General features: G+C 52.8%; 55 protein-coding genes, 2 tRNA genes and 1 pseudogene (2 of these 58 cut by a window edge). 22 read left to right on the top strand and 36 right to left on the bottom strand.

Annotated features, from left to right (window positions below):
- The 11 genes from deaD to OGX91_RS05255 all read right to left on the bottom strand — a co-directional run.
- Positions 1 to 1,059, bottom strand: the 5' portion of a protein-coding gene (gene deaD / locus OGX91_RS05305) for an ATP-dependent RNA helicase DeaD (protein ID WP_005131809.1). 864 nt of this gene lie to the left of the window's left edge; only the first 1,059 of its 1,923 coding nucleotides appear in the window; it begins with the start codon at positions 1,057 to 1,059; its stop codon lies beyond the left edge, outside the window.
- Positions 1,052 to 1,132, bottom strand: coding sequence for a protein YrbN (gene yrbN / locus OGX91_RS05300; protein ID WP_010723222.1), 81 nt, complete (start codon positions 1,130 to 1,132; stop codon positions 1,052 to 1,054). The genes deaD and yrbN overlap by 8 nt, the downstream gene beginning before the upstream one ends.
- 106 nt (positions 1,133 to 1,238) lie before the next feature.
- Positions 1,239 to 2,123: a lipoprotein NlpI gene (nlpI, locus tag OGX91_RS05295; RefSeq protein WP_040234121.1), complete on the bottom strand. Its 885-nt coding sequence runs from the start codon at positions 2,121 to 2,123 to the stop codon at positions 1,239 to 1,241.
- A 109-nt stretch (positions 2,124 to 2,232) separates the two neighbouring features.
- Positions 2,233 to 4,368: a polyribonucleotide nucleotidyltransferase gene (gene pnp, locus OGX91_RS05290; RefSeq protein ID WP_005131812.1), complete on the bottom strand. Its 2,136-nt coding sequence runs from the start codon at positions 4,366 to 4,368 to the stop codon at positions 2,233 to 2,235.
- 246 nt (positions 4,369 to 4,614) lie between these two features.
- Entirely contained in the window at positions 4,615 to 4,884 is a 270-nt protein-coding gene (gene rpsO, locus OGX91_RS05285; RefSeq protein WP_000059465.1) for a 30S ribosomal protein S15, read from the bottom strand.
- 273 nt (positions 4,885 to 5,157) lie between these two features.
- Positions 5,158 to 6,102: a tRNA pseudouridine(55) synthase TruB gene (gene truB, locus OGX91_RS05280; protein ID WP_048213392.1), complete on the bottom strand. Its 945-nt coding sequence runs from the start codon at positions 6,100 to 6,102 to the stop codon at positions 5,158 to 5,160.
- Positions 6,102 to 6,506, bottom strand: a complete 405-nt coding sequence (rbfA, locus tag OGX91_RS05275) for a 30S ribosome-binding factor RbfA (RefSeq protein ID WP_003024988.1) — start codon at positions 6,504 to 6,506, stop codon at positions 6,102 to 6,104. The genes truB and rbfA overlap by 1 nt, the downstream gene beginning before the upstream one ends.
- Before the next feature lie 167 nt (positions 6,507 to 6,673).
- Complete coding sequence (gene infB / locus OGX91_RS05270) at positions 6,674 to 9,364, bottom strand: translation initiation factor IF-2 (protein ID WP_040234125.1); 2,691 nt, start codon at positions 9,362 to 9,364, stop codon at positions 6,674 to 6,676.
- 24 nt (positions 9,365 to 9,388) lie between these two features.
- Positions 9,389 to 10,876: a transcription termination factor NusA gene (nusA, locus tag OGX91_RS05265; RefSeq protein ID WP_005131833.1), complete on the bottom strand. Its 1,488-nt coding sequence runs from the start codon at positions 10,874 to 10,876 to the stop codon at positions 9,389 to 9,391.
- Positions 10,877 to 10,904: 28 nt separating this feature from the next.
- Positions 10,905 to 11,357 carry a ribosome maturation factor RimP gene (gene rimP, locus OGX91_RS05260; protein ID WP_003024996.1) on the bottom strand — a complete coding sequence of 151 codons (453 nt, stop codon included), beginning with the start codon at positions 11,355 to 11,357 and terminating at the stop codon, positions 10,905 to 10,907.
- Between the two features lie 207 nt (positions 11,358 to 11,564).
- Positions 11,565 to 11,641: transfer RNA gene (locus tag OGX91_RS05255), tRNA-Met, on the bottom strand.
- A gap of 334 nt (positions 11,642 to 11,975) precedes the next feature.
- Between OGX91_RS05255 and argG the strand changes: the two genes are divergently transcribed.
- Positions 11,976 to 13,319, top strand: a complete 1,344-nt coding sequence (gene argG, locus OGX91_RS05250) for an argininosuccinate synthase (protein WP_005131837.1) — start codon at positions 11,976 to 11,978, stop codon at positions 13,317 to 13,319.
- 200 nt (positions 13,320 to 13,519) lie between these two features.
- On the opposite strand, the gene OGX91_RS05245 is transcribed toward argG, so the two are convergent.
- The 3 genes from OGX91_RS05245 to OGX91_RS05235 form a co-directional block, all read right to left on the bottom strand.
- A tRNA-Leu gene (locus OGX91_RS05245) sits at positions 13,520 to 13,606 on the bottom strand.
- A 9-nt stretch (positions 13,607 to 13,615) separates the two neighbouring features.
- Positions 13,616 to 13,948: a preprotein translocase subunit SecG gene (gene secG / locus OGX91_RS05240; protein ID WP_137400198.1), complete on the bottom strand. Its 333-nt coding sequence runs from the start codon at positions 13,946 to 13,948 to the stop codon at positions 13,616 to 13,618.
- 168 nt (positions 13,949 to 14,116) lie between these two features.
- Positions 14,117 to 15,010: a LysR family transcriptional regulator gene (locus tag OGX91_RS05235; protein ID WP_005121301.1), complete on the bottom strand. Its 894-nt coding sequence runs from the start codon at positions 15,008 to 15,010 to the stop codon at positions 14,117 to 14,119.
- A 149-nt stretch (positions 15,011 to 15,159) separates the two neighbouring features.
- Between OGX91_RS05235 and iadA the strand changes: the two genes are divergently transcribed.
- Positions 15,160 to 16,293, top strand: coding sequence for a beta-aspartyl-peptidase (gene iadA / locus OGX91_RS05230; protein ID WP_155021891.1), 1,134 nt, complete (start codon positions 15,160 to 15,162; stop codon positions 16,291 to 16,293).
- Between the two features lie 10 nt (positions 16,294 to 16,303).
- Complete coding sequence (gene dcuC / locus OGX91_RS05225) at positions 16,304 to 17,770, top strand: C4-dicarboxylate transporter DcuC (RefSeq protein WP_286625633.1); 1,467 nt, start codon at positions 16,304 to 16,306, stop codon at positions 17,768 to 17,770.
- A 49-nt stretch (positions 17,771 to 17,819) separates the two neighbouring features.
- On the opposite strand, the gene glmM is transcribed toward dcuC, so the two are convergent.
- The 4 genes from glmM to rlmE all read right to left on the bottom strand — a co-directional run bounded on the left by glmM (position 17,820) and on the right by rlmE (position 22,761).
- Complete coding sequence (gene glmM, locus OGX91_RS05220) at positions 17,820 to 19,157, bottom strand: phosphoglucosamine mutase (RefSeq protein ID WP_005121304.1); 1,338 nt, start codon at positions 19,155 to 19,157, stop codon at positions 17,820 to 17,822.
- Positions 19,150 to 19,998, bottom strand: coding sequence for a dihydropteroate synthase (gene folP, locus OGX91_RS05215; protein ID WP_286625630.1), 849 nt, complete (start codon positions 19,996 to 19,998; stop codon positions 19,150 to 19,152). Before folP ends, glmM begins: the two co-directional genes overlap by 8 nt.
- Before the next feature lie 99 nt (positions 19,999 to 20,097).
- Positions 20,098 to 22,032 carry an ATP-dependent zinc metalloprotease FtsH gene (ftsH, locus tag OGX91_RS05210; RefSeq protein WP_005121306.1) on the bottom strand — a complete coding sequence of 645 codons (1,935 nt, stop codon included), beginning with the start codon at positions 22,030 to 22,032 and terminating at the stop codon, positions 20,098 to 20,100.
- A gap of 99 nt (positions 22,033 to 22,131) precedes the next feature.
- On the bottom strand, positions 22,132 to 22,761 hold the full coding sequence (gene rlmE, locus OGX91_RS05205) for a 23S rRNA (uridine(2552)-2'-O)-methyltransferase RlmE (RefSeq protein WP_004106110.1): 630 nt from the start codon (positions 22,759 to 22,761) through the stop codon (positions 22,132 to 22,134).
- 125 nt (positions 22,762 to 22,886) lie between these two features.
- Between rlmE and yhbY the strand changes: the two genes are divergently transcribed.
- Positions 22,887 to 23,180, top strand: coding sequence for a ribosome assembly RNA-binding protein YhbY (gene yhbY / locus OGX91_RS05200; protein WP_003025016.1), 294 nt, complete (start codon positions 22,887 to 22,889; stop codon positions 23,178 to 23,180).
- 153 nt (positions 23,181 to 23,333) lie between these two features.
- Here yhbY and greA read toward each other — a convergent pair whose 3' ends face one another.
- A complete protein-coding gene (greA, locus tag OGX91_RS05195) occupies positions 23,334 to 23,810 on the bottom strand; it encodes a transcription elongation factor GreA (RefSeq protein WP_003025019.1) in 477 nt (158 codons plus the stop codon).
- 248 nt (positions 23,811 to 24,058) lie between these two features.
- On the opposite strand from greA, the gene dacB reads away from it, so the two are divergent.
- Positions 24,059 to 25,492 (top strand): serine-type D-Ala-D-Ala carboxypeptidase, encoded by a 1,434-nt coding sequence (gene dacB / locus OGX91_RS05190; RefSeq protein ID WP_188231860.1) that lies wholly within the window; start codon positions 24,059 to 24,061, stop codon positions 25,490 to 25,492.
- Positions 25,493 to 25,584: 92 nt separating this feature from the next.
- Here dacB and cgtA read toward each other — a convergent pair whose 3' ends face one another.
- The 4 genes from cgtA to rplU form a co-directional block, all read right to left on the bottom strand.
- Positions 25,585 to 26,757, bottom strand: coding sequence for an Obg family GTPase CgtA (cgtA, locus tag OGX91_RS05185; RefSeq protein WP_003828732.1), 1,173 nt, complete (start codon positions 26,755 to 26,757; stop codon positions 25,585 to 25,587).
- A gap of 15 nt (positions 26,758 to 26,772) precedes the next feature.
- On the bottom strand, positions 26,773 to 27,738 hold the full coding sequence (locus OGX91_RS05180) for a DMT family transporter (protein ID WP_040234128.1): 966 nt from the start codon (positions 27,736 to 27,738) through the stop codon (positions 26,773 to 26,775).
- A gap of 127 nt (positions 27,739 to 27,865) precedes the next feature.
- The gene (rpmA, locus tag OGX91_RS05175; RefSeq protein ID WP_003025030.1) at positions 27,866 to 28,123 is read right to left on the bottom strand and encodes a 50S ribosomal protein L27; all 258 of its coding nucleotides are present in this window, start codon (positions 28,121 to 28,123) and stop codon (positions 27,866 to 27,868) included.
- Between the two features lie 19 nt (positions 28,124 to 28,142).
- Complete coding sequence (gene rplU, locus OGX91_RS05170; RefSeq protein ID WP_003025032.1) at positions 28,143 to 28,454, bottom strand: 50S ribosomal protein L21; 312 nt, start codon at positions 28,452 to 28,454, stop codon at positions 28,143 to 28,145.
- Positions 28,455 to 28,712: 258 nt separating this feature from the next.
- On the opposite strand from rplU, the gene ispB reads away from it, so the two are divergent.
- Complete coding sequence (ispB, locus tag OGX91_RS05165) at positions 28,713 to 29,684, top strand: octaprenyl diphosphate synthase (RefSeq protein ID WP_005121312.1); 972 nt, start codon at positions 28,713 to 28,715, stop codon at positions 29,682 to 29,684.
- Positions 29,685 to 29,905: 221 nt separating this feature from the next.
- The gene (gene sfsB / locus OGX91_RS05160) at positions 29,906 to 30,196 is read left to right on the top strand and encodes a DNA-binding transcriptional regulator SfsB (protein ID WP_040234130.1); all 291 of its coding nucleotides are present in this window, start codon (positions 29,906 to 29,908) and stop codon (positions 30,194 to 30,196) included.
- 51 nt (positions 30,197 to 30,247) lie between these two features.
- Here sfsB and murA read toward each other — a convergent pair whose 3' ends face one another.
- The 7 genes from murA to mlaF form a co-directional block, all read right to left on the bottom strand.
- Positions 30,248 to 31,507 carry a UDP-N-acetylglucosamine 1-carboxyvinyltransferase gene (murA, locus tag OGX91_RS05155; protein ID WP_040234132.1) on the bottom strand — a complete coding sequence of 420 codons (1,260 nt, stop codon included), beginning with the start codon at positions 31,505 to 31,507 and terminating at the stop codon, positions 30,248 to 30,250.
- Between the two features lie 53 nt (positions 31,508 to 31,560).
- Positions 31,561 to 31,815, bottom strand: a complete 255-nt coding sequence (gene ibaG / locus OGX91_RS05150; protein WP_005121314.1) for a BolA family iron metabolism protein IbaG — start codon at positions 31,813 to 31,815, stop codon at positions 31,561 to 31,563.
- A 169-nt stretch (positions 31,816 to 31,984) separates the two neighbouring features.
- Positions 31,985 to 32,278: a lipid asymmetry maintenance protein MlaB gene (gene mlaB, locus OGX91_RS05145; protein ID WP_005121315.1), complete on the bottom strand. Its 294-nt coding sequence runs from the start codon at positions 32,276 to 32,278 to the stop codon at positions 31,985 to 31,987.
- Positions 32,278 to 32,913 (bottom strand): phospholipid-binding protein MlaC, encoded by a 636-nt coding sequence (gene mlaC / locus OGX91_RS05140; protein WP_040234134.1) that lies wholly within the window; start codon positions 32,911 to 32,913, stop codon positions 32,278 to 32,280. The genes mlaB and mlaC overlap by 1 nt, the downstream gene beginning before the upstream one ends.
- Positions 32,914 to 32,931: 18 nt before the next feature.
- A complete protein-coding gene (gene mlaD, locus OGX91_RS05135) occupies positions 32,932 to 33,489 on the bottom strand; it encodes an outer membrane lipid asymmetry maintenance protein MlaD (protein ID WP_040234180.1) in 558 nt (185 codons plus the stop codon).
- 4 nt (positions 33,490 to 33,493) lie between these two features.
- Positions 33,494 to 34,276, bottom strand: a complete 783-nt coding sequence (mlaE, locus tag OGX91_RS05130; RefSeq protein WP_003025053.1) for a lipid asymmetry maintenance ABC transporter permease subunit MlaE — start codon at positions 34,274 to 34,276, stop codon at positions 33,494 to 33,496.
- Between the two features lie 19 nt (positions 34,277 to 34,295).
- Positions 34,296 to 35,096: a phospholipid ABC transporter ATP-binding protein MlaF gene (gene mlaF, locus OGX91_RS05125; protein ID WP_003025057.1), complete on the bottom strand. Its 801-nt coding sequence runs from the start codon at positions 35,094 to 35,096 to the stop codon at positions 34,296 to 34,298.
- Positions 35,097 to 35,310: 214 nt separating this feature from the next.
- On the opposite strand from mlaF, the gene OGX91_RS05120 reads away from it, so the two are divergent.
- The 11 genes from OGX91_RS05120 to npr all read left to right on the top strand — a co-directional run bounded on the left by OGX91_RS05120 (position 35,311) and on the right by npr (position 43,236).
- Positions 35,311 to 36,288: a calcium/sodium antiporter gene (locus OGX91_RS05120; protein ID WP_005121320.1), complete on the top strand. Its 978-nt coding sequence runs from the start codon at positions 35,311 to 35,313 to the stop codon at positions 36,286 to 36,288.
- Between the two features lie 13 nt (positions 36,289 to 36,301).
- Positions 36,302 to 37,288 carry an arabinose-5-phosphate isomerase KdsD gene (gene kdsD / locus OGX91_RS05115; protein WP_005121321.1) on the top strand — a complete coding sequence of 329 codons (987 nt, stop codon included), beginning with the start codon at positions 36,302 to 36,304 and terminating at the stop codon, positions 37,286 to 37,288.
- Positions 37,289 to 37,308: 20 nt separating this feature from the next.
- Positions 37,309 to 37,875 carry a 3-deoxy-manno-octulosonate-8-phosphatase KdsC gene (kdsC, locus tag OGX91_RS05110; RefSeq protein WP_005121322.1) on the top strand — a complete coding sequence of 189 codons (567 nt, stop codon included), beginning with the start codon at positions 37,309 to 37,311 and terminating at the stop codon, positions 37,873 to 37,875.
- Complete coding sequence (gene lptC, locus OGX91_RS05105; protein ID WP_005121323.1) at positions 37,872 to 38,447, top strand: LPS export ABC transporter periplasmic protein LptC; 576 nt, start codon at positions 37,872 to 37,874, stop codon at positions 38,445 to 38,447. Before kdsC ends, lptC begins: the two co-directional genes overlap by 4 nt.
- Positions 38,416 to 38,970: a lipopolysaccharide ABC transporter substrate-binding protein LptA gene (lptA, locus tag OGX91_RS05100; RefSeq protein ID WP_040234136.1), complete on the top strand. Its 555-nt coding sequence runs from the start codon at positions 38,416 to 38,418 to the stop codon at positions 38,968 to 38,970. The genes lptC and lptA overlap by 32 nt, the downstream gene beginning before the upstream one ends.
- Before the next feature lie 6 nt (positions 38,971 to 38,976).
- Complete coding sequence (lptB, locus tag OGX91_RS05095) at positions 38,977 to 39,702, top strand: LPS export ABC transporter ATP-binding protein (protein ID WP_005121325.1); 726 nt, start codon at positions 38,977 to 38,979, stop codon at positions 39,700 to 39,702.
- A gap of 46 nt (positions 39,703 to 39,748) precedes the next feature.
- Positions 39,749 to 41,182: an RNA polymerase factor sigma-54 gene (gene rpoN, locus OGX91_RS05090; protein WP_149691783.1), complete on the top strand. Its 1,434-nt coding sequence runs from the start codon at positions 39,749 to 39,751 to the stop codon at positions 41,180 to 41,182.
- 22 nt (positions 41,183 to 41,204) lie between these two features.
- Positions 41,205 to 41,492, top strand: coding sequence for a ribosome hibernation promoting factor (hpf, locus tag OGX91_RS05085; protein ID WP_005121327.1), 288 nt, complete (start codon positions 41,205 to 41,207; stop codon positions 41,490 to 41,492).
- Positions 41,493 to 41,575: 83 nt separating this feature from the next.
- Positions 41,576 to 42,067 (top strand): PTS IIA-like nitrogen regulatory protein PtsN, encoded by a 492-nt coding sequence (gene ptsN, locus OGX91_RS05080; protein ID WP_005121328.1) that lies wholly within the window; start codon positions 41,576 to 41,578, stop codon positions 42,065 to 42,067.
- Between the two features lie 45 nt (positions 42,068 to 42,112).
- The gene (gene rapZ, locus OGX91_RS05075; RefSeq protein ID WP_005121329.1) at positions 42,113 to 42,967 is read left to right on the top strand and encodes an RNase adapter RapZ; all 855 of its coding nucleotides are present in this window, start codon (positions 42,113 to 42,115) and stop codon (positions 42,965 to 42,967) included.
- On the top strand, positions 42,964 to 43,236 hold the full coding sequence (gene npr / locus OGX91_RS05070; protein ID WP_003828770.1) for a PTS phosphocarrier protein NPr: 273 nt from the start codon (positions 42,964 to 42,966) through the stop codon (positions 43,234 to 43,236). Before rapZ ends, npr begins: the two co-directional genes overlap by 4 nt.
- A gap of 111 nt (positions 43,237 to 43,347) precedes the next feature.
- Here npr and mtgA read toward each other — a convergent pair whose 3' ends face one another.
- From mtgA to mnmL, 4 genes are all read right to left on the bottom strand, one after another.
- Entirely contained in the window at positions 43,348 to 44,067 is a 720-nt protein-coding gene (mtgA, locus tag OGX91_RS05065) for a monofunctional biosynthetic peptidoglycan transglycosylase (RefSeq protein WP_199947181.1), read from the bottom strand.
- Positions 44,064 to 44,717: an isoprenoid biosynthesis glyoxalase ElbB gene (gene elbB, locus OGX91_RS05060; protein WP_005121332.1), complete on the bottom strand. Its 654-nt coding sequence runs from the start codon at positions 44,715 to 44,717 to the stop codon at positions 44,064 to 44,066. The genes mtgA and elbB overlap by 4 nt, the downstream gene beginning before the upstream one ends.
- A gap of 229 nt (positions 44,718 to 44,946) precedes the next feature.
- Positions 44,947 to 47,283 (bottom strand): aerobic respiration two-component sensor histidine kinase ArcB, encoded by a 2,337-nt coding sequence (arcB, locus tag OGX91_RS05055; RefSeq protein ID WP_149691785.1) that lies wholly within the window; start codon positions 47,281 to 47,283, stop codon positions 44,947 to 44,949.
- A 198-nt stretch (positions 47,284 to 47,481) separates the two neighbouring features.
- Entirely contained in the window at positions 47,482 to 48,411 is a 930-nt protein-coding gene (mnmL, locus tag OGX91_RS05050; RefSeq protein WP_005121335.1) for a tRNA modification radical SAM protein MnmL/YtqA, read from the bottom strand.
- A gap of 686 nt (positions 48,412 to 49,097) precedes the next feature.
- Here mnmL and gltB point away from each other — a divergent pair.
- The 4 genes and pseudogenes from gltB to OGX91_RS05030 all read left to right on the top strand — a co-directional run bounded on the left by gltB (position 49,098) and on the right by OGX91_RS05030 (position 56,466).
- On the top strand, positions 49,098 to 53,558 hold the full coding sequence (gltB, locus tag OGX91_RS05045) for a glutamate synthase large subunit (RefSeq protein WP_286625734.1): 4,461 nt from the start codon (positions 49,098 to 49,100) through the stop codon (positions 53,556 to 53,558).
- A gap of 12 nt (positions 53,559 to 53,570) precedes the next feature.
- The gene (locus OGX91_RS05040; protein WP_155021896.1) at positions 53,571 to 54,989 is read left to right on the top strand and encodes a glutamate synthase small subunit; all 1,419 of its coding nucleotides are present in this window, start codon (positions 53,571 to 53,573) and stop codon (positions 54,987 to 54,989) included.
- 108 nt (positions 54,990 to 55,097) lie between these two features.
- Positions 55,098 to 55,196 (top strand): annotated as a pseudogene (locus OGX91_RS05035) (hypothetical protein); the annotation flags it as partial.
- Positions 55,186 to 56,466, top strand: coding sequence for a cytosine deaminase (locus OGX91_RS05030; protein ID WP_005121339.1), 1,281 nt, complete (start codon positions 55,186 to 55,188; stop codon positions 56,464 to 56,466). The pseudogene OGX91_RS05035 and the gene OGX91_RS05030, both read left to right, overlap by 11 nt.
- Positions 56,467 to 56,533: 67 nt before the next feature.
- Here OGX91_RS05030 and nanQ read toward each other — a convergent pair whose 3' ends face one another.
- Both nanQ and nanK read right to left on the bottom strand, forming a co-directional pair.
- Positions 56,534 to 57,001, bottom strand: a complete 468-nt coding sequence (gene nanQ, locus OGX91_RS05025; RefSeq protein WP_040234182.1) for an N-acetylneuraminate anomerase — start codon at positions 56,999 to 57,001, stop codon at positions 56,534 to 56,536.
- Between the two features lie 2 nt (positions 57,002 to 57,003).
- A protein-coding gene (gene nanK, locus OGX91_RS05020) for an N-acetylmannosamine kinase (RefSeq protein ID WP_286625731.1) crosses the window boundary here: on the bottom strand, positions 57,004 to 57,671 show its 3' portion. The gene runs 202 nt beyond the window's last position; the window shows 668 of its 870 coding nt (coding positions 203-870); its start codon lies off the right edge, out of view; it ends in the stop codon at positions 57,004 to 57,006.

The following is a 57,671-nucleotide window of genomic DNA, read 5'->3' as shown; positions in this document are numbered from 1 at the left end:
CTCGCGGTTCTCAACGAACAGCAGCGCGCGGCCAGCGCGACCCGCACGACCAGTACGGCCGATACGGTGAACGTAAGACTCGGAATCCATCGGGATGTCGTAGTTAACAACCAGGCTGATACGCTCAACGTCCAGGCCACGGGCCGCAACGTCGGTTGCAATCAGAATGTCCAGACGGCCATCTTTCAGACGCTCCAGAGTCTGCTCACGCAGGGACTGGTTCATGTCGCCGTTCAGTGCAGCGCTGCTATAACCGCTACGCTCCAGCGCTTCTGCCACTTCCAGGGTCGCATTTTTGGTACGAACGAAGATAATCGCCGCATCAAAATCTTCTGCTTCCAGGAAACGCACCAGCGCTTCATTTTTACGCATGCCCCAGACAGTCCAGTAGCTCTGGCTGATGTCAGGACGCGTGGTAACGCTGGACTGAATGCGTACTTCCTGCGGCTCTTTCATAAAGCGGCGGGTAATACGACGAATCGCTTCCGGCATAGTCGCGGAGAACAGAGCGGTCTGATGACCTTCCGGGATCTGCGCCATGATGGTTTCAACGTCTTCGATGAAGCCCATACGCAGCATTTCGTCTGCTTCGTCCAGTACCAGACCGCTCAGTTTAGAGAGATCCAGAGTCCCGCGCTTCAGGTGATCCAGCAGACGGCCCGGCGTACCGACGACGATCTGTGGTCCCTGACGCAGGGCACGTAATTGCACGTCATAACGCTGGCCGCCGTACAGGGCAACCACGTTCACGCCGCGCATGTGTTTAGAGAAATCCGTCATGGCTTCTGCAACCTGAACCGCCAGTTCGCGGGTCGGTGCCAGCACCAGAATCTGAGGTGCCTTCAGCTCAGGATCAAGATTGTTGAGCAGCGGTAAAGAGAACGCTGCAGTTTTGCCGCTACCTGTCTGGGCCATACCCAGAACATCGCGACCGCCCAGCAGATGCGGAATGCACTCTGCCTGGATTGGCGATGGTTTTTCGTAACCCAGATCGTTAAGGGCTTCAAGGATAGGAGCCTTCAGGCCCAGATCTGCAAAAGTGGTTTCGAATTCAGCCATGTAGTACGTGTGCCTCAAAATTAATGGCGGCCAGTCTACATAACTCATCATGAAATTGATCTGCAATTTTCATTGAAAAGTGTGAACCGGCTCAAAGTAGGTGTATTAACGAACAACAACGCCCTCACCCGTGAAGGTGATGGCAATCAAAAAAGATTACGGGCTGATGTGTACGTCAGCTATTGCTGGTCCGATTCTGCCAGGTCATCTTGGTCCTGGCCCAGGAGCGATAATTCCAACAATGCGTATCGGTGCTCAACAAAGTTATGAACGTTGTTAGCCACCGCCAGTTTGAACAATGCCGTAGCGTTGTCCAAATCCCCCAGACTTAGGTAGTACTTACCTAAATAGAAGTTGGTTTCACTGAGATGCTCAGCGAGCGAGGTGTTATCCGTTGCGTCCGCCTTCAGGCGTTCCATCAGCGTTGCTTCGCTAATGTTGCCCAGGTAGAACTCGACAATGTTCCATCCCCATTGCTCTTTATCCGATTTCTCAAAGCGTTGCTTTAACGCTTCTTTAGCCTGCTTCTCATCGAGCTTCTGCTCGGCGAGATAAAGCCACAGACTACGGAAAGGATCATTGGGATCGTCTTGATAAAACGCTAGCAGATCATCTTGCGCTAACTTGTCGCGACCGCCGTAATACAATGCGATACCGCGATTTAAGTGCGCGTAGTTGTAAGTTGGATCAAGCTCAAGTACAGAATCAAACGCTTCATAGGCAGCATCAAAATTGCCTGCCTGCGTTAAATATATTCCTAAGTAATTGAATACTTCAGGCATATCTGGTCGGATTGCCAGCGCTTGTGAAAAATCATTTCGCGCCAGTGCCCTCAGACCGAGACTATCATACAACACTCCGCGCTCATATAAAAGCTGTGCGCGTTCGTCATCGGTTAAAGCCCGACTGGCAAGAATTTGTTCCATACGTGCCAGAATCACTTCCTGCTGCAAAGTCGGTTGCAATGGTACTGCGAGGACTTCACTTTTACGCCAGGTGGAATTACTGCATCCAGCCAGCGTGAGTGCTGTCGCAACGAAACACCAGCGCAAAAAAGGCTTCATTTCCCACTCCCGAAGACAACGATTGAATGAACGTCCAGGTTCCCCGGTTGCTAACAAGGCGTCCTGCCGGGTTAAACGCCCTCCGCTTTCACGGAGGGCAATGGCAACCTTACTCGCCCTGTTGGCTTACCGGAGCTTCCGGTTCGCCTGCAGGTTGAGACTGCTCAGTTGCTTCTTTAATGCTCAGACGTACACGGCCCTGGCGATCAACTTCCAGAACTTTGACCGGTACTTCCTGACCCATCTGCAGGTAATCGGTCACTTTCTCAACGCGCTTATCAGCGATCTGAGAGATGTGCACCAGACCTTCTTTACCGCCACCGATGGCAACGAATGCGCCAAAGTCAACGATACGGGTCACTTTACCATTGTAGATACGGCCTACTTCGATCTCTGCGGTGATCTCTTCGATACGACGGATAGCATATTTCGCTTTTTCGCCGTCGGTCGCAGCAATCTTCACGGTACCATCATCTTCGATTTCAATGGTGGTGCCGGTTTCTTCGGTCAGAGCACGGATAACAGAACCGCCTTTACCGATAACGTCTTTGATCTTGTCCGGGCTGATCTTGATGGTGTGGATACGCGGAGCAAATTCAGAGATATCGCCACGCGGTGCGTTGATCGCTTGTTCCATCACACCCAGGATGTGCAGACGCGCACCTTTAGCCTGGTTCAGAGCAACCTGCATGATCTCTTTGGTGATACCTTCAATTTTGATATCCATCTGCAGTGCAGAGATACCGTCGCGGGAACCCGCCACTTTGAAGTCCATATCGCCCAGGTGGTCTTCGTCGCCCAGGATGTCAGACAGCACAACATAGTTGTCGCCTTCTTTCACCAGACCCATCGCGATACCCGCAACGGCGGCTTTGATCGGCACGCCTGCGTCCATCAGCGCCAGGGAAGCGCCACATACGGAAGCCATGGAAGAAGAACCGTTAGATTCGGTGATTTCAGAAACCACGCGCACGGTGTACGGGAATTTATCCAGTTCCGGCATCACTGCCAGTACGCCACGTTTCGCCAGACGACCGTGACCAATCTCACGACGCTTCGGAGAACCGACCATACCGGTTTCACCTACGCAGTACGGAGGGAAGTTGTAGTGGAACAGGAAGTTGTCAGTACGTTCGCCCATCAGTTCGTCGAGGTTCTGCGCATCACGGGTGGTGCCCAGGGTCGCGGTAACCAGCGCCTGAGTTTCGCCACGGGTGAACAGTGCGGAACCGTGGGTACGCGGCAGAACGCCAGTACGCACGTCCAGACCACGGATCATGTCTTTTTCACGGCCATCGATGCGCGGCTCGCCTGCCAGTACGCGGCTGCGAACAACGTTTTTCTCGATAGCGTGCAGGATTTCACCCAGTTCGTTAGCGTCCAGGGTTTCGTCTTCAGCCACCAGAGTCGCGATGGTTTCAGATTTGATCACGTCAACCTGAGCGTAACGCTCTTGTTTGTCGGTGATGCGGTAAGCATCGCTCAGGCGAGCTTCTGCCAGTGCGGCAACGCGCGCGTTCAGCGCTTCGTTGACGGCTTCTGGCTGCCAGTCCCAACGCGGTTTGCCAGCTTCTTTCGCCAGCTCGTTGATCGCCTGAATAACAACCTGCTGCTGTTCGTGACCGAATACTACAGCGCCCAGCATCTGGTCTTCGCTCAGCAGTTCAGCTTCAGATTCAACCATCAGTACGGCTGCTTCTGTACCGGCAACCACCAGGTCCAGTTTGCTTTCTTTCAGTTCGTCCTGAGTCGGGTTCAGTACGTACTGGTCATTGATGTAACCAACACGTGCAGCACCGATCGGGCCGTTGAATGGGATGCCAGACAGCGTCAGCGCAGCAGATGCACCAATCATGGCCACGATGTCCGGGTTAACCTGCGGGTTAACGGAAACAACGGTGGCGATAACCTGAACTTCGTTAACGAAGCCTTCCGGGAACAGCGGACGAACCGGGCGGTCAATCAGACGCGCAATCAGGGTTTCGCCTTCGCTCGGACGGCCTTCACGACGGAAGAAGCTACCCGGGATACGGCCAGCAGCGTAGGTACGCTCCTGATAGTTAACGGTCAGCGGGAAGAAATCCTGGCCTGGTTTCGCTTTTTTCTGGCCAACAACGGTAACGAATACCGCAGTGTCATCCATGCTAACCATAACAGCGGCAGTCGCCTGACGCGCCATCATGCCGGTTTCCAGCGTAACGGTATGCTGACCGTACTGGAATTTACGAACGATCGGATTAAGCAAAATAATATCCTTTCTCTATTTTTTGACGGCACATTTTTGCGCCATCGTTAATACCCGATCTTCTGCGCATCCTCGCGACTAATGACAACCCTAACCCATAAGCATGAGTAAAGCCTCTCATTAGCCGCGCGAACCTCTGCAACGGAAGATCATTCATAGCAACAATACATTAGTTTCCAGCGAATTGCTGCCATCTGCTGGAAAAAAGGGGCCATGAAGGCCCCCTCTTTCTGAAACTCGAAAGAATTAGCGACGCAGACCCAGACGCTCGATCAGCGCGGTGTAACGTGCAACATCTTTACGTTTCAGGTAGTCGAGCAGTTTACGACGCTGAGAAACCATGCGCAGCAGACCACGACGGCTGTGGTGATCTTTTTTGTGCTCTGCAAAGTGGCCCTGCAGGTGGTTAATCTGTGCAGTCAACAGAGCAACCTGAACATCGGTAGAACCGGTGTCGTTTGCATCACGACCAAACTCAGAAACGATTTTTGCGGTAGCTTCAGTACTTAGAGACATTGTAAAACTCCAAAGTGTTAAGAATGAAAGGATGCCGATCTCTAATTCAGCTATCCCAGTGTATACACTTTATCCTTCAAACTGACTCTGCGTTGGCTGCGTCCGCTCACCTCAGTCACTTACCTAAGTAAGCCCCTGAGGATTCTCAGACTTGCCGCCTTGATGCAGCTCGAATGATTTTGTGTATACGCCACGCAGATTGTTAAACAATTCACGCGACGTTAAGCGGCAGTATTCTACTCGCAGCGCCCTTTTATCGCAAGACAGAGAGCGCTATGCAGGATACTCAACCACCAGGCGGCGGGGAGCAACACGACCTTCATCGTCCATTTCCCCCATGCCGATAAACTTGCCTTCATCACCTTCCGTCACGCGCACCAGTCCTTCCAGCGGCGCACCTGACGTCCGTACCGGATTACCATTTTTAAAGTAAACCGACGATGTTAAAGGTAAATTAACCACCGGATAGTCCGATGCCGGACTGTCCATTGGCATCAGCAAAGGATCAAGCAACTGCGCCGCCGGAATATTTTGCTGTTCGGCCTGTTCAACCAGTTCACGCAGATGTTCCAGCGTCACCATTCGATCCACCGGATACTTGCTGACCGTCAGACGACGCAGATACGTTACGTGTGCGCCGCAGCCCAGCTTCTCACCCAGATCGTCAACGATGGTGCGAATATAGGTGCCTTTAGAACAGTGAACTTCCAGCTCCAGCTCGTTACCTTCGTGGCGAATAAACAGCAGCTCATAGACGGTAATCGGACGCGCTTCACGCGGCACTTCAATGCCCTGACGCGCATATTCGTACAGCTTCTTACCCTGATACTTCAGCGCTGAATACATCGACGGGATCTGCTCGATATCGCCGCGGAAAGTCTCCAGCGCGCTTGCAAGCTGCTCAGCGGTGAAGGTTACCGGACGTTCCTGCACGATTTGCCCATCGGCATCAGAGGTATCCGTACGTTGTCCCAGACGGGCAACCACACGATAGCGTTTATCAGAATCCAGCAAATACTGTGAAAACTTCGTCGCTTCACCAAGGCAGATAGGCAGCATGCCTGTCGCCAGCGGATCCAGCGCGCCGGTATGTCCCGCGCGGTTGGCATTGTAGATGCGCTTTACTTTTTGCAGTACGTCATTGCTGGACATGCCCTGCGGCTTATCCAGCAGCAGGACACCGTGAATATCGCGACCACGACGACGAGGACGACTCATCAGTCCTCCTTGCTGTCGTCCGCTGGGTTCACACGACGCTCATCGTCATGTTTCACCACGCTGGTCACCAGGTTGGACATGCGCATCCCTTCTACCAACGAGTTGTCGTAAAAGAAGGTCAACTCAGGCACGATACGCAGACGCATGGCTTTACCCAGCAGAGAGCGGATAAAACCAGAGGCTTCCTGCAGTGCCTTAATGCCGTTTTTCACGGCAGCTTCGTCCTGGTCGTTAAGGAAAGTCACGAACACTTTGGCATACGCCAGATCACGGGACATCTCAACGCCAGACACGGTAGTCATCATGCCCACGCGTGGGTCTTTGATTTCGCGTTGCAGGATGAGTGCGATTTCTTTCTGCATCTCCTGCGCGACGCGCTGCGGGCGACCAAATTCTTTCGCCATAATAAATTCTCCAGAATAAAGACAAAAAAGGGGCAATAAGCCCCTTTTTAAATTTCTTGCCGGGTGGCGCTTTAAAGCCTGATGGCGCTACGCTTATCAGGCCTACAACCCGGCTAACAATCCTAACGTAGGCCCGGTAAACGAAGTGCCACCGGGCATTACGAAGATTAAGCGATGGTACGTTTGATCTCGATGATCTCGAACACTTCGATCATATCGCCAACGCGAACGTCGTTGTAGTTCTTCACGCCGATACCACATTCCATACCGTTACGGACTTCGTTGACGTCATCTTTGAAGCGACGCAGGGACTCCAGCTCGCCTTCATAGATAACCACGTTGTCGCGCAGCACGCGGATTGGGTTGTGACGTTTAATCGTGCCTTCGGTAACCATACAGCCTGCGATAGCGCCGAATTTCGGTGATTTGAACACATCACGAACTTCAGCCAGACCAATGATCTGCTGTTTCAGCTCCGGAGACAGCATGCCGCTCATCGCTGCTTTCACTTCGTCGATCAGATGATAGATGACGGAGTAGTAACGCAGATCCAGGCTTTCTGATTCGATAACTTTACGTGCAGAGGCATCAGCACGTACGTTGAAGCCAACCAGAATCGCGTTGGATGCCGCAGCCAGGGTCGCGTCGGTTTCGGTGATACCACCTACGCCAGAACCGATGATCTTCACTTTTACTTCGTCGGTAGACAGTTTCAGTAAAGAGTCGGAAATCGCTTCTACAGAACCCTGAACGTCGGCCTTCAGGACGATGTTCACTTCGTGAACTTCGCCTTCGGTCATGTTAGCGAACATGTTCTCGAGTTTAGATTTCTGCTGACGAGCCAGTTTAACTTCACGGAATTTGCCCTGACGGTACAGTGCAACTTCACGGGCTTTCTTCTCGTCACGAACAACGGTAACTTCGTCACCCGCAGCTGGAACACCGGACAGACCGAGGATTTCCACCGGAATGGACGGACCCGCTTCCAGTACTTCCTGACCCAGTTCGTTACGCATCGCACGAACGCGACCGTATTCGAAGCCACAGAGTACGATGTCGCCTTTGTGCAGCGTACCTTCACGCACCAGGACGGTAGCAACCGGGCCACGACCTTTATCCAGGAAGGATTCGATAACCGCGCCGCTCGCCATGCCTTTACGCACAGCTTTCAGTTCCAGTACTTCGGCCTGCAGCAGGATAGCATCCAGCAGCTCGTCGATACCGGTACCCGCTTTCGCAGAAACGTGAACGAACTGGCTCTCGCCGCCCCACTCTTCCGGCATGATGCCGTACTGGGACAGTTCGTTTTTAACGCGATCCGGATCCGCTTCCGGCTTATCGATTTTGTTGACTGCAACTACGACCGGCACGCCTGCCGCTTTCGCGTGCTGGATTGCTTCGATAGTCTGCGGCATCACGCCGTCATCTGCAGCAACAACCAGAACAACGATATCCGTTGCCTGAGCGCCACGAGCACGCATGGAGGTAAACGCGGCATGACCCGGGGTATCCAGGAAGGTGATCATACCGTTGTCAGTTTCAACGTGGTACGCACCGATGTGCTGAGTAATGCCGCCTGCTTCGCCAGAGGCCACTTTCGTAGAACGAATGTAGTCCAGCAGAGACGTTTTACCGTGGTCAACGTGACCCATGATGGTGACTACCGGTGCACGCGGTTCAGCCGCAGCGCCAGTGTCACGGTCGCTCATTACTGCTTCTTCCAGCTCGTTTTCACGACGCAGGATAACTTTGTGGCCCATCTCTTCGGCAACCAGCTGTGCGGTTTCCTGGTCGATGACCTGGTTGATGGTCGCCATTGCGCCCAGTTTCATCATCGCTTTGATGACCTGAGAGCCTTTAACTGCCATCTTGTTCGCCAGATCGCCAACGGTGATGGTTTCGCCGATCACAACGTCACGGTTAACGGCCTGAGCTGGCTTCTGGAAGCCCTGCTGCAGAGCGGAACCTTTACGCTGCTTACCGCCTTTACCGCCGCGAACCGCTGCACGTGCTTCTTCACGGTCAGCTTTAGATTCAGCGTGTTTGTTGCCTTTCTTCGCCGGACGCGCTGCTTTCGTGCTGCGAGTACGACCACGGCCGCCTTCGACTTCACGATCGTTCTCGTCTTCAGCCTGGCGAGCGTGCTGGGAAGTGGTGACGTGATAATCGCTGGTATCTTCAACAGGTTCAGCGTTATTCACACCATTTTTCTCGTTTTCTTCCGCCATACGGCGAGCTTCTTCCGCTACGCGGCGCGCTTCTTCTTCAAGCTTGCGACGTGCTTCTTCTTCCGCTTTACGCTTCAGTTCTGCGGCTTCATTTTCACGGCGGGCTTTTTCGGCCTGGGCGGTTTTAGTCATATCGTCGGTCTGTTGATTGCTCACTTTGTCTTTTTCCGCAGCTTCACGTTTCGCTTTATCAGCGGCTTCACGCTTAGCTTGTTCTGCGGCCTCACGTTCGGCTTTTTGTTGCGCCTCGCGTTTGGCAGCTTCTTCTGCCTCACGACGGGCTTGCTCTTCCGCTTCACGCTGCGCCTGCTCTTCCGCGGCCAGGCGTTCAGCCTCTTGCGGATCGCGTTTCACAAAGGTGCGTGTCTTGCGGACTTCGATTTGTACCGATTTGCTTTTTCCACCGGTACCTGGAATATTGAGAGTACTGCGCGTTTTACGCTGCAATGTCAACTTATCCGGCGCTGAGCCGTTTTCACGGTTCAAGTGCGCCAGTAAGGTTTGTTTCTCTTGTGCGGACACAGAGTCGTCAGCAGACTTCGGGATACCGGCATCAGCAAATTGCTGTACCAGGCGATCCACGGAGGTCTGTATCTCTGCAGCCAGCGTTTTTACGGTTACATCTGTCATACTGTTCCTTCCTGCTACAGTTTATTACGCTTCGTCGCCGAACCAGCAAATATTACGGGCAGCCATAATCAGCTCACCGGCTTTTTCGTCGGTCAACCCTTCGATATCAGCCAGATCATCAATGCCCTGTTCAGCGAGATCTTCCAGCGTACAAACACCACGGGCCGCCAGTTTGAAGGCCATCTCACGATCCAATCCTTCCAGATTCAGCAGATCGTCAGCCGGTTTGTTATCACCGAGGCTTTCTTCCTGGGCCAGTGCCAGAGTGGTCAGTGCGTTTTTAGCACGCTCGCGCAGCGCTTCAACGGTCTGTTCATCCAGGCCGTCAATTTCCAGCAGTTCTTTCATTGGCACATAGGCCAGTTCTTCCAGCGTCGCAAAACCTTCTTCCACCAGAACTGTCGCGAAATCTTCATCGATATCGAGATATTTGGTGAAGGTATCAATGGCTGCATGTGCTTCAGCCTGATGCTTCGCTTGCAGGTCATCAACGGTCATCACGTTGAGTTCCCAACCGCTCAGTTGTGAAGCCAGGCGGACGTTCTGACCATTACGTCCAATCGCCTGCGCCAGGTTACCGGCTTCAACCGCGATATCCATGGTGTGTTTGTCTTCATCCACCACGATAGAAGCGACGTCTGCTGGCGCCATTGCGTTAATCACGAACTGCGCCGGGTTATCATCCCACAGGACAATATCAATACGCTCGCCGCCCAGTTCGGTAGAAACCGCCTGAACGCGCGCACCGCGCATACCAACACAGGCACCGACCGGATCGATACGCTTGTCGTTGGTCTTAACGGCAATTTTCGCACGAGAACCCGGATCGCGAGCCGCCGCCTTAATTTCAATCACTTCTTCGCCAATTTCTGGCACTTCAATGCGGAACAGTTCAATCAGCATTTCCGGCTTGGAACGCGTCACAAACAGCTGCGCACCACGCGCTTCCGGGCGCACAGAGTACAAAACACCACGAATACGGTCACCAGGACGGAAGTTTTCACGCGGCAGCATATCTTCACGCATGATCACGGCTTCAGCATTACTGCCCAGATCCAGAGAAATGTTGTCACGGTTGACTTTCTTCACCACGCCAGTGACGATTTCGCCTTCGTGTTCACGGAATTGATCGACAACCATCGCACGTTCAGCTTCACGTACTTTCTGTACGATAACCTGTTTCGCGGTCTGAGTAGTGATACGGTCAAAGGTGACAGATTCGATCTGATCTTCAACATATTCGCCCACGTTCAGACTTTCGTCTTCAAAGCGCGCCGCTTCCAGCGTAATTTCTTTAGTTGGCTGAGTGACTTCTTCTACGATAACCCAACGACGGAAGGTATCGAAATCACCGCTTTTACGATCGATCTCCACGCGGACATCGATCTCTTGTTCATATTTTTTCTTTGTTGCTGTCGCCAGCGCACTTTCCAGCGCTTCAAAAATTTTCTCGCGTGGCAGCGCTTTCTCGTTGGATACGGCTTCAACAACAGCCAAAATTTCTTTGTTCATCGCGGGCTTTTCACCTCAATCCAGACTGTTAAAAGTGGGGAACCAGGTTCGCCTTCTGGATATTACTCAGCGCGAACACTTCATCTTTACCTTCGACTGTGACCGTGATCATCTCACCGTCCACCGCTTTGATAACGCCCTGCCATTTACGACGGTTTTGTACCGCCATACGAAGAACCAGCGTGACTTCTTCACCCAGGAAACGCACGTAGTGTTCAGCCGTGAACAGAGGACGGTCGAGACCCGGAGAGGAGACTTCCAGGTTGTAGGCAACAGTGATTGGGTCTTCGACATCCATCACCGCGCTTACCTGATGGCTCACATCAGCACAATCATCAACATTGATGCCATCTTCACTATCAATATAGATGCGCAGTGTGGATGTGCGACCGCGAATAAATTCGATGCCGACCAGTTCGTAGCCCAGAGCTTCAACTGGTGCTGTAATCATCTCTGTTAATTTTTGCTCTAATGTGGACAAGCCCACCCCCAAGACATAAAAAAAGGGCCTAAAGCCCAGTTATTCTGTAGTCAGATAACAAAAAACCCCGATAAATCGGGGCTTTAGATAACTGAACCCTATAACCGCACCTGCGGTCCGGAGAACCTTCCGAAAGAATTTTTTTCAAATCCAGCTACGAAGGCCTAAGTCTTCACAGTATATTTGAAAAAGAACTCTAAGGGAAAGTGGTTGCGGGGGCCGGATTTGAACCGACGACCTTCGGGTTATGAGCCCGACGAGCTACCAGGCTGCTCCACCCCGCGCCTGAAACGTGGCAAATTTTACGCGTTTTGGGTAAAAAATGCAAATACTGCTGGGATTTGGTACCGAGGACGGGACGTAAAATCTGCGCACAGTATATTGATTCCCTATGCGTTATGTCAACCTTGTTACGACTATGCAAATCAATGAATGCTGGCCCGCGGATGATCAGCAAGATAAATATGCCATCTACGCCGTTATTTAACGAAATTATCACTAAACTCTTCCTGTCATCCAGAAAAGATGATTAAATGAAAACTCATTTATTTTGCATAAAAATGCAATCAGTATAATAAGCCGACCTCTTCACCAGTCTATCAAGCAGGGTTTTATTTTATGACGACGATTCTCAAGCATCTCCCGGTAGGTCAACGTATTGGTATCGCTTTTTCCGGCGGCCTGGACACCAGTGCAGCACTGCTGTGGATGCGACAAAAAGGGGCTGTCCCATATGCATATACTGCGAATTTGGGCCAGCCGGATGAGGATGACTATGACGCCATCCCTCGCCGTGCAATGGAATATGGTGCTGAGAATGCTCGCCTGGTTGATTGCCGCAAGCAGCTGGTTGCCGAAGGGATCGCTGCCATTCAGTGTGGTGCGTTCCATAACACCACCGGCGGACTGACCTATTTCAATACCACCCCACTGGGCCGCGCAGTCACCGGCACCATGTTGGTTGCCGCCATGAAAGAAGATGGCGTGAACATTTGGGGTGACGGTAGTACCTATAAAGGCAACGATATTGAACGTTTCTATCGTTATGGTCTGTTAACCAACGCTGAACTGCAGATTTATAAACCCTGGCTGGATACCGATTTTATCGACGAACTCGGTGGTCGCCATGAGATGTCCGAATTTATGATCGCCTGCGGCTTCGACTACAAAATGTCTGTCGAAAAAGCGTATTCCACCGACTCCAATATGCTCGGCGCGACTCATGAAGCAAAAGATCTGGAATTCCTGAACTCCAGCGTCAAAATCGTTAACCCGATTATGGGCGTTAAGTTCTGGGATGAGAGCGTGAAGATCCCGGCTGAAGAAGTGACCGTACGCTTTGAACAAGGTCATCCGGTTGCCCTGAACGGTAAGACCTTCAGTGACGACGTTGAGATGATGCTGGAAGCCAACCGTATCGGCGGTCGTCATGGTCTGGGTATGAGCGATCAGATTGAAAACCGTATTATTGAAGCAAAGAGCCGCGGCATTTACGAAGCCCCGGGGATGGCGTTGCTGCATATCGCTTACGAGCGTCTGCTGACCGGTATTCACAACGAAGACACCATCGAGCAGTATCACGCGCACGGTCGCCAGTTGGGTCGTCTGCTGTATCAGGGCCGCTGGTTCGACTCTCAGGCGCTGATGCTGCGTGACGGTCTACAGCGTTGGGTTGCCAGCCAGATTACGGGTGAAGTCACGCTGGAACTGCGTCGCGGTAATGACTACTCAATCCTCAATACCGTGTCTGACAATCTGACGTACAAACCAGAACGTTTGACCATGGAGAAAGGTGATTCCGTATTCTCGCCGGACGATCGTATCGGTCAGCTGACCATGCGTAACCTGGATATTACCGATACTCGTGAGAAGCTGTTCGGCTATGCGCAGTCTGGCCTGTTGACCGCCTCTTCCGCAACCGGCCTGCCACAGGTTGAGAATCTGGAAAATAAGGCGAAGTAAATATTCACCATCTTATTAAGGCCGCGCAAGCGGCCTTTTTTATGCGCGGAATAGAGGGTGTCTGTAGGTCGGATAAGGCGTTTACGCCGCCATCCGACATTATTACAGCGCCTGATGGCGCTACGCTTATCAGGCCTACTGGACAGCCACAAATAACAGACGAAAAAAAAGACGCTTTGCAGCGTCTTTTTTTTGGAATTTGGTACCGAGGATGGGACTCGAACCCACAAGCCCGTTAGGGCACTACCACCTCAAGGTAGCGTGTCTACCAATTCCACCACCTCGGTACAGAATACTTAGCGTGGGATATCGCTGGTCGGCTGAACCGGAGCAGCTGGCTGAGTTTGCTCGGTTTTCGCCGGTGCACTCAGATTTTCCCACTCACTTCCTTTATTGGTCTTATTGCTGTTCATGTTACCCAGCACCAGACTGATAATGAAGAACAGAGTCCCTAACACAGCTGTCATACGGGTCATGAAGTTACCAGAACCACTTGAACCAAACAGTGTACCAGAAGCGCCTGCGCCAAAAGAGGCTCCCATATCAGCGCCTTTACCTTGCTGCAGCATGATCAAGCCGACAAGGCCAATTGCTACAATAAGGAAAACTACCAAAAGAGCTTCGTGCATAATCAACCTGTTCCTTGCGGATTTGCCGCGTACCAATGCTTCGACCAATAAAGCGGGAATTTCAACTATTTCCCACTGAAGCGGGTGTGAATACTAACCAAAGCGAATAACCTTCGCAAGGGCAATTTGTTAGCATTGTATCAAGTGCGGAAAAAATCGCCACCTCAATCAAAAACGCAGCAACTTATCCCAGCATCGCTGCATTACTGACCGCTGATCGTCAAGGTTTGCCCAAACAACAATAGGGATTTCACAAACCAGATCCGAATTTTCTGGCCAACACTGAATGATCTCCTGATTCACCAACTCCTCAGCCACCATTGATTCAGGTAACCACGCCATTCCCATATGGCGCAGTACCATTTCTCGTATTGTTTCGCTTAGCCCAGTCTCAAACACTTTTTTCAACCGTGGGCGCACTCGTTGTTCTGCCGGATCAATAATACGTCTGACAAAGGTATAGTCGCTGTAGCATAGCCAGGGGATCGCGGTATGCGGATCATCCAGTCTGTCCGCGAGTTGCGCAGAAACCACCGGGATAAAACGCTCATATCGCCATAAAGAACGTTTCAGCCCTCCGGCAATCTCCAGCCCCGGTTGTGAGGAGGGTAAATCGTAAGTCACCAGCATATCAATTTGCCGGTTTATCAGGGCATTAAAGTGATTATCAATCCCCTGGATGCTGGCATTTACCGTGAAATTTAACTGCGGTTCACTTTGTCGCAGATAGTTGATCATATCTGGCAAGATATTCACCGATAGCGTATGCAGACTCACCATTACCAGCGTATTGTCCGTCGCTGGCATCATCGCCGACAGCTCGTGGCGCGCCTCTGTTAACGTACTGAGGACTTGCCTGGCATAAGGTTCAAAACGTTCGCCATAACAGGTTAGCGTAACGGGCGTCGTGGTGCGGTCAAACAGCGGGACCCCCAACATCTCCTCCAGCGCCTTTATACGTCGGCTTAGCGCGGGTTGGGTGATATGCCGTTGTATCGCTGCCTGGGAGTAATTCCCATACTGACTCAACGCCAGAAAATCTTCTAACCACTTCGAATCCACGTCTCATTCCCCATCATGCCATAACCGTATCCACCGATAACAAATCGGCAATAGTCACAGTTATAGTAATGGCTTTAATGTGGACATCATAACAACAATATTTCCGTTTCACCTGCCGACTCTCACCCTCGACGTTTGACAGGATCGTTATGTTTACTTTATTGACCAATGCCCGTGTTTTTTCTCCGGAGGATTTAGGCCTCTGCTCCTTGCTCATTCATGCCGACCGCATTGTTGCGGTGGAAAAAGATATTGCACTCTTTGATGGCGTCAAAGAGGTCATCGATTGCCGCGGTAAGTGGGTAATTCCCGGAATTATCGATCAGCATGTCCATCTTACCGGCGGCGGCGGTGAAGCCGGATTTGCCAGCCGGACGCCAGCCGTCAAGCTGCGCGATCTGATTCAGGCCGGTATTACCACGGTCGTCGGCGTGCTGGGCACTGATGCGATATCCCGCTCCCCAAAAGATCTTTACGCCAAAATGCAATCGCTCAATATTGAGGGATTACGCGCGTTTATGCATACGGGAGCCTACGCGGTACCCAGCCCGACCATTACACGATCCATCCGCGATGATATGGCCTTCATTCCGGCGATCCTGGGTGTCAAAATCGCCCTCGCCGATCACCGTGGCTCTTACCCCTCTTTCCAGGAGTTGCTGAGGATTGTCAGTGATATTCGCGTGGCTTCCCTGCTGGCAGGGAAAAAAGGGTTGCTGCACGTACACCTGGGCAATCTGCCGGAAGGGATGTCACAGTTGATGGAACTGTGCGATGCCGGTATTCCGATTCACCACATTTCGCCGACGCATGTCGCGAGGACAGAAGCATTGTTCGAACAGGCTATCGCTTTTGCACATCGCGGTGGACATATCGACGTGACGTCTGGCGGCAGTCGATTTATGCCCCAGGAGCAAGCAATTCTCCACGCGCTGGAATCACAGGTTCCGGCCGATCGCATCACCATTAGCTCTGATGGCAATGGCAGCGTGCCGCGCTTTAATGCGCAAGGCATCGTAGAAGGATTAAGCGCCGCGCCGGTAGCTGGCAACCTCAACCTGTTGCCTCGTCTGATTGATGTGGGGATCCCGGTGCCACAGGCGATTGCGATGTTGACGGCAAACGTGGCGCGCTCGCTGGGTATTTCTGGCGGCGTACTCTGCGCAGAAGAACGTGCTGATATTTGCGTGCTTAATGACGACCTCTCACTGGCCCACCTGTTTGCCGCCGGAAAGCCGTTACTGCGTGATGGTGAGTGTCTGGTTACCGGCAACTTCGAGTAAGGGGGCGAGAATGTCATTATTACTGGCGCTACTCGCCATCATTTTTGCCGGACGCCTAATCCTCAAAAAATATCACCCCCAGTCGGTGCTGCTGTTGACCGGGATTGTGCTGCTGCTCATCGCGCATTTTAGCGGGATGACCACGCTCAGTAGCCTGGTGAAAAAGAGCACTGGATTTGGTCCCTTTGACGCCTTTGAGTTTATCCGCGATACCCTGAGCGTGCGCCTCGGCGGCCTCGGGCTGCAAATTATGCTGATCGGTGGGTTCGCCACCTATATGTCGGCCATTGGCGCAAGCCAGGTGCTGGTTCGGGTAACATCTCGTCCTTTGCAGCGCCTGAACTCACCGTACCTGTTGTTGGGACTGGCGCTGTTACTGGGTCAATTCCTGTCGCTGTTTATCAGTAGCGCCACCGGGCTGGGCCTGCTATTGATGGCGACGCTTTACCCGTTACTGACCCGTCTTGGCTGTAGTCGCGCCGCCGTTGCCGCCGTTATCGCCAGCACCTGTGCGGTTGAATTTGGTCCGGGTTCCGGCAACTCAGTTCTCGCCGCTAAAACGGCGGGTATCGAGGTAGTTAACTATTTTGTTCAGGATCAGTTACCGATTGTCGTTCCGGTTATTCTGTTCATCGCCCTGCTGCATATTGTTGTACAACGCTTTTTCGATCGTCGGGAAAGTGGTGACAATGCCGCGCAGCAAATGCAGACATTAACCTCAACCGAAGAAGCCGAAGCGCCGGTTGCCTGGCTATTCCTGCCGATGTTACCGCTGGTGTTGATGCTGGCGTGCAGTGATTTGCTGTTCAGCTCACTCAAAATTACGCTCGATACCGCCGTACTGATAAGCCTGGCCATTACCCTGGTATGTGAGTATTGTCGCCACCGTAAGGCTCGCGACGTGATGACTGGTGTACAAAAAGTTTTCGACAGTATGGGCAGTGTGTTTGCCACCGTGGTGACGCTGATTATCGCCGGTGAGGTTTTTTCTGCCGGACTGAAAGCCATTGGCGCCGTCGACGCGCTGCTGTCGCTTTCCGGTGAATTTGGCCTCAGCGCGGCTTCCATAATCTTGCTGATGACGCTAATCACCTTTGCGATTTCAGCGCTGATGGGCTCCGGGAATGCAGCATTTTTCTCCTTCGCCCCGATGGTGCCGGATATCAGCCGCCATATCGGCAGCGACGTGGCGGTTATGATGCTGCCGATTCAGATCTCAGCGGGTATTGGACGGACGTTGTCGCCTATTGCCGGCGTGATTATCGCCATCGCCGGGATCGCAGGTGTATCACCGGTGGATATCGTTAAACGCACCGCAATTCCGATGCTGGGAGGATGGCTGCTGATGATTGCGCTGACATTCGCCCGATCCGGGCATTTGCTGGCAGTTCTGCCGTGGCTGGCAGTCCTTGTACTGCTGATGGTCGGTGGCTACTTCTGGCAGCGCCGACGTAAACAGCCGCTGGCAGTGCAGTAAAAAAAACCGGAGTCTCTCAGACTCCGGCTCTTACGCTGTACGGAAAGGGTTAAACGGCTTTCACTGCATCCGCAATGCGGTGCGCAAACTCCGTAACCTGTGCTTCGTCTTCACCTTCAACCATCACACGGATTAATGGCTCAGTGCCCGACTTACGCAGCAGTACGCGTCCACGGTTACCCAGTGTCGCTTCAACCTCTGCCATCACCGCCTTCACGCTTTCATGTTCCAGCGGATCGCCGCTACCTGCGGTGTAACGTACGTTAACCAGCAGTTGCGGGAACATTTTCATGCCGCTGCACAGGTCGTGCAAACTCATATGGTTGCGCACCATCGCTGCCAGTACCTGCAGACCCGCCACGATGCCGTCACCGGTGGTGGTTTTGTCCAGCAGGATCACATGGCCTGAGTTTTCGGCACCGATACGCCAGCCTTTTTCCTGCATTTTTTCCAGCACATAACGGTCGCCAACTTTCGCGCGGGCAAACGGAATACCCAGCTGTTTCAGCGCCAGCTCGAGGCCCATGTTGCTCATCAGCGTGCCGACTGCGCCACCGCGCAGCTGCCCCTGACGCAGGGCTTCACGAGCGATGATGTACATGATCTGGTCGCCGTCAACTTTATTACCTTCGTGATCAACCATAATGACGCGGTCGCCGTCGCCGTCCAGCGCAATCCCCAGATCGGCTTTTTCCGCGATTACGCGCGCCTGCAGCGCACGGACGTCGGTGGCGCCGACTTCTTCATTGATGTTCACGCCGTTTGGCTCACAACCAATGGCAATCACGTTTGCACCCAGCTCACGCAGTACATTTGGCGCAATGTGGTACGTCGCGCCGTTGGCACAATCCACCACGATTTTCAGCTCACTCAGGCTTAGCTCATTCGGGAAGGTGCCTTTGCAAAACTCGATATAGCGACCGGCAGCATCAACAATACGGGTAGCTTTACCCAGTTCAGCCGAGTCCACGCAGGTGAGCGTTTTTTCCATTTCAGCTTCGATAGCTTCTTCAACCGCATCTGGCAGTTTTGTCCCGTCGATGGAGAAGAATTTAATCCCGTTGTCATAAAATGGGTTGTGCGAAGCGGAGATAACAATCCCGGCCTCAGCCCGGAAAGCACGCGTCAGATAAGCAACAGCAGGGGTTGGCATTGGGCCCGTGAAAGAAGCTGACAGTCCAGCGGCAGCCAGACCCGCTTCCAGCGCGGACTCCAGCATATAGCCGGAAATACGCGTATCTTTACCGATAATGATTTTGCGTGAACCATGACGTGCCAGCACTTTTCCTGCCGCCCAGCCCAGCTTAAGGACAAAGTCAGGAGTGATTGGAGCGTCGCCTACACGACCACGAATCCCATCGGTGCCAAAATATTTACGATTACTCATAGCGTTTGTTTTCCTTTGCAGACAATGTGGCTTCCACCACACGCATCGCTTCTACGGTTTCTTTGACGTCATGGACACGAACAATCTGCGCACCCTGCATTGCGGCAATGACCGCGCATGCAAGGCTGCCGCTCAAACGCTCAGATGGCCCCACATTGAGCAATTGGCCAACCATTGATTTTCGTGACATCCCTACCAGCAGCGGCAGATTAAAATGATGAAACTCAGCCAAACGTGCCAGTAATGTGTAGTTGTGAGTGAGATTTTTACCGAATCCGAATCCGGGGTCGAGCAACAATTTATCTTTTGTGATTCCGGCCCGCTCGCAGCGTGCTATTTGCTCAACAAAATAACGATTTACGTCAGCAAAAACATCCTCGTACTTTGGTGCTTCCTGCATGGTTTTCGGCTGCCCCTGCATATGCATCAGGCAAACGGGCAATCCGGTTTCTGCTGCGGCTTCCAGCGCCCCAGGTTCCGAGAGTGAGCGGATGTCATTAATGATATGTGCGCCGACTCTGGCGCATTCGCGAATCACTTCCGGTTTTGAGGTATCGACAGAAATCCACACTTCAAAACGCTGAGCAATTGCCTCCACCACCGGGATCACTCGCTGCAACTCTTCTTCCACACTCACATCGGCAGCACCGGGACGCGTGGATTCACCACCCACATCAATGATAGTCGCCCCGGCGTTAATCATCAGGTTTGCGTGTTTTACCGCCTCAACCAGAGAGTTGTGCGCCCCGCCATCGGAAAAAGAATCTGGCGTGACGTTCAAAATCCCCATGACGTGCGGATGACTGAGATCCAGTGAAGAACCCTGAGCAAAGAGTTTCATAGCTTTATCCCTGAAAAAAATCTTGAATATGCAGATAAGAAAAACCCCGGAGCAAGCCCCAGGGTTTTCAATTAAAACACGGTCATCATCAACGATAACTTATTTGTCGCCCAGTTGCTCTGACATGGTGCCAGAGTCCGGCGCACGAGGTTCATCAACCGGACGCGGCGCGCTCGGCTTGCCGGTGCTGCCAGAGTTGTTGTTAGAAGAACCCGGTTCTTCCCAACCCGCTGGCGGACGCACGTCGCGACGAGCCATTAAATCGTCAATCTGCGGTGCATCGATGGTCTCATATTTCATGAGCGCATCTTTCATCGAGTGCAGAATATCCATGTTTTCATTCAACAGACGACGCGCACGGTCATAGTTACGTTCAATCAGCAGTTTAACTTCCTGATCGATAATGCGCGCGGTTTCATCGGACATATGTTTAGCTTTCGCCACAGAACGTCCCAGGAACACTTCGCCTTCTTCTTCCGCATACAGCAACGGCCCCAGTTTGTCAGAGAAGCCCCACTGAGTGACCATGTTACGCGCCAGGTTTGTCGCGACTTTAATGTCGTTGGACGCACCGGTAGAAACATGTTCAGCACCGTAGATGATCTCTTCCGCCAGACGACCGCCGTACAGCGTGGAGATCTGGCTTTCCAGTTTCTGACGGCTGGCGCTAATTGCGTCGCCTTCAGGCAGGAAGAAGGTGACACCCAGCGCACGGCCGCGCGGAATAATCGTCACTTTGTGCACCGGATCGTGCTCCGGTACCAGGCGACCGATAATCGCGTGGCCTGCTTCGTGATACGCGGTAGATTCTTTCTGCGCTTCCGTCATCACCATGGAGCGACGTTCCGCACCCATCATGATTTTGTCTTTCGCTTTCTCGAACTCAACCATCGATACAACACGCTTGTTGCCACGCGCTGCAAACAGTGCCGCTTCGTTCACCAGGTTCGCCAGGTCCGCACCGGAGAAACCAGGCGTACCACGAGCAATGATTGCCGCATCGATATCCGGAGACAGCGGTACGCGACGCATATGCACTTTCAGAATCTGTTCACGACCGCGAACGTCTGGCAGCCCCACCACAACCTGACGGTCAAAACGGCCTGGGCGCAGCAGCGCAGGGTCAAGAACGTCCGGACGGTTAGTTGCCGCGATAACGATAATACCTTCGTTACCTTCGAAGCCGTCCATCTCAACCAGCATCTGGTTCAGCGTCTGTTCACGTTCATCGTGACCGCCACCCAGACCCGCGCCACGCTGGCGACCTACGGCGTCGATTTCATCGATGAAAATGATGCACGGTGCCGCTTTCTTGGCTTGTTCGAACATGTCACGCACACGAGATGCACCCACACCGACGAACATTTCCACGAAATCAGAACCGGAAATTGTGAAGAATGGAACCTTCGCTTCACCCGCGATGGCTTTTGCCAGCAGGGTTTTACCTGTACCCGGAGGACCAACCATCAGGACGCCTTTCGGGATCTTACCGCCCAGTTTCTGGAAACGGCTCGGTTCACGCAGGTATTCAACCAGTTCAGCGACCTCTTCTTTTGCTTCGTCACAACCAGCGACGTCAGCAAAAGTGGTTTTGATCTGATCTTCGGTCAACATGCGCGCTTTGCTCTTACCGAACGACATGGCACCTTTGCCACCACCGCCCTGCATTTGACGCATAAAGAAGATCCAGACACCAATCAGCAGCAGCATTGGGAACCAGGAAATGAAGATAGAAGCCAGCAGGCTCGGCTCTTCAGGCGGCTCGCCAACAACCTTGACGTTTTTGGTCAGCAGGTTATCAAGCAGCTTCGGATCGTTAACCGGAATGTAGGTCGTGTAACGGTTACTATCTTTCTTGGTAACGTTAATCTCACGTCCGTTGATACGCGCTTCACGAACCTGGTCCTGATTGACCTCTTGCAGGAAGGTAGAGTAATCAACCTTACGGCCATTAGACTCGCTGGGCCCAAAGCTCTGGAATACTGACATCAGCACAACGGCAATGACCAGCCAGAGTATTAGGTTTTTCGCCATGTCACTCAAGGGATTAACCTCATATTACAACTGTGTTAAAAACAGCGTCAGGATACTCTATATCCAGTTTCTTTCAAACTTTCGTTTGAAATCTACCGGTTATGGTTTACGCCCGGTCGCTACAATGTACACTTCACGCGAACGGGCGCGAGAAGAGTCCGGCTTACGAACTTTGACCTTCGTAAACAGGGAGCGAATCTCTCTTAGATACTCATCGAAGCCTTCGCCCTGGAACACCTTCACTACAAAACTACCACCTGGCGCTAATACATCACGAGCCATTCCAAGTGCCAGTTCAACCAGATACATGGCCCGGGGAATATCCACCGCCGGTGTTCCACACATATTTGGCGCCATATCAGACATGACAACTTGTACTTTACTGTCACCTACACGCTCAAGTAACGCTTTCAGGACTAATTCATCACGAAAGTCGCCCTGAAGGAAGTCCACACCAACGATTGGATCCATAGGTAAAAGATCGCAAGCGATAATGCGGCCGCTGTTTCCGATCTGCGTAACCGCATATTGCGACCAGCCACCGGGTGCAGCGCCGAGGTCAACAATCGTCATCCCCGGTTTAAAAATTTTGTCACTTTGCTGTATTTCATCAAGTTTAAACCAGGCACGGGAACGTAACCCCTTTTTCTGTGCCTGTTGAACATATTTATCGCTAAAGTGTTCCTGAAGCCAGCGACTCGAGCTGGCAGAACGCTTTTTACCTGTCATTTCACTTTCCCATCGGGCAGTTCATCGTAACCAATGGTGTAAATATCTACACAGCTATTTGGCGATATATGGGAGATGGCGGTAGAATGACCCGTTTTCAATCCCAACGTAAGCAAAAATATACGATGAATCTGAGTACTAAACAAAAACAGCACCTGAAAGGTCTGGCACATCCGCTCAAGCCTGTAGTTATGCTTGGCAATAATGGTTTGACCGAAGGGGTACTGGCCGAGATTGAACAAGCGTTAGAGCACCATGAGCTTATCAAGGTGAAAATCGCCTCGGAAGATCGCGATACTAAAACCTTGATCGTGGAAGCTATCGTACGCGAAACCGGCGCCTGCAATGTACAGGTCATCGGCAAAACGCTGGTACTGTATCGCCCGACTAAAGAACGTAAAATCTCGCTGCCACGCTAAGAATATCCCAAAGTTGCACACGAAGTTTGTGTAAAACGCGGGAATTTCCGCTAGCAGGAGAGCAAAATGCCACGCTCTCTTCGTTGATAAAAGGCCGCTATGCGGCCTTTTTCCTTTCTTTACAATGTATCAACATCTTAACCAAGATGCGAATTACAGGTATTCTACCTTCGTCACTTCATATTCAACTTCACCGCCCGGCGTTTTGATAACCACCACGTCGTCCTGCTCTTTGCCAATCAGGCCACGAGCGATAGGCGAGTTCACCGAAATCAAATTCTGTTTAAAATCGGCTTCATCATCGCCGACAATACGCCAGGTCTGCTCTTCGTCGTTATCGAGATTCAGCACGGTAACCGTCGCGCCGAAAACGACGCGGCCATTGTTCGGCATTTTAGTGACGTCGATAACCTGCGCGTTGGACAGTTTGGCTTCGATATCTTTAATGCGCCCTTCGCAGAAACCCTGCTGTTCACGCGCCGCGTGATACTCCGCGTTCTCTTTCAGGTCACCGTGTTCACGCGCTTCCGCGATCGCGGCAATAATTTCAGGGCGACGTACAGATTTGAGAAAATCCAGTTCTTCGCGCAGTTTTTCAGCACCACGTAAGGTCATCGGGATAGCTTGCATTTGTTATACCTCTTGAACATTCCTGTAGGGGGCGGTTGTCCTCACCCCGGCTGCTAAGCCCACCCTGGCATACGCCATGCCAGAGTCAGAAGCAAAAAAATACCGACCCGGGGCACGAGGTCCCAGGTCAGCTACAATTCTCTATTTGATGTTCATTTTACCCTGGAGTTCCCTATGGGTCATCGTTTACTTTTTAGGGCGTTGCGCCGTAGTATGACGGCCTGTTTCCAGGTTGTTAGCGCGAGATTATGCGATTTCCCAGATTTGCCATTGGATTAACTGCCAGTATAGCGTTCAGCGTTCAGTCGGCGAATGTCGACGAGTACATCAGCCAGCTTCCTGCCGGGGCCAACCTAGCCCTTATGGTACAGAAGGTTGGCGCGCCTGCGCCCGCGATTGATTACCATAGCCAGCAGATGGCGCTGCCGGCCAGTACCCAGAAAGTGATCACCGCGCTGGCGGCATTGATTCAACTCGGACCTGATTTCCGTTTTACCACGACGCTTGAGACAAAAGGCAACGTAGAAAATGGGATATTGAAAGGTGACTTAGTTGCGAGATTTGGTGCCGATCCGACGTTAAAACGTCAGGATATTCGCAATATGGTAGCAACTCTGAAAAAATCAGGGGTGACGCAAATTGCCGGAAATGTCCTGATCGACACCTCCATTTTTGCCAGTCATGATAAAGCGCCCGGCTGGCCCTGGAACGACATGACGCAATGTTTTAGCGCTCCGCCAGCAGCGGCGATTGTCGACCGAAATTGCTTCTCTGTATCGCTCTACAGCGCACAAAAAGCCAACGATTTGGCGTATATTCGCGTGGCGTCTTACTACCCGGTGACCATGTTCAGCCAGGTTCGCACCCTCGCACGTGGTTCTGCCGAAGCGCAATATTGTGAACTGGACGTGGTGCCCGGCGATTTGAACCGCTATACGCTGACCGGATGCCTGCCGCAGCGCGCCGAACCTCTGCCACTGGCGTTTGCTATTCAGGACGGCGCCAGCTATGCCGGAGCCATTCTTAAAGATGAGCTAAAACAAGCGGGGATCACTTACAGCGGCACGCTGCTGCGTCAGACGCAGGTCAACACTCCGGGAACCGTGGTCGCCAGTAAGCAGTCAGCGCCGCTGCATGACCTGCTTAAGATTATGCTGAAAAAATCGGACAACATGATTGCCGACACCGTTTTTCGCATGATTGGCCATGCGCGATTTAACGTACCGGGCACCTGGCGGGCAGGTTCAGATGCCGTACGTCAGATCCTGCGTCAGCAGGCGGGCGTCGATATCGGCAACACGATCATTGCCGATGGCTCTGGCCTCTCTCGCCATAACCTGATTGCCCCCGCCACCATGATGCAGGTGCTGCAATACATCGCGCAGCATGACAATGAGCTGAACTTTATCACCATGCTGCCGCTGGCGGGCCACGATGGCTCCCTGCAATACCGTGCAGGCCTGCATCAGGCTGGTGTTGATGGCAAGGTTTCAGCGAAAACAGGCTCACTGCAAGGGGTGTACAACCTCGCGGGATTCATCACCACGGCAAGCGGTCAGCGTATGGCATTTGTGCAGTATCTGTCTGGCTATGCGGTAGAGCCGGCTGATCAGCGTAATCGCCGTATTCCGCTGGTGCGCTTCGAAAGCCGGTTGTACAAGGATATTTATCAGAATAACTAGATGTTGAAGATGCCGGATGACGCTTACGCTTATCCGGCCTACACCAACTGGAAACAAAAACCCCGGCAGCATGGCCGGGGTTTTTAATGCGATTAACGCTTGTAGATGAACTCAACGCCTTCTTCGTCGTCTTCGTCCCAATCGTCATCCCAGTCATCTTCCGCTTCGTCTTCGACTTCAGCGAGCTGCTGACGGTGATAATCATCCCACATGAACTCAACTTTCTCCGGCTGTTTCGCTTCTTCAGCCTGAACGATTGGGTTCTCAATGATAAAGGTCATCACATCCCAGCAAAGATCCTTCACACCCAGCTGACTGGCGGCAGAGATCAGGTAATATTTACCTTCCCAGCCCAGCGCTTCGGCGATGGCTTTCGCTTTTTCTTCCGCTTCAGCTTTGTCCATCAAATCAATTTTGTTGAACACTAACCAACGCGGTTTAGACGCCAGATCCTGACTGTATTTTTCCAGTTCGCCAATAATGATACGGGCGTTTTCTACCGGATCGGAACCGTCAATCGGATCGATATCAATGAGGTGCAGCAACACGCGGCAACGTTCCAGATGTTTCAGGAAACGAATACCCAGACCAGCGCCTTCAGCCGCGCCTTCAATCAGACCCGGGATATCGGCAACCACGAAGCTCTTCTCGTTGTCCATACGCACCACGCCCAGGCTAGGTACCAGGGTGGTGAACGGATAATCAGCGACTTTCGGCTTCGCCGCAGATACTGCACGGATAAACGTCGATTTACCGGCGTTTGGCATACCCAGCATACCCACGTCTGCCAGCAGCATTAGCTCCAGCATCAGATCGCGCTTATCGCCAGGTGTACCCATCGTTTTCTGACGCGGGGTACGGTTGACCGACGATTTAAAACGGGTGTTACCCAGACCGTGCCAGCCGCCTTTAGCGACCATCAGACGCTGACCATGTTTAGTCATGTCGCCCATGGTTTCGCCCGTGCCCTGATCGATAACACGCGTACCGACAGGCACTTTAATCGTGACATCTTTACCACGCTTGCCGGTGCAATCACGGCTTGCGCCATTCTGACCACGTTCCGCACGGAATGATTTTTCAAAACGGTAATCGATCAGCGTGTTCAGGTTTTCGTCGGCTTCCAGCCAGACGTCACCGCCATCACCACCGTCACCACCGTCCGGACCGCCTTTTGGGATGTATTTTTCGCGGCGGAAGCTGACGCAACCATTACCGCCATCACCTGCAACGACCAGAATCGATGCTTCATCAACAAACTTCATTTTACTCTCCGTAAATCATTCGCCTGAGCGGGGTTGCGAAACCACCGTTTCATGCTTACGTAAACCGCCCCAAATTCGATGACCAATAGCGGAATACATCGCGCCCGCAACCACGATAAACGCACCGAGATAACCTAATAGGTTTAGCATCGGTCTGGCGAAGAAATCGGGCCAGGCCAGTGATAATAAATCTGAAAATAACAACGTAAACAGCGGCGTGAGCGTGATAATGGCGCTCACCTGCGCCGCCTGCCAACGCGCCATCGCTTCCGCGAGAGCGCCGTATCCTACCAGCGTATTCAGGCCGCAGAATACCAGGCATGCCAGCTGCCAGTCGCTGAGCTGCGTGATGACACCGGGTTTAGCCAGCGGCAATAACGCAATCGTACACAAAGTGTACAGTAAAAACAGGATCTGCGGTGATGCCAGCCGACGCAATAACACCTTTTGCGCGACCCCATAGCTCACCCAAACCGTCGCGGCACCGACACCAAAGATAACGCCCCAGGTGTAATCGGTGAGCCGGGTAAAAATTTCGATCAGACTGGTATTAAAAAACAACACCAGCCCGCTCAGAAGCATAATAGCGCCAATAATCTGCGTGCCGCGCATCTTCTCCTTCAGGATAAAGACGCTGGCGATCATCATGCCAACAGGTGACAGTTGACCGATAACCTGCGAAGCCGTTGGGCTCAAATATTGTAAAGACGAACTAAACAGAATGAAGTTACCGAACAGTCCACCAGTGGCAATAGCCAACAGCACCAGCCAACGCGCTTTGCGAAAAATACGCAATGGAGGGAGCTTTTTTTTAACCGCAAGAATAGCGCCAAGGCCAATGCTTGCCATTAAAAAACGGTAGAACACGACGGTAGGAGGTTCCATCACCTCCAGCACTTGCTTCATCGCTATTGGTAAAGCCCCCCAACAGACAGCTGTCGTGAGCGCTAAAAGAATACCAATACCTGCCTGCTGCTTCATGCCGTATTCCCTGCAAGGGCTCGTTTCCGGGTTATCACGGCGCGACGAGCGTATTTACCGGTCGTCGAATGTAAAAAGCCCCGCAACGTGTTGCGGGGCTTTTATCCGTTACCGGGACGCGAAAAACTTATTCAGCAACAATGCTGATGAATTTACGGTTTTTCGGGCCTTTCACTTCAAATTTCACTTTACCGTCTGCTTTAGCAAACAGAGTGTGGTCTTTGCCGCAACCAACGTTGGAGCCAGCGTGGAATTTAGTACCACGTTGACGAACGATGATGCTACCAGCCAGAACTGTTTCACCGCCGAAACGTTTTACGCCCAGACGTTTAGCTTCTGAATCGCGACCGTTACGAGTCGAGCCGCCAGCCTTTTTATGTGCCATTTAATCTGCTCCCCTTAACTTAAGCGCTGATGCCAGTGATTTTCACATCAGTGAACCACTGACGATGGCCCTGCTGCTTACGGTAGTGTTTACGACGACGAAACTTAACAATTTTAACTTTCTCGCCACGACCGTGAGCAACGACTTCAGCTTTGATAACGCCGCCATCAACGAAAGGAACGCCGATTTTGACTTCTTCACCGTTTGCGATCATCAGAACTTCTGCGAACTCAACAGATTCGCCAGTTGCGATGTCCAGCTTTTCCAGGCGAACGGTCTGACCTTCGCTTACTCGGTGTTGTTTACCACCACTTTGGAAAACCGCGTACATAAAAAACTCCGCTTCCGCGCACACCTTTTTGATGATTCAGAGTGCGCTATAAATATTCACAATAGGGCGCGAATATTACGCAAAACGCGAGCCTTTGACAAGTGCTACCGTCAATACATGAAGAAAAAAAACACAACGTGTACCGTAACGTTTATCTGCGGCGTTTTTTCAGTACAATCAGCATATATTTCTAACCCTAAACCCGACGTTACCTTCTTAAATAGTGAGGTAATCGGGGCGAGAAGCCCGGCTTTTGCGATGAATTTAGAAAAAATCAATGAGTTAACCGCGCAAGATATGGCGGGGGTCAATGCGACAATCCTTGAACAGCTCAATTCCGACGTCCAGTTGATCAATCAATTGGGGTACTACATCGTGAGCGGAGGCGGAAAACGCATTCGCCCAATGATCGCTGTACTCGCGGCGCGCGCTGTTGGTTATCAGGAAAATGCCCACGTCACGATCGCGGCCTTAATCGAGTTTATCCACACCGCGACCCTGCTTCATGACGATGTAGTGGATGAATCCGATATGCGCCGTGGGAAAGCCACGGCAAACGCAGCGTTTGGCAATGCTGCCAGCGTTCTGGTCGGCGATTTTATCTATACCCGCGCCTTTCAGATGATGACCAGCCTCGGCTCCCTGAAAGTGCTGGAAGTGATGTCTAAAGCGGTCAACGTTATTGCTGAAGGCGAAGTCCTGCAGTTAATGAACGTCAACGACCCGGATATCACCGAAGAAAACTATATGCGTGTTATCTACAGCAAGACGGCTCGTCTGTTTGAAGCCGCGGCCCAATGTTCAGGTATCCTCGCAGGTTGTAGCGATGAGCAAGAGAAAGGCCTGCAGGATTATGGCCGTTACCTCGGTACCGCTTTCCAGCTTATCGACGATTTACTGGATTACAGCGCAGATGGCCAGCAGTTGGGTAAAAACGTGGGTGATGACCTCAACGAAGGTAAACCTACGCTACCGCTGCTGCACGCGATGCGCCACGGCACTCCTGAGCAGGCGCAAATGATTCGCCAGGCGATTGAGCAAGGTAATGGTCGCCACCTTCTGGAGCCGGTTCTGGAAGCGATGAACGCTTGCGGGTCACTGGAATGGACCCGTCAACGTGCAGAAGAAGAAGCCGATAAAGCCATCGCGGCGCTTCAGGTACTTCCAGATACTCCGTGGAAAGAAGCCCTGATTGGCCTGGCGCATATCGCCGTACAGCGCGATCGTTAATTTCCCTCGTCTCGCTTCCCAGCATCCCGTGCAGCACACGGGATGTTCTTATAAGATCCAAAAAGTCATAAAAATAATCAAATCACTTGTATAACCTTGGCATATTCTGAATATATAAGCACTTTACGAGAACATTTTAGAACATTCGTTCTCGAGGCGTATAGTAACTCCACAGGCTGATTGTGAAACCGTAACTGGTTAACCAAAGGAGATGTGGAACTATGGAAAGCAAATTCATTGACTGGCATCCGGCTGACATCATCGCGGGGCTACGTAAGAAAGGCACGTCAATGGCCGCTGAGTCACGTAAGAATGGCTTGAGTTCATCAACGCTGGCAAATACGTTAACCCGACCATGGCCGAAAGGTGAATTGATCATCGCGAGAGCGCTGGGCACAGACCCGTGGGTAATTTGGCCGTCACGCTACCATGACGCCAGAACACATGAATTCATCGACAGAACGCGGATGATGAGAGTACGGAAAGAAAAAAAGAGTCCTGAGTCGCGGTAAAACAGCAACCCCCGGATCAACGATCCTGGGGGTTACAACACGCGTTGGCGATTACTCGCCTTTAATGCGCTCAATGTTTGCGCCCAGCGCACGCAATTTATCCTCGATGCGCTCATAGCCGCGATCGATGTGATAAATACGGTCAACAACCGTTGTGCCTTCAGCGATACATCCCGCTAACACCAAACTTGCTGACGCGCGCAGATCGGTCGCCATTACCTGTGCACCGGAGAGCGTCTCCACGCCGTGGCAAATCACGGTATTGCTTTCGATTTCCGCATGAGCGCCCATACGGCTCAGCTCAGGCACGTGCATAAAGCGGTTCTCAAACACGGTTTCCGTGATAAAGCCCGTTCCTTCTGCCACCAGGTTCAGCAGCGTGAACTGGGCCTGCATATCGGTTGGGAACGCCGGATGTGGCGCAGTGCGCACATTAACCGCTTTCGGACGTTTGCCGTGCATGTCGAGGCTAATCCAGTCTTCACCGACTTCGATATCCGCCCCCGCATCACGCAGCTTCGCCAGAACAGCATCCAGTGTATCTGGTTGTGCATTACGGCAGATAATTTTGCCGCGAGAAATCGCCGCCGCCACCAGGAACGTCCCGGTTTCAATACGGTCTGGCAGAACGCGGTAGACACCACCGCCGAGACGTTCAACGCCTTCAATGGTGATACGATCGGTACCCTGCCCTGTGATTTTCGCGCCCAGCGCAATCAGGAAATTCGCGGTATCCACAATTTCCGGTTCACGGGCGGCGTTTTCGATGATGGTCGTGCCTTCGGCAAGCGTTGCCGCACACATGATAGTAACCGTCGCACCGACACTCACTTTGTCCATCACAATGTGTGCGCCTTTCAGACGCCCCTCAACGGACGCCTTCACATAGCCTTCTTCCAGCTTGATGGTGGCACCTAACTGCTCCAGACCAGTAATATGCAGGTCAACCGGACGCGCGCCGATGGTGCAGCCGCCCGGCAGAGAAACCTGACCCTGACCAAAACGAGCGACCAGTGGCCCCAATGCCCAGATAGACGCACGCATGGTTTTCACCAGATCGTACGGTGCGCAGAAGACGTTAACGTCACGCGCATCGATGTGCACGGAACCATTACGCTCTACTTTCGCCCCCAGCTGGCTCAACAGCTTCATGGAGGTATCTACGTCCTTAAGTTTCGGGACGTTTTGGATCTCTACAGGTTCTTCAGCCAGCAGCGCCGCAAACAGGATCGGCAGTGCGGCATTTTTAGCGCCTGAAATTGTGACTTCGCCCTGGAGCTTGGTTGGCCCCTGAACACGAAATTTATCCATTATTCTGTTCTCTGTTAAGAATTCATCTTCGCTACCGGTACATCACCCGTAGCTCAAAAACCGTTAAGTTTGCGATCGCGCGCCCATTCCGCTGGGGTAAACGCTTTAATCGACACAGCATGAATGCGGTTGTCCGCAATATACTCCATCAACGGGCCATAGACCGATTGCTGCTTCTTGACCCGGCTCATGCCGTCAAACATCTCACCCACGGCAATAACCTGAAAGTGACTGCCGTCACCAGAAACGTGGACTTCCTGGAGGGAGAGTGCGTTCATCAGCACGCTCTGAATTTCATTATTTTCCATGGGCTCTTCATTCGTCAGATAGTAAAAACAGCCCAACATCTTAGAGCAAAGTGGCGCTGTCATAAATAAGCAAAAAGCCTCGCTGATAAATCAGACAAGGCTTTGGCGGCAGATCCCCTTCAGGGGTTTTGCCGGATGGCGGCACAAGGCCTTATCCGGCCTGAAAAAATTAACGCGGAAGGACGTCGTCAGGTAAATTGTAAAGCTGCGCCAGCGTGTATACTTTATCGTTAACGCCAGCAAGCGAAACGCTGTTCCCCTGCTGCTTGCCCTGATTAATCAGGTGCAGTAGTAATGCCAGGCCACCAGTATCGACCCGGGAAACCTGGTTCAGGTCGATGCAGGATACGCCCTTCATCGCCTCAACGCGTGCATCCCATAATGGGTTTAACACGTCCTGATCCAGCTCGCCCACCAGCACCAGCTTGTCGCCTTCACGCGTCCAGGTGAGTGACTGCGTCATTATTTTTTCTCTTCCAGAGTAATTTTCTGCTGAGAAATTGATTTCAGCTGAGCCGTGAGGCCATCAATACCTTTCGTACGCAGCAGGTCGCTCCACTCATTTTGTTTGGTGGTGATCATACTTACGCCTTCGGCAATCATGTCATACGCCTGCCAGTTACCGGTCTGAGAATTTTTACGCCACTGGAAATCCAGACGCACCGGCGGACGACCGTTTGGATCGATAATCGTCACGCGAATAGGCACGATGGTCGCATCACCCAGCGGCTGCTCTGGGGCAATCTGATAAGTCTGGCCGTGGTACATCGCCAGCGCCTGACCGTAAGCCTGCTTCAGGTATTCACGGAATGCGGCGAAATAGGCGTCACGCTGAGCGGGAGTGGCATCTTTGTAGTAACGGCCCAGTACCAGCGCGCCCGCATATTTAACCTGCACATACGGCAGCAGTTCCTGATCGACAACCTGACGCAGATAATCCGGGTTGGAACGAATTTTAGGTTGCTCGTTCTTCAGACGGTCAAACGTCTTCTGCGCGGCCTCATTCATCAGTTTGTACGGATTCGTCTGGTCCGCTGCGGTTGCCACGCTAAGTGGGGCAATGACCAGCATAGCCACCATCATCAATCGTTTAAACATACGTCGATTCTCCTGAGATTATTTCGTTGCGCCCGCAGGCGTAGTGGCTTCATTATTGCCTTCAGTTGCGGCTGGCGCATCGCCAGAATTCTTATTGTCATCACCTTTACTGTTGCTGTTGTAAAGGAACTGACCAATCATATCCTCCAGAACCATCGCGGATTTCGTGTCCTGAATCGTACCGCCATCTTTGAGGATAGACGTTCCCAGCTCAGGATCTTCAAAGCCCACGTTCAGTGCCAGATATTGCTCGCCCAGCAGACCGGAAGTACGGATGCTTAGAGAACTGGTGTCAGGAATATGGTTAAAACGTGATTCGATTTCCAGCGTCACGCGCGGCAGGTACGTTTTCGGATCTAACGAGATGTCCGCTACGCGTCCAACCACGACCCCGCCAATCCGCACCGGGGAGCGCTCTCTCAGGCCGCCGATGTTATCAAAAGTCGCATAAATCGTATAAGTCGGTTCAGTACGCATTGAGGTAACGTTCGCCGCCTTCAGGCAGACAAACAGCGCAGCCAACAGCGCAACCAGCAGGAATAACCCGACCCAAATTTCATTTTTTTTCGTTTGCATGAACTCAATTCCCAAACATCAGTGCGGTCAGCACAAAATCCAGCCCCAGAACGGCAAGAGAGGCGTGCACAACGGTACGTGTCGTTGCCCGGCTAATCCCGGCAGAGGTCGGAATCGCATCATAACCATTGAACAATGCAATCCAGGTGACCGTAATGGCGAACACCACGCTCTTAATCAGACAGTTGACCAGGTCCAGACGCCAGTCGACGGCATTTTGCATAGCCGACCAGAAAAAGCCGGCATCAATACCTTTCCAGCTTACGCCAACCAGCGAACCACCCCAGATCCCCACGGCGACAAATATAATCGTCAGCAGCGGCAATGAAATGACACCAGCCCAAAAACGCGGAGAGATCACCCGGCGCAGTGGATCGACGGCCATCATTTCCAGGCTGGAAAGCTGCTCGGTCGCTCTCATCAGACCAATCTCTGCGGTTAAGGCCGAACCGGCCCGCCCGGCAAACAACAGCGCCGCTACAACCGGCCCCAGCTCACGTAACAATGACAGCGCCACCAGCATACCGAGGCTGGTTTCCGCGCTGTAGGTCGTCAGCACCAGGTATCCCTGCAACCCCAACACCATACCGATGAACACGCCTGACACAATAATGATCAGCATCGATAAGACACCGACATTATAGAGCTGGCGTATCAGCAGCGGCGCATGTTTGCGAAACTCCGGTTTGCCGACAACCGCATTGAACAACATTAATCCAGCTCGCCCGAACGTCCTGAGGGTTTTTATTCCCCGATGTCCGAGTGATGCCAGCGCATTTAACAACATGGGTGGCTTAACTCCCTGTTTAGAGTAAATCGATATGGTAGTCACCCGCCGGGTAACGAAACGGAACCGGTCCATCGGCAATGCCGTCGAGGAACTGACGCACTCGCGGATCGGCATTTTCTTGCAGCGCCTGAGCACTACCGTAGGCCACTATTTTTTTGTCCGCCATTATATAGGCGTAATCCGCAATACTCAGCACCTCTGGCACATCATGGGAAACCACCACGCAGGTGACGCCCAGCGCGCTGTTCAGTTCTGAAATCAGCTTCACCAGTACGCCCATGGTGATGGGATCCTGACCGACGAACGGCTCATCAAACATAATGAGGTCGGGCTCCAGCGCGATAGCACGCGCTAACGCAGCGCGGCGCGCCATCCCGCCAGATAATTCAGAAGGCATTAATTTTGCCGCACCCCGCAGGCCGACAGCCTCGAGCTTCATCATTACCGTGCTTTTCAGCAGCGGTGCAGGCAGCGTTGTATGTTCGCGCAACGGGTATGCGACGTTGTCAAACACGTTCATGTCGGTAAACAGCGCACCAGACTGAAACAGCATGCTCATACGCTTACGCACGGTAAATAAACGCGAACGGGACATGGCTGGGACGTTTTCGCCGTCAAACAGGATCTCGCCCTTATCCGGGGAGATTTGTCCGCCAATCAGACGCAGCAGCGTCGTTTTGCCGATGCCTGATGGCCCCATGATCGCCGTCACCTTACCGCGCGGCACCGTCAGGGAAATATTATCAAAGATGCAGCGGTCACCTCGGGAAAAGCTGACATCGCGCATATCGACTAGATTCGCCACAGACTGACCCATTGATTCATCCTTTACTGTTGCCTCGTTGATCGAAGAGTTGGCGCTCAATTTAGCCCTGAACTCGACATATTTACAGATTATTGCCTGTCCTGGTTAGCGAAAGCTGGCATTTGTTTTACTTTTTAGCCGCATAAAGTCAAAATTAAGAATTCGTTACGGCTTCCAGAAGATCCTTCAAGTGGACCGGCGAGTATACCTGAAGAAAGGACTTTAGATGCTTTTAGCGACGGCGCTGTTAATAATTGGTTTACTTCTGGTGGTTTACGGTGCCGACCGTCTGGTATTTGCTGCATCCATTTTATGCCGCACCTTCGGTATACCCCCCATTATCATCGGGATGACGGTCGTCAGCATCGGCACATCCCTACCTGAAATTATTGTCTCTGTTGCGGCATCAATGAATGGGCAGCTCGATTTAGCCGTCGGTACCGCCATCGGCTCCAACATCACCAATATTCTTCTTATTTTAGGCCTGTCAGCACTCATTCATCCTTTTACCGTGCATTCCGATGTTCTGCGTCGTGAATTACCGTTAATGTTGCTGGTAAGCATTTTGGCCGCGTCCGTACTGTATGACGGCCAGTTAAGCCGCAGTGATGGCCTCTTTCTTCTGCTTCTGGCCGTGCTATGGCTGCTATTCATTGTTAAAATCGCTCGTCTGGCAGAACGTCAGGGCAATGACAGCCTGACCCGGGAGCAAGTTGCGGAACTGCCTCGCGAAGGCGGATTGCCTGTCGCATTTTTATGGCTGGGAATAGCGCTGATCATTATGCCAATGGCAACGCGTATGGTGGTTGATAACGCCACTGTACTGGCAAACTACTTTGCCATGAGCGAGCTTACTATCGGTTTGACGGTCGTCGCCATTGGTACCAGTCTGCCAGAACTGGCAACCGCCATTGCAGGTTTGCGTAAAGGTGAAAACGATATTGCCGTCGGTAACATCATCGGCGCGAACATTTTTAATATTGTTATCGTTCTTGGGTTACCTGCACTGATTACGCCAGGCGAGGTCAACCCAATGGCCTTCATCCGTGACTATAGCGTCATGCTGCTGGTGAGCGTTATTTTTGCATTACTCTGCTGGCGACGTCCGCGCCAGATTGGTCGTGGCGCGGGGGCGCTGTTGACCGGCGGTTTTATCATATGGCTGGCGATGCTGTATTGGTTATCGCCACTTCTCGTTGGATAACTGGAAACGCATTATGTCGCACTTAGAGTTGCAACCGGGTTTTGACTTTCAGCAAGCAGGCAAGGAAGTCCTGACAATTGAACGTGAAGGCCTGGCGGAGCTTGATCAGTACATCAACCAGAACTTTACCCTCGCCTGTGAAAAGATTTTCAGTTGCCCGGGCAAAGTCGTAGTGATGGGAATGGGAAAATCAGGGCATATCGGGCGCAAAATGGCCGCCACGTTTGCCAGTACAGGCACGCCCTCATTTTTTGTGCATCCTGGCGAAGCCGCACATGGCGATCTGGGTATGGTGTCACCGCAGGACATCGTGATTGCCATTTCTAACTCCGGTGAATCTAATGAGATTGCAGCGTTAATTCCGGTGTTAAAGCGCCTGCATGTCCCCCTTATTTGCATGACGGGTCGTCCGGAAAGCAGTATGGCGCGTGCAGCAGATGTCCATCTGTGTGTTAAAGTGCCCAAAGAAGCTTGCCCATTAGGTCTGGCACCGACCAGCAGCACGACCGCAACGCTGGTGATGGGCGATGCGCTTGCCGTTGCGTTACTAAAAGCACGCGGCTTCACCGCAGAAGATTTTGCGTTATCTCATCCAGGTGGCGCACTGGGGCGTAAGCTTTTGTTGCGCGTTAACGATATTATGCATACGGGAGACGAAATCCCGCATGTGACTAAAAGCGCCAGCCTGCGTGACGCCTTACTGGAGATCACGCGGAAAAACCTCGGCATGACCGTCATTTGCGATGACGCGATGAAGATTGACGGCATCTTTACGGATGGCGATTTACGTCGTGTCTTCGATATGGGCGTTGATGTACGCCAGTTAGGCATTGCCGATGTAATGACTCCTGGGGGCATTCGCGTGCGTCCAGGGATTCTTGCTGTTGATGCCCTGAACTTAATGCAGTCCCGCCATATCACCTCGGTAATGGTTGCTGATGGCGACCAATTACTGGGTGTGTTACATATGCATGATCTGCTGCGTGCAGGTGTAGTGTAAGAAACTCAAGGATAAAGAAAATGAGTAAAGCAGGTGCGTCGCTTGCGACCTGTTATGGCCCCGTCAGTACTGACGTCATCACCAGGGCAGAAAACATCCGTCTGCTGATCCTTGATGTGGATGGCGTACTGTCTGATGGTCTGATTTATATGGGCAACAACGGTGAAGAGCTGAAGGCGTTTAACGTCCGCGATGGCTACGGAATTCGTTGCGCGCTCACTTCCGGTATTGAGGTTGCCATTATTACCGGACGAAAGGCTAAACTTGTAGAAGATCGTTGTGCCACATTAGGGATCACACATCTGTATCAGGGGCAGTCGGACAAACTGGTTGCTTTTGGCGATCTGCTAAGCAAACTGGCGATCGCGCCTGAGAATGTGGCGTATGTTGGCGATGATCTGATCGACTGGCCGGTGATGGCAAAAGTGGGATTAAGCGTAGCGGTAGCGGATGCTCATCCGTTGCTGATCCCGCGGGCCGATTACGTCACCCGTATCGACGGGGGACGCGGCGCAGTGCGCGAAGTCTGCGACTTATTACTGCTGGCGCAGGGCAAACTGGATGAGGCCAAAGGGCAATCGATATGAGCAAAACCAGACGTTGGGTTATCATTCTACTGTCGCTGGCTGTCCTTGTGATGATTGGTATTAACCTGGCAGACAAAGACGACACCGCTCAGGTTGTCGTTAATAACAACGAGCCAACCTATAAGAGCGAGCATACCGACACCGTCGTGTACAGCCCTGAGGGTGCGCTGAGCTATCATTTGATCGCGCAACACGTTGAATATTATTCAGATCAAGCAGTTTCGTGGTTCACCCAACCGGTGTTAACCACGTTTGATAAGGACAAAGTACCGACCTGGTCAATCAAGGCTGATAAGGCCAGGTTGACCAACGATCGGATGCTGTACCTGTATGGCCATGTTGAGGTTAACGCGCTGGTGCCTGACTCTCAACTACGCAGAATTACTACCGATAACGCGCAGATCAACCTTGTGACGCAAGATGTCACTTCCGATGATCTGGTCACGTTGTATGGAACAACATTTAACTCCAGCGGACTGAAGATGCGCGGCAACTTACGCAGCAAGAACGCCGAGCTGATTGAAAAGGTTAGAACCTCATATGAAATCCAAAACAAACAAACTCAGCCTTAATCTTGTGCTTGCCAGCTCACTTCTGGCCGCCAGCATTCCGGCATTCGCCGTCACTGGCGATACCGAGCAGCCGATCCACATTGAATCGGACCAGCAGTCTCTGGATATGCAGGGCAACGTGGTGACGTTTACCGGCAATGTCATCGTGACTCAGGGCACGATCAAAATTAATGCCGATAAGGTCGTCGTCACGCGTCCGGGCGGTGAAGACGGTAAAGAAGTGATTGACGGTTATGGCAATCCGGCGACCTTTTACCAGATGCAGGACAATGGTAAACCGGTTAAAGGCCACGCCTCACAGATGCACTATGAGCTGGCAAAAGATTTCGTCGTCCTTACCGGTAAGGCTTATCTGGAACAACTCGATAGCAACATCACGGGCGATAAGATCACCTATCTGGTAAAAGAACAGAAAATGCAGGCCTTCAGTGAGAAAGGCAAACGCGTCACCACCGTTCTGGTTCCGTCGCAATTGCAGGACAAAAACAAGACCAAGGCTCCGGCAGAGAAAAAAGGTAACTGATTCGTTATGGCAACATTAACTGCAAAGAATCTTGCAAAAGCCTACAAAGGCCGTCGTGTGGTGGAAGATGTCAGCCTGACCGTCAACTCCGGGGAGATCGTCGGTCTGCTCGGTCCTAACGGTGCGGGCAAAACAACAACCTTTTACATGGTCGTCGGCATTGTGCCGCGCGATGCTGGCAACATTATCATTGATGACGAAGATATCAGCCTGCTGCCTCTGCATGCGCGTGCCCGCCGCGGTATCGGCTACTTACCGCAGGAAGCCTCTATTTTTCGTCGCCTGAGCGTGTTTGATAACCTGATGGCAGTGCTGCAGATTCGTGACGATCTTTCCAGCGAGCAGCGTGAAGATCGCGCCAATGAGCTGATGGAAGAATTTCATATCGAACATCTGCGTGACAGCATGGGACAGTCGCTCTCCGGTGGGGAACGCCGCCGCGTGGAGATCGCCCGTGCGCTGGCCGCTAATCCAAAATTTATCCTGTTGGATGAACCGTTTGCCGGTGTTGACCCAATTTCCGTCATTGATATCAAACGTATTATTGAACACCTGCGCGACAGCGGGCTTGGCGTGCTGATTACCGACCATAACGTGCGCGAAACGCTGGCTGTTTGTGAGCGCGCCTACATTGTGAGCCAGGGACACCTGATTGCACACGGTACGCCGACAGAAATCCTACAGGACGAGCACGTTAAACGCGTATACCTTGGGGAAGACTTCAGACTCTGATAGGGTAGTAGACTTCACGTCACCGCAGGAGACAACAACTCTGAACATGAAGCAAGGTTTGCAACTCAGGCTTAGCCAACAACTGGCGATGACGCCTCAACTACAACAGGCTATCCGTCTGTTGCAGTTGTCCACGCTGGAACTTCAGCAAGAACTTCAGCAAGCGCTGGAAAGTAATCCACTGCTTGAGCAAACCGATCTTCACGACGAAATTGATACCCAGGAAAAACAGGACAGCGAAACCCTCGACACCGCCGATGCTCTCGAACAAAAAGAGATGCCGGAAGAGCTACCGCTGGATGCCAGTTGGGATGAGATTTACACCGCAGGGACGCCTTCGGGCACCAGCGGAGATTACATCGACGACGAGCTGCCTGTGTATCAGGGTGAGACCACGCAATCGCTGCAAGATTACCTGATGTGGCAGGTGGAGCTGACGCCATTCTCAGATACCGATCGTGCTATTGCCACGTCAATTGTGGATGCAGTCGACGAAACGGGCTATCTCACCGTCACACTGGACGACATTCTCGACAGCATGGGCGATGACGACATCGGTATCGATGAAATCGAAGCCGTGCTTAAACGCGTTCAGCGTTTTGATCCCGTGGGCGTGGCGGCCAAAGATCTCCGTGACTGCTTACTGATCCAGCTTTCGCAGTTTGACAAAGCCACGCCATGGCTGAAAGAAGCACGTCTTATCATCAGCGATCACCTTGATCTGCTCGCCAACCACGACTTCCGCACCCTGATGCGCGTAACCCGACTGAAAGAAGAGGTGCTGAAAGAAGCCGTCAATCTTATCCAGTCTCTGGATCCAAGACCCGGGCAGTCTATCCAGACCGGTGAACCAGAGTACGTGATCCCGGATGTGCTGGTGCGTAAGCATAACGATCGCTGGGTAGTCGAACTCAACAGTGACAGCATTCCGCGTTTACAGATCAACCAGCACTACGCAGCGCTGTGCAATAACGCGCGCAATGATGCTGACAGCCAGTTCATTCGTAGCAACCTTCAGGATGCGAAATGGCTGATTAAAAGTCTGGAAAGCCGCAATGACACGCTATTGCGCGTTAGCCGCTGTATCGTTGAGCAACAACAAGCCTTCTTTGAGCAAGGTGAAGAATATATGAAACCGATGGTGCTGGCGGATATCGCCCAGGCCGTCGAGATGCATGAATCAACCATTTCCCGAGTGACCACGCAAAAGTATCTGCACAGTCCGCGCGGCATTTTTGAATTGAAGTATTTCTTCTCCAGTCACGTCAACACTGAAGGCGGAGGCGAAGCCTCTTCTACAGCTATCCGCGCACTGGTGAAGAAATTAATTGCGGCCGAGAACCCTGCGAAACCGCTGAGCGACAGCAAGTTAACCTCTATGCTGTCAGAACAGGGTATCATGGTGGCGCGCCGCACCGTTGCGAAGTACCGAGAGTCTTTATCCATTCCGCCGTCTAACCAGCGCAAACAGCTGGTTTGACCCAACCGATAAGGAAGACACTATGCAGCTCAACATCACTGGAAATAACGTCGAAATCACTGAGGCCCTGCGCGACTTTGTCACCACAAAGTTCGCCAAGCTTGAGCAATATTTCGACCGGATTAATCAGGTCTATATTGTGTTGAAAGTGGAGAAGGTCACACACATCTCGGATGCAACACTGCATGTGAACGGTGGCGAAATTCATGCCAGCGCGGAAGGTCAGGATATGTACGCCGCCATTGACGGTTTAATTGATAAACTGGCTCGGCAGTTAACAAAACATAAAGATAAACTGAAACAGCACTAACTTGTCCGGGCAGTTAGCGGGTGCAGGACGGCCTGTTGTGCAGCACAACGGGCCATTTGTACAGTTAGCGCTTAGGTGAAATTATGACAAATAACGATACGACTCTACAACTGAGCAATGTTCTTAACCAGGAATGTACGCGCGCGGCCGTTCACTGCCAAAGCAAGAAACGCGCACTGGAAATCATCAGTGAACTGGCGGCAAAACAACTCAGCTTGCCTCCTCAGGTGGTATTTGAAGCCATTCTGACGCGCGAAAAAATGGGCAGTACCGGTATTGGCAATGGTATTGCCATTCCGCATGGAAAGCTGGAAGAAGACACGATGCGCGCAGTGGGCGTGTTTGTGCAACTTGAAACGCCGATTGCTTTCGACGCCATTGATAATCAACCCGTCGATCTGCTTTTCGCCCTGCTGGTCCCGGCGGACCAAACCAAGACGCATTTGCATACGTTGTCACTGGTTGCCAAACGTCTGGCAGATAAAACCATCTGCCGCCGCCTGCGCGCCGCGCAGAGTGACCAGGAGTTGTATCAAATCATCACTGACACCGAAGGTGGACAGGATGAAGCATAACAACCCAATGGCATCTTTTTCTGTCGTTGTGAGGAGAAACAGTACATGGTACTGATGATCGTCAGCGGTCGTTCAGGGTCAGGTAAGTCTGTCGCCCTGCGCGCGCTGGAAGATATGGGTTTTTACTGCGTGGATAACCTTCCCGTCGTGTTGTTGCCCGATCTGGCTCGAACCCTCGCCGATCGCCAGATATCTGCGGCTGTCAGCATTGATGTGCGCAACATGCCCGAGTCCCCGGAGATTTTTGAGCAGGCCATGAGTAACCTGCCTGAAGGCTTCTCACCACAGCTGCTGTTCCTTGACGCCGATCGAAACACCCTGATTCGCCGCTACAGCGATACGCGCCGTTTACACCCGCTGTCCAGCAAGAATTTGTCCCTGGAAAGCGCTATCGATAAAGAAAGCGATTTACTGGAGCCGTTGCGTTCGCGCGCTGACCTGATCGTAGACACCTCTGAAATGTCTGTGCACGAGCTGGCGGAAATGTTACGTACCCGACTGCTGGGCAAACGTGAACGTGAATTAACGATGGTATTTGAGTCCTTTGGCTTTAAACACGGAATCCCTATTGATGCGGATTACGTCTTTGATGTCCGCTTCCTGCCTAACCCGCACTGGGATCCAAAGCTGCGCCCGATGACCGGTCTTGACCGCCCCGTCGCCGCCTTCCTCGACAGACACACAGAAGTACACAATTTTATCTACCAGACGCGCAGCTATCTTGAGCTATGGTTACCCATGCTGGAGACCAACAACCGCAGCTATCTCACTGTAGCCATCGGCTGTACCGGCGGGAAACACCGTTCGGTGTATATTGCAGAGCAACTGGCAGACTACTTCCGCTCACGCGGTAAAAACGTGCAGTCACGCCATCGTACGCTGGAAAAACGCAAATCATGACCGTGAAGCAAACTGTTGAAATCACGAATAAGCTGGGCATGCATGCCCGGCCGGCAATGAAACTGTTTGAGCTAATGCAGGGTTTTGAAGCAGAAGTTCTGCTGCGTAATGATGAAGGGACGGAAGCCGAAGCAAACAGCGTTATCGCTCTGTTGATGCTGGATTCCGCCAAAGGACGCCAGATAGAAGTTGAAGCCACGGGTCCGCAGGAAGTTGAAGCCCTGGCTGCGGTGATCGCCCTGTTTAATTCAGGGTTTGACGAAGATTAGTCTCGTAGGCCGGATAAGGCGTTTACGCCGCCATCCGGCGATACAGCCGAGCCTTATAATGCCTGATGGCGCTACGCTTATCAGGCCTACAAAATTCACCGCAACCTTCAGCTAATACAGCTTATTTTCCCGCATAAACGACTCACCGCCTAACTGGCGCATTTGGCGCATAATCCACGCCTGGCGGCTACGTACATAACCAGAAGGCGCATTCGCCTTAAAACGCAAAGGATTGGGTAATACCGCCGCCAGCAAGGCCGCTTCAGACAGGCTCAACCGACTGGCTGGCTTATCGAAATAGCGCTGCGCCGCCGCCTCCACGCCGAAAACCCCATCGCCAAACTCAGCAATGTTCAGGTAAACGGTCAGAATGCGTTTCTTGCTCCAGACCGTTTCCATACCCAGCGTGAGCCCGGCCTCGAGCCCTTTGCGCACCCAGCTACGCCCATCCCACAAAAAGAGGTTTTTTGCCGTTTGTTGCGATAACGTCGAGGCGCCGCGAATACGGTTTTCATTACGTTCGTTATGCGCCAGCGCTTTCTCTATCGCAGAGACATCAAATCCCCAGTGGTCGGGAAACTTCTGATCCTCCGCGGCAATCACCGCCAGCCCCATCCACGGTGATATCTCATCCATACTGACCCAGTCAGAATGCGCCACATAACCAAAATCACCGGACAGCCATGCGCCCAGTTGCCGCTCAATCATGACCGCCGAGAAAGGTACAGGCATCACGCTGAAAAGTGCGATGCCCCCGCCCCAGAATACGGCGAGGACAATCACCGCCCGCAGAAAGATACGTCGCAGTAAGGCGGTAATGCCTTTTTTCATTCAGCTAGCACCAGCACACGCGAGACCAGCTTATCGATACCGCTTGCGGCCTGAGCAATATCCTGCGCCAGCATGTAAGCAGGCGTGGTGACAACTTTATTATCTTCATCAACCACAATGTCATCGACCGGGCACGGCACATGTTCAGCGCCCATCTCTTCCAGCACTTCTGCCGTATCGATATCAGTACCGATGGTCAGACGCAGAGGGAAGTCAAAAATTTTAGGTAACATAGCGGGCGCAATGCACATAAAACCCAGCGGCTTACCGGCCTGATGCAGCGCCTTTGCCAGCGCGGCTAAGTCGCTATCAACCCGACACTCACTGCCCTGGCTGGCAAAATTACTCAGATTTTTTGCTGCGCCAAACCCGCCAGGCACAATTAGCGCATCCAGCTCCGTTGCGGCCGCCTGAGCCAGGGGGCGAATATCACCACGCGTAATACGCGCAGCTTCAATCAGGACATTGCGCGTTTCCGGCATCGGCTCGCCCGTCAGATGATTAATCACATCCGCCTGCTGTTTATCTGGGGCAAAGCAGATGGCCTGAGCACCATTGCGGGCAATAGCCAGCAGCGTGAGTACGGCTTCATGGATTTCTGCACCGTCATACACGCCACATCCGCTGAGCACTACGCCAACTTTTTTCATCGTGATACTCCTTTCGCAACTGACTGAAGCATATTAATAATTCTGATTAGAATGCCACGCTTCACACATTTAACTGATTCATGTAACAAATTATTTAAGATTTGCTATCTTAACTGCGTGCGGCCTGAAAATTAGGACTGCGCCCTTGTAAACAATGATAATAATTTACGGCGCAGCCACGATTTCCCTGGTGTTGGCGCAGTATTCGCGCACCCCGGTCAAGCCGGGGTCATTTTTTTTCCACGCTCGTAACCCAGGCTCTTAAAACCGCCACGTCGTGCTGCCACTCCTGCTTCATCTCTTCAATCCATTCACCTACATTATCTTCCCAGGCAGGAAGGTCCGGCGACTGGATTTGCTGACCTAACTGTTGCAGGTGACGCAGCCCTACTGAACCTGCCGCGCCTTTAATTTTATGGCCTTCCTCAACCACGCCTTTTTTGTCCCGAGCGGTCAGATTAGACTCCAGCACGCTCAGATATCCCGGCATCATCTTCTCAAACACCGCCAACCCGTCGGTAATTAACTTCGGTCCCACCAGTTCGAGGTATTGTTCCAACATAGGAATATCTAACAGCGCTTGCGATTTACTGCTCTCTTCAGATGTCACAGTGCTCTCCTCTTTGTTTCGGGTATCCCAGTATTTTTTGATCATGGCGGTTAACGCCGGAACTGACAGCGGCTTACTCAGCACGTCGTCCATTCCTGCATCCAGATATTCTTTTTTATCTTTCAGTACGTTGGCGGTGAGAGCCACCAGCGGTGGGAGATCCTCACGGGGGTATTTTTGCGTCAGCTCGCGGGAGATATCGAGCCCGGTCATATCCGGTAGCTGAATATCCAGCAGCACCAGGTCATATTCCCCCGGTTTGAACATGTCCAGCGCGGCTTGTCCGGTCATCGCGACATCCACGCTATTGCCCAGCTTTTCCAGCACCGAACGCGCTACAATGACGTTCAGTTCAATGTCTTCCACCAGCAGCACATTCAGGGCTGGCAACGGCATTTCATCGTCTTCAAAAGCATCTTCAATCTCTTCGGCCACGGCAGGAGCATGCACGGTTAGCGTAAAGATGGAGCCTTTCCCGGCCTGGCTGGAAACCGTAATATCACCGCCCATATTTTTCGCCAGACGGCGAGATACCGCGAGGCCAATCCCGGTTCCCGTTGCCGGTTTACCACCATGGCTGTCCTTCACCTGATAGTACATGGCGAAGATTTTATCCTGTTCATCCTGTGGAATACCGATCCCAGAATCCTCCACCTCAAAATGCAGTATGTCTCCCTCGTCATAGCGCGCCCGCACGGTCACCTGCCCTTGCTGGGTGAATTTCACGGCATTGCTGATCAGATTCCACAGAATCTGGCGCAGACGCGTTCCGTCTGTGATGACCTTATGCGGCAGCGGTAGCGTCGGCTCAAGAACAAAGCGCAGCCCTTTTTGTTGCGCCTGCAGGCCGGAGAGGTTTTCCAGATCAGCCATAAAGCTGGTGAAATCGATTGGCTGGTTATCGAGCTGGACTTTGCGCCGTTCCATCTTATCCATATCGATAATATCGTTGAAAATGTTCCCCAGCGTCACGGCGGAAACATGGATAGTTTTGAGATATTTTTCCTGCTCAGCGGTTAACTCTGTATCCAACAGGATCCGACTTAAACCGACGATACCGTTAAGCGGCGTACGCAGCTCGTGGCTGATCGTAGAGATAAAGGTGGTCTTGTCACGGCTGGCGCGCTCAAGGGCGTCCTGATAGCGCTTACGCTCGGTAATATCACGACCAAAGCCCATCAGACCATGTCGCTTCCCGACGCGGTCGTAGTAAGGCACTTTACGGATCTCAAAGCAGGCTTTGCGCCCGTCCGGATAGTCGAGCCATTGCTCATAGGTCAGTGAAACGTTATGGCGGAATACCTTCTCGTCGGTTTCAATCACTTTTTCCGCCGCCTCTGGCGAATACACATCAGCCGGTTTTAAATTCACCAGTTGCTTTTCGCTCTTACCGGTCAGCAGCTCCATAGCACGGTTACAGCCGGAAAATTCTTTATCTTCATTGCGATAAAAAACCAGGTCCGGTGAAGCATCAAGGAAAGAACGTAAAAATGAAGATTGTTGCTCAAGCTGGATCTGCGCTTCTTCACGCTCTTTGATTTCGACTTTCAGTTGTTCAAACGTCTCCTGCCGCTCAGCTTCCGCCTTTTCACGTTCAACAATCTCCTGATTGAGCTGGGCAATATTATCCTTCAACTGCACATTAAGCTTGAGATCGCGCTCACGCATCTCTTCCAGCTTCTGTACCAGTCGTGACAGACGTTGCCGGGACTCTTCCAGTTGTTCAACCACCACCGACAGGAAGTAGACGGCCCAGGGGGTAATTAACAGGCCAAAAAAGATAGAACGGATGACATCAATGCTTTCTACCTGCCCATGCAGCACCATGGTGACAGCCATCTGCACCACGATTGCCAACACAACCAAAGCCAGCGCCAACAGCAGCGAAAAGCGCACCAGACCTAACTTCATCATCAGGTCGACATAGTATTGCGCCAGCATACGAATTTGCTTCATAGAGGGTTCCTTCACGACAACTTGGCACAATAATACTCAATTCTCAGCGTGACGTTTAAGATTGTGCAAGAAATGCGGGGGTTATCGGTGAAATGGCTGGGTAGGCGGTAGGCCGGATAAGGCATAGCCGCCATCCGGCAATGTGCGCCGGGCCGCCTGATGGCGCTTCGCTTATCAGGCCTACATGACTACGGAGGGTTAGATCCCCGGCTGAATCCACGGCGTACCCAGCGCCGAGCCTTGCACGCCGTGCTCATTAAGGTACTTATCCAGTTCAACCATCCCGGTCCAGCGATTTTCACACCACAGAGGTGCCAACAACGTTGGGCGGCGCGCGCTGGCGGAAATGCGGTGATAAATTACCTCGGGTGGTGTATGGCGAATCATCTCCCCGGCAGTGACCGTGTACTCATCCAGTTCGATGCCGTGCAACCGTCCGGCCTCCCAGGCTTTCGCCATCGTACTGCCTTTCACAATATGCAGCGGATGCAGCTTAATACCGTCAACACCCGTCTCCACCACACGCTCCATGGTTTGCAGGCATTCTGCCTGCCCTTCTCCCGGCAGACCGACAATCAGGTGCGAACAGACTTTCAGCCCGCGTTCACGCGCCAGTCGCGTGGTGTTCTGGTAGCAGGCAAAATCATGCCCACGATTAATGCGATGCAGCGTCTTGTCATGGGCCGTTTGCAAGCCCAGTTCCAGCCACACTTCGTAGCCCTGATCCTTGTACTCGCATAGCAGATCGAGCACGGCACCCGGCACACAGTCAGGGCGAGTGCCAACACACAGCCCGACGATGCTGGCCTGACTGACCGCCTGTTGGTACATCGAACGCAGCACCTGTACTTCCGCGAAGGTACTGGTATAAGCCTGAAAATAGGCCAGATAGCGCTTCGCGCGATTGACCAACTGCGCCTGATGCTCAAGCTGTTCAGCGATAGAATGATGCTGCTGCGCTTCGTCAGCAAAGGAGGCGACATTACAGAAGGTACATCCGCCACGTCCAATGGTGCCATCGCGATTTGGGCAGCTAAACCCGCCGTGCAGCGTGAGTTTATGAACCTTTTGCCCATAACGGCGAGAAAGATCCCCACCAAACATATTGACTAATTTCTGTAACTGCATAATCTGATAGACCGCGCCTTGAAAAGAGGCCAAAGCCTGCCATTTTTAGCCCCAGTCGGCGATGACCTGGATCAATCGCCCTGGTGAGCCTTTATTTATTGAATAACAATTCAAAATAATCGAAATTTCATTCAATCAAAAAGTAATTACTTTTCCTTATATCTCGCTATTTTTTTTATCTTCTGATGGCTCTCACATAAAAACAGTATCTTTAAGACGCCAAAAGTCTACAAACCAGCATAAAATACCAAACATCGGGATAAACAAAGGGAGGACGGGAGATAACCGGCCTTTCTGACAGTGAGACAGATCACACTTCACCAGCGATCACCCGCTGGTAAAATCAATGTAAAAAAGCCTTTCTTTTCAATGCATTCATAAAGTTAATCGCCCTATAGCACATTTTTGCATAAATAAGATTGCCATTTGACCTGTGTGTGGATTCCCGATAACTTGGAAATCCGCTGGAAGCTTTCTGGATGAGCAGTCTGCTCATCATATTTATGCAGTAATTGAGATTCCCTCTGAAGCAAGTCCTCAAACTTGTTTGACCTATGCGAAAAGGATAAAGAGGGCGAATGCGAGGTGAGCGTATGAAACGCAAACCCCGTCGCCATGCTCTTGGTGTGCCCGTGCGCAAACGGTATCGGAGAGGTGTCCCGCAGAGCCTGGGGAGGTTCACTGATATGTTGTACGATAAATCCCTTGAGAAGGATAACTGTGGTTTCGGCCTGATCGCCCACATAGAAGGCGAACCTAGCCACAAGGTAGTGCGTACCGCCATACACGCGCTGGCCCGTATGCAGCACCGTGGCGCAATTCTTGCCGATGGCAAAACCGGCGATGGTTGCGGCTTGCTGTTACAAAAACCTGACCGTTTTTTCCGCATTGTTGCGCAAGAGCGCGGCTGGCGTTTAGCTAAAAACTACGCCGTTGGCATGATCTTTTTAAATAAAGACCCCGAACTGGCGGCGGCATCTCGTCGCATTGTTGAAGAAGAATTGCAGCAGGAAACCCTGTCGATCGTAGGCTGGCGCGACGTGCCAACCAACGAAGGTGTTCTCGGTGAAATAGCCCTTTCCTCCCTGCCTTGTATTGAGCAAATTTTTGTCAACGCCCCTGCTGGCTGGCGTCCACGCGATATGGAGCGCCGCCTGTTCATCGCACGCCGTCGTATCGAAAAACGCCTCCAGGACGATAAAGACTTCTACGTCTGTAGCTTATCGAATCTGGTCAATATCTATAAAGGTCTGTGCATGCCGGCGGATCTGCCGCGCTTTTACCTGGACCTGGCAGACCTGCGTCTGGAATCGGCCATCTGCCTGTTCCACCAGCGCTTCTCCACCAACACCGTGCCGCGCTGGCCACTGGCGCAGCCATTCCGCTATCTGGCGCACAACGGAGAAATCAACACCATTACCGGCAACCGCCAGTGGGCGCGCGCCCGTACCTATAAGTTCCAGACCCCGCTGATCCCGGATCTGCACGACGCCGCGCCGTTTGTTAACGAAACTGGCTCAGACTCCAGTTCGATGGATAACATGCTGGAACTGTTGCTGGCTGGCGGGATGGACATTATCCGCGCCATGCGCTTACTGGTTCCACCGGCCTGGCAGAACAACCCGGATATGGATCCGGAACTGCGCGCGTTCTTTGATTTTAACTCCATGCACATGGAACCATGGGACGGCCCGGCAGGTATTGTCATGTCAGACGGTCGTTTTGCCGCCTGTAACCTTGACCGTAACGGCCTGCGCCCGGCGCGCTATGTCATCACCAAAGACAAACTGATTACCTGCGCCTCTGAAGTCGGGATCTGGGATTATCAGCCGGATGAAGTGGTCGAGAAAGGTCGCGTCGGACCGGGCGAACTGATGGTTATCGATACCCGCAGCGGACGCATTCTGCATTCCGCCGAAACTGATGACGACCTGAAAAGCCGTCACCCGTACAAAGAGTGGATGGAGAAGAACGTCCGCCGTCTGGTGCCGTTCGAAGACCTGCCAGACGATCAGGTCGGCAGCCGCGAACTGGACGATGACACCCTCGCCAGCTACCAAAAACAGTTTAACTACAGCGCCGAAGAGCTAGACTCCGTCATTCGGGTACTGGGAGAAAACGGTCAGGAAGCCGTTGGGTCAATGGGTGACGATACTCCGTTTGCCGTGCTCTCCAGCCAGCCGCGCATTATTTATGACTACTTCCGCCAGCAGTTTGCGCAGGTCACCAACCCGCCGATCGACCCGCTGCGTGAAGCACACGTCATGTCGCTGGCCACCAGCATCGGTCGTGAGATGAACGTCTTCTGCGAAGCCGAAGGCCAGGCGCACCGCCTGAGCTTTAAATCGCCGATCCTGCTGTACTCCGATTTCACCCAGCTCACCACCATGAAAGAGGAGCATTATCGCGCTGACCGTCTGGATATCACCTTTGATGCGACCGAAACTACGCTCGAAGAGACCGTCAAAGCATTGTGCGATAAGGCGGAACAGATGGTGCGCAACGGCACGGTGTTGCTGGTACTCTCTGACCGCAACATCGCCAAAAACCGTTTGCCGGTTCCGGCGCCAATGGCCGTGGGCGCAGTGCAAACGCGTCTGGTAGAACAAAGCCTGCGCTGCGACGCCAACATTATCGTTGAAACCGCCAGTGCCCGTGACCCGCACCATTTTGCTGTCCTGCTCGGCTTTGGCGCGACGGCAATCTATCCGTATCTCGCGTATGAAACATTGGGACGCCTGATCGACACTCAGGCGATTGCCAAAGATTACCGGACCGTGATGCTGAACTACCGTAACGGTATCAATAAAGGTCTGTACAAAATCATGTCCAAGATGGGCATCTCGACCATTGCCTCTTACCGCTGCTCGAAGCTGTTTGAAGCCGTTGGTCTGCACGATGATGTGGTTGCGCTGTGCTTCCAGGGCGTGGTTAGCCGCATCAGCGGCGCAGGATTTACCGACTTCCAGCAGGATCTGCTGAACCTCTCCAAACATGCATGGCTGGCGCGTAAGCCCATCAGCCAGGGCGGTCTGCTGAAGTACGTCCACGGCGGCGAATACCACGCCTACAACCCGGACGTGGTGCGCACGCTACAACAGGCAGTGCAAAGCGGCGAGTACAGCGACTATCAGGAATACGCCAAGTTGGTCAACGAGCGCCCAGCGGCCACGCTGCGCGATTTGCTGGCGATTACGCCTGGCGATGAAGCGGTAAGCATTAACGAGGTCGAACCTGCGACCGAACTGTTTAAGCGCTTTGATACCGCCGCCATGTCTATCGGCGCATTAAGCCCGGAAGCACACGAAGCGTTGGCCGAAGCGATGAACAGCATCGGCGGTAACTCGAACTCCGGCGAAGGCGGCGAAGACCCAGCGCGCTACGGCACCAACAAAGTCTCCCGTATCAAGCAGGTGGCTTCTGGTCGCTTCGGCGTAACCCCGGCGTACCTGGTCAACGCCGACGTGATTCAGATTAAAGTCGCTCAGGGCGCGAAACCTGGCGAAGGCGGTCAATTACCGGGCGACAAAGTCACCCCGTACATCGCCAAACTGCGCTATTCGGTACCGGGCGTAACGCTGATCTCCCCGCCGCCGCACCACGATATCTACTCTATCGAGGACTTAGCGCAGCTGATTTTCGACCTCAAACAGGTCAACCCGAAGGCGATGATCTCGGTGAAGCTGGTTTCCGAACCGGGCGTCGGCACGATCGCCACCGGCGTGGCGAAAGCCTATGCGGATCTGATCACCATCGCTGGCTACGACGGCGGCACTGGCGCAAGCCCGCTCTCCTCCGTGAAATATGCAGGTTGCCCGTGGGAACTCGGTCTGGTGGAAACCCAGCAGGCGCTGGTGGCTAACGGTCTGCGTCACAAAATTCGTCTGCAGGTCGATGGCGGTTTGAAAACTGGTGTCGATATCATTAAAGCAGCGATTCTGGGTGCAGAGAGCTTCGGTTTCGGTACCGGCCCAATGGTCGCGCTGGGCTGTAAATATCTGCGTATTTGCCACCTGAACAACTGCGCAACCGGTGTTGCAACTCAGGATGAGAAACTGCGTAAGAACCACTATCACGGCCTGCCGTTCAAAGTGACCAACTACTTTGAATTTATCGCTCGTGAAGTGCGCGAGCTGATGGCGCAACTGGGCGTTACCCGCCTGGTGGATCTGATTGGTCGTACCGACCTGCTCAAGGAGCTGGATGGATTTACCGCCAAACAGCAGAAGCTGGAACTGTCTCGTCTGCTGGAAACCGCCGAACCGCATCCGGATAAAGCGCTGCATTGCACCGAGAACAACCCGCCGTTTGATAACGGCGTGCTGAACGCCCAGCTGTTGCAGCAGGCGAAGCCGTTCGTCGATGAGCGCCAGAGCAAAACCTTCTGGTTCGATATCCGCAACACCGACCGTTCCGTTGGCGCGTCGTTATCAGGTTATATTGCCCAGACTCACGGCGATCAGGGGCTGGCGTCTGATCCGATCAAAGCGCACTTCAGCGGTACTGCAGGCCAGAGCTTTGGCGTGTGGAACGCGGGCGGCGTGGAGCTGTATCTGACCGGCGATGCCAACGACTATGTCGGTAAAGGCATGGCGGGCGGCCTGCTGGCGGTACGTCCTCCGGTTGGCTCTGCTTTCCGTAGCCATGAGGCGAGCATCATCGGTAACACCTGCCTGTATGGCGCCACCGGTGGTCGCCTGTTTGCTGCGGGTCGTGCGGGTGAGCGCTTTGCGGTGCGTAACTCCGGCGCAATTACCGTGGTTGAAGGTATTGGCGACAACGGCTGTGAATACATGACCGGCGGCATCGTCTGTATTCTCGGCAAAACCGGCGTTAACTTTGGCGCAGGCATGACCGGCGGATTCGCCTACGTGCTCGACGAAGACGGTGAATTCCGCAAACGCGTAAACCCGGAACTGGTCGAAGTGCTGAACGTGGACTCGCTGGCTATCCACGAAGAGCACCTGCGCGGCCTGATTACCGAGCACGTACAGCATACCGGTTCTTCACACGGCGAAGAGATCCTGGCTAACTGGCCCGCGTTCTCAGCGAAATTCGCGCTGGTAAAACCAAAATCCAGTGATGTGAAAGCACTGTTGGGTCACCGTAGTCGTAGCGCAGCTGAGCTGCGTGTGCAGGCGCAGTAAGGGGTAGCAGCAATGAGTCAGAACGTATACCAATTTATCGACCTGCAGCGCGTTGATCCGCCAAAGAAACCGCTGAAGATCCGTAAGATCGAATTTATCGAGATCTACGAGCCGTTTTCTGAAGGTCAGGCCAAAGCACAGGCAGATCGCTGCCTGTCCTGCGGTAACCCGTACTGCGAGTGGAAATGCCCGGTACATAACTACATCCCGAACTGGCTGAAGCTGGCTAACGAAGGACGTATTTTTGAAGCAGCAGAGCTGTCGCACCAGACCAACACGCTGCCGGAAGTTTGCGGTCGTGTCTGTCCGCAGGACAGGCTGTGCGAAGGTTCATGTACGCTGAATGACGAATTCGGCGCAGTGACCATCGGCAATATCGAGCGTTATATCAACGATAAAGCCTTCGAGATGGGTTGGCGTCCGGATATGACCGGCGTTCGCCAGACGGACAAACGCGTGGCGATTATCGGTGCGGGTCCGGCAGGTCTGGCCTGTGCGGATGTACTGACCCGCAACGGCGTGAAGGCCGTTGTGTTTGATCGCCACCCGGAAATCGGTGGTCTGCTGACCTTCGGTATCCCGGCCTTCAAGCTGGAAAAAGAGGTGATGACCCGCCGTCGTGAAATTTTCACCGACATGGGCATCGAGTTCAAACTCAACGTCGAAGTGGGCCGTGACGTGCAGCTCGAAGCGTTACTGAAGGATTACGACGCTGTGTTCCTGGGCGTCGGCACCTACCAGTCGATGCGCGGCGGGCTGGAAAACGAAGATGCTGATGGCGTGTTTGATGCCCTGCCGTTCCTGATTGCCAATACCAAACAGTTGATGGGCTTTGGCGAAAGCAGCGACGAGCCATACATCAGCATGGAAGGCAAACGCGTCGTCGTACTCGGCGGCGGCGATACCGCGATGGACTGCGTGCGCACTTCGGTTCGCCAGAATGCTGCACACGTCATCTGCGCCTATCGTCGCGACGAAGAGAACATGCCGGGTTCCAAACGCGAAGTGAAAAACGCGCGTGAAGAAGGCGTCGAGTTCCAGTTCAACGTCCAGCCGTTAGGCGTGGAAGTGAATGCCAACGGTAAAGTGTGCGGCGTGAAAATGGCGCGCACCGAAATGGGCGAACCGGATGCGAAAGGTCGCCGTCGTGCGGAGATCGTCGCCGGTTCCGAACACGTTGTTCCGGCTGATGCGGTGGTCCTGGCGTTTGGTTTCCGCCCACACAGCATGGAATGGTTGAAAGAGCACAGCGTCGAGCTGGACTCTCAGGGGCGTATTATTGCTCCGGAACGTAGTGACAACGCTTTCCAGACCAGCAACCCGAAAATCTTCGCCGGTGGCGACATCGTGCGTGGTTCGGATCTGGTGGTCACCGCAATTGCCGAAGGTCGTAAAGCGGCTGACGGGATCCTGAATTACCTGGAAGTGTAAGTCAGCTTTTTCTGGCATCTTATCGTCCTCCGGGGATAAGATGCCAAATTCCTTCCGCAATACTGCCAAACCTGTAGATTAAGCCAGTATCACAACTCATTTTCTACGGTGTTCGCCATGCCTGGCGGCGTATTCAGCTATATCCTGCTGAACCCACTTTTTAATCGTAGCCTTGCAATATCCCCGGAGGTCAGTCATGCAGAATAACACCATCACCCTAACTCAAACCCGTCTGCAGGGGCGTGAAGGATTGTGGCAAATCACGATTGAAAACGGGCGTTTTAGCCGTATTGCCCCCCAGGAAACAGCATCTGCGCCACAGGGCGAGGTGCTTGATGCTGAAGGCGGGCTGGCCATTCCCCCTTTCGTTGAACCACACATCCACCTCGACACAACGCAAACGGCAGGGGAGCCCAGTTGGAACCAATCGGGTACGTTGTTTGAAGGTATTGAGCGCTGGGCCGAACGCAAGGCGATGCTCACCCACGAAGACGTGAAGACCCGCGCCATGCAGACCCTCAAGTGGCAGATGGCCAACGGCATCCAGTATGTCCGAACTCACGTAGACGTTTCCGATCCTACGCTGACGGCACTGAAAGCCATGCTGGAGGTGAAGCAAGAAGTCGCGCCGTGGGTAGAGCTGCAAATTGTCGCCTTCCCGCAAGAGGGTATTCTTTCTTACCCCAACGGCGAAGCGCTGTTAGAAGAAGCCGTGCGTTTGGGTGCCGACGTCATTGGCGCAATTCCTCACTTTGAATTCACGCGTGAATATGGCGTTGAGTCGCTGCACAAAACTTTCGCCCTGGCGCAGAAGTATGACCGACTTATCGATGTGCACTGTGACGAGATTGATGATGAGCAATCGCGCTTTGTTGAAACCGTCGCGGCGCTGGCACATCGCAATGGCATGGGATCGCGCGTGACAGCCAGCCACACCACGGCGATGCATTCCTACAACGGCGCATATGCTTCCCGCCTTTTCCGTCTGTTAAAAATGTCAGGTATTAACTTCGTAGCGAATCCGCTGGTGAATATTCACCTGCAAGGACGTTTTGACACCTATCCTAAGCGCCGTGGCATCACCCGCGTCAAGGAGATGCTGGAGGCGGACATCAATGTTTGCTTTGGCCATGATGACGTTTTTGACCCGTGGTACCCGTTGGGAACCGCGAATATGCTGCAAGTTCTGCATATGGGATTACACGTGTGTCAGTTGATGGGGTACGGACAAATCAATGATGGGCTAAATCTCATCACCACCCACAGCGCGAAAACCCTACACTTACAGGACTACGGTTTAACTATTGGAAATTCCGCTAACCTGGTGATTTTACCTGCAGAAAATGGATTTGATGCGGTTCGCCGCCAGACACCGGCACGTTATTCAATTCGCCATGGGCGGGTTATTGCCGAGACCGTGCCAGGTCAGACAACGCTCCATCTGGCACAGCCAGAAGCAGTAACGTTTAAGCGCTAGATTTTCTTTTCGGAAATAGCCGCAGACTCACAGCCTGCGGCAAAAACTTATGGCGAAATATTTTCTGTCAGGCAGCTAACAAACTGGCGCGCACCTTCACAACAACTTTTTTGATTTCCGCTGGAGTCCCCGCCACACAGCCCGGTTTATGTGGTTCACCCGGCATGAAAATTGCGAACGTACCAGGGATGAGCGTAATGGCCTGTTCATCATGAATTTCAGCGCACAGCTGGTAATCCTCTGCAATATGCATCTCTTCACACTGCCGGGCAGACCCCGTCATACCAAACAGAATACGCTCTTCACCCGCCAGCAGTACCTGAATATCAATATATTGCTCGTGCAACTCCGCTTTCTTTTGCTCCGGTTGCTGCGTAACAAACTGCATAACGTTCATAAAGACATTCTCGCCTTGCAGCTCATAGCGCCCCGGTGCTTTATCCTGCGGTTTTGCCGCAACAGCCTGCGTTAATGCCTGCTGCAATACCGGATGCAATCCAGCAGAAAGCTGAGACTGTAAATCCCCTGACATCATCATCATTCTCCCTGGGCCAACAGCGCGGCCCCCAGTAGTCCAGCGTCATGACGGTAATGTGCCGCCAGTAATTTCACGTGATAAGCCGCGGGTTCCTGTACCAGCCAGGCTTTCACCTGCGCCAGATAACCTTCAGCCAACCCGACGCTTCCGCCAATAACAACGCACTGGCAGTCGGTTGTTGCCTTCACATCGGCAATCAGACGTGCCAACGTGCATGCCGATCGTTGGATCAATTGACACGCCTGCTCGTCCCCCTGTCCGGCCCGGCTAAAAATAGTTTTTGCATCACATCCAGCAAGTGAGCCTTCGGCTGCCGCTGCAATCCCACGGCCAGAAGCGATAGCTTCCACGCACCCCACACGTCCACAACCACATTGCGGGCCATTCGGATCCGCCAGTGTATGACCTACATGCCCCGCCAGCCCCCCGGCCCCGGTTAACAACTTTCCGTTGCTAACCACGCCGCCACCAACACCGGTCGAGACAGTAATAAACGCCATATCGTGGTATTCCCCGCCAAGTGCATGATATTCAGCCCACGCAGCGGCCTGTGCGTCATTCACCGCCAACGTCGGGAGACCGGTGAGAGACTCCAGCGTTTGCACCAGCGGGGAATGCATCAATCCCCCCAGATTTAATGGATTCAGTGCCAGGAGCGCGCCCTCAC

It is taken from the genome of Citrobacter sp. Cpa228, assembly GCF_030333085.1.
Lineage (GTDB): Bacteria > Pseudomonadota > Gammaproteobacteria > Enterobacterales > Enterobacteriaceae > Citrobacter > Citrobacter pasteurii.
Note: the sequence above shows the minus strand (reverse complement) of the source record. Positions and strands in the feature narration are given on the sequence as shown.

Coding starts and splice junctions, on each gene's coding strand:
- yhbY (WP_003025016.1), top strand. CDS start 22,887: ATGAATCTGAGTACTAAACAAAAACAGCACCTGAAAGGTCTGGCACAT.
- ispB (WP_005121312.1), top strand. CDS start 28,713: ATGAATTTAGAAAAAATCAATGAGTTAACCGCGCAAGATATGGCGGGG.
- folP (WP_286625630.1), bottom strand. CDS start 19,998: ATGAAACTCTTTGCTCAGGGTTCTTCACTGGATCTCAGTCATCCGCAC.
- OGX91_RS05030 (WP_005121339.1), top strand. CDS start 55,186: ATGCAGAATAACACCATCACCCTAACTCAAACCCGTCTGCAGGGGCGT.
- glmM (WP_005121304.1), bottom strand. CDS start 19,157: ATGAGTAATCGTAAATATTTTGGCACCGATGGGATTCGTGGTCGTGTA.
- cgtA (WP_003828732.1), bottom strand. CDS start 26,757: ATGAAGTTTGTTGATGAAGCATCGATTCTGGTCGTTGCAGGTGATGGC.
- mtgA (WP_199947181.1), bottom strand. CDS start 44,067: ATGAAAAAAGGCATTACCGCCTTACTGCGACGTATCTTTCTGCGGGCG.
- kdsD (WP_005121321.1), top strand. CDS start 36,302: ATGTCGCACTTAGAGTTGCAACCGGGTTTTGACTTTCAGCAAGCAGGC.
- infB (WP_040234125.1), bottom strand. CDS start 9,364: ATGACAGATGTAACCGTAAAAACGCTGGCTGCAGAGATACAGACCTCC.
- lptB (WP_005121325.1), top strand. CDS start 38,977: ATGGCAACATTAACTGCAAAGAATCTTGCAAAAGCCTACAAAGGCCGT.
- hpf (WP_005121327.1), top strand. CDS start 41,205: ATGCAGCTCAACATCACTGGAAATAACGTCGAAATCACTGAGGCCCTG.
- yrbN (WP_010723222.1), bottom strand. CDS start 1,132: ATGAAAATTGCAGATCAATTTCATGATGAGTTATGTAGACTGGCCGCC.
- mlaF (WP_003025057.1), bottom strand. CDS start 35,096: ATGGGTCAGTCTGTGGCGAATCTAGTCGATATGCGCGATGTCAGCTTT.
- OGX91_RS05180 (WP_040234128.1), bottom strand. CDS start 27,738: ATGAAGCAGCAGGCAGGTATTGGTATTCTTTTAGCGCTCACGACAGCT.
- nusA (WP_005131833.1), bottom strand. CDS start 10,876: ATGAACAAAGAAATTTTGGCTGTTGTTGAAGCCGTATCCAACGAGAAA.
- ftsH (WP_005121306.1), bottom strand. CDS start 22,032: ATGGCGAAAAACCTAATACTCTGGCTGGTCATTGCCGTTGTGCTGATG.
- rbfA (WP_003024988.1), bottom strand. CDS start 6,506: ATGGCGAAAGAATTTGGTCGCCCGCAGCGCGTCGCGCAGGAGATGCAG.
- rlmE (WP_004106110.1), bottom strand. CDS start 22,761: ATGACAGGTAAAAAGCGTTCTGCCAGCTCGAGTCGCTGGCTTCAGGAA.
- dcuC (WP_286625633.1), top strand. CDS start 16,304: ATGTCATTATTACTGGCGCTACTCGCCATCATTTTTGCCGGACGCCTA.
- ptsN (WP_005121328.1), top strand. CDS start 41,576: ATGACAAATAACGATACGACTCTACAACTGAGCAATGTTCTTAACCAG.
- npr (WP_003828770.1), top strand. CDS start 42,964: ATGACCGTGAAGCAAACTGTTGAAATCACGAATAAGCTGGGCATGCAT.
- mnmL (WP_005121335.1), bottom strand. CDS start 48,411: ATGCAGTTACAGAAATTAGTCAATATGTTTGGTGGGGATCTTTCTCGC.
- OGX91_RS05120 (WP_005121320.1), top strand. CDS start 35,311: ATGCTTTTAGCGACGGCGCTGTTAATAATTGGTTTACTTCTGGTGGTT.
- elbB (WP_005121332.1), bottom strand. CDS start 44,717: ATGAAAAAAGTTGGCGTAGTGCTCAGCGGATGTGGCGTGTATGACGGT.
- nanQ (WP_040234182.1), bottom strand. CDS start 57,001: ATGATGTCAGGGGATTTACAGTCTCAGCTTTCTGCTGGATTGCATCCG.
- arcB (WP_149691785.1), bottom strand. CDS start 47,283: ATGAAGCAAATTCGTATGCTGGCGCAATACTATGTCGACCTGATGATG.
- OGX91_RS05040 (WP_155021896.1), top strand. CDS start 53,571: ATGAGTCAGAACGTATACCAATTTATCGACCTGCAGCGCGTTGATCCG.
- rpoN (WP_149691783.1), top strand. CDS start 39,749: ATGAAGCAAGGTTTGCAACTCAGGCTTAGCCAACAACTGGCGATGACG.
- mlaC (WP_040234134.1), bottom strand. CDS start 32,913: ATGTTTAAACGATTGATGATGGTGGCTATGCTGGTCATTGCCCCACTT.
- rpsO (WP_000059465.1), bottom strand. CDS start 4,884: ATGTCTCTAAGTACTGAAGCTACCGCAAAAATCGTTTCTGAGTTTGGT.
- rplU (WP_003025032.1), bottom strand. CDS start 28,454: ATGTACGCGGTTTTCCAAAGTGGTGGTAAACAACACCGAGTAAGCGAA.
- iadA (WP_155021891.1), top strand. CDS start 15,160: ATGTTTACTTTATTGACCAATGCCCGTGTTTTTTCTCCGGAGGATTTA.
- nlpI (WP_040234121.1), bottom strand. CDS start 2,123: ATGAAGCCTTTTTTGCGCTGGTGTTTCGTTGCGACAGCACTCACGCTG.
- ibaG (WP_005121314.1), bottom strand. CDS start 31,815: ATGGAAAATAATGAAATTCAGAGCGTGCTGATGAACGCACTCTCCCTC.
- mlaD (WP_040234180.1), bottom strand. CDS start 33,489: ATGCAAACGAAAAAAAATGAAATTTGGGTCGGGTTATTCCTGCTGGTT.
- secG (WP_137400198.1), bottom strand. CDS start 13,948: ATGCACGAAGCTCTTTTGGTAGTTTTCCTTATTGTAGCAATTGGCCTT.
- dacB (WP_188231860.1), top strand. CDS start 24,059: ATGCGATTTCCCAGATTTGCCATTGGATTAACTGCCAGTATAGCGTTC.
- truB (WP_048213392.1), bottom strand. CDS start 6,102: ATGAGTCGTCCTCGTCGTCGTGGTCGCGATATTCACGGTGTCCTGCTG.
- argG (WP_005131837.1), top strand. CDS start 11,976: ATGACGACGATTCTCAAGCATCTCCCGGTAGGTCAACGTATTGGTATC.
- sfsB (WP_040234130.1), top strand. CDS start 29,906: ATGGAAAGCAAATTCATTGACTGGCATCCGGCTGACATCATCGCGGGG.
- kdsC (WP_005121322.1), top strand. CDS start 37,309: ATGAGTAAAGCAGGTGCGTCGCTTGCGACCTGTTATGGCCCCGTCAGT.
- greA (WP_003025019.1), bottom strand. CDS start 23,810: ATGCAAGCTATCCCGATGACCTTACGTGGTGCTGAAAAACTGCGCGAA.
- lptA (WP_040234136.1), top strand. CDS start 38,416: ATGAAATCCAAAACAAACAAACTCAGCCTTAATCTTGTGCTTGCCAGC.
- mlaB (WP_005121315.1), bottom strand. CDS start 32,278: ATGACGCAGTCACTCACCTGGACGCGTGAAGGCGACAAGCTGGTGCTG.
- gltB (WP_286625734.1), top strand. CDS start 49,098: ATGTTGTACGATAAATCCCTTGAGAAGGATAACTGTGGTTTCGGCCTG.
- rpmA (WP_003025030.1), bottom strand. CDS start 28,123: ATGGCACATAAAAAGGCTGGCGGCTCGACTCGTAACGGTCGCGATTCA.
- rapZ (WP_005121329.1), top strand. CDS start 42,113: ATGGTACTGATGATCGTCAGCGGTCGTTCAGGGTCAGGTAAGTCTGTC.
- lptC (WP_005121323.1), top strand. CDS start 37,872: ATGAGCAAAACCAGACGTTGGGTTATCATTCTACTGTCGCTGGCTGTC.
- murA (WP_040234132.1), bottom strand. CDS start 31,507: ATGGATAAATTTCGTGTTCAGGGGCCAACCAAGCTCCAGGGCGAAGTC.
- mlaE (WP_003025053.1), bottom strand. CDS start 34,276: ATGTTGTTAAATGCGCTGGCATCACTCGGACATCGGGGAATAAAAACC.